This is a genomic window from Lactococcus garvieae subsp. garvieae (genome assembly GCF_029024465.1).
In the GTDB taxonomy this organism is placed as follows: Bacteria; Bacillota; Bacilli; order Lactobacillales; family Streptococcaceae; genus Lactococcus; species Lactococcus garvieae.
Map to the genome: position 1 here is coordinate 1,207,433 of NZ_CP118950.1, position 57,671 is coordinate 1,265,103.

At 39.0% G+C, this 57,671-nt stretch carries 50 protein-coding genes and 2 pseudogenes (1 of these 52 cut by a window edge); 10 read left to right on the forward strand and 42 right to left on the reverse strand.

Features of this window, described 5'->3' with window-relative positions:
• Positions 1-77: 77 nt before the first annotated feature.
• From PYW30_RS06025 to PYW30_RS06060, 8 genes are all read right to left on the reverse strand, one after another.
• Positions 78-1,382, reverse strand: a complete 1,305-nt coding sequence (locus PYW30_RS06025) for a hemolysin family protein (protein WP_042218387.1) — start codon at positions 1,380-1,382, stop codon at positions 78-80.
• A 195-nt stretch (positions 1,383-1,577) separates the two neighbouring features.
• The gene (locus PYW30_RS06030; RefSeq protein ID WP_004256344.1) at positions 1,578-2,129 is read right to left on the reverse strand and encodes a PadR family transcriptional regulator; all 552 of its coding nucleotides are present in this window, start codon (positions 2,127-2,129) and stop codon (positions 1,578-1,580) included.
• A gap of 136 nt (positions 2,130-2,265) precedes the next feature.
• The gene (locus PYW30_RS06035; protein ID WP_017371242.1) at positions 2,266-2,799 is read right to left on the reverse strand and encodes a phenolic acid decarboxylase; all 534 of its coding nucleotides are present in this window, start codon (positions 2,797-2,799) and stop codon (positions 2,266-2,268) included.
• 119 nt (positions 2,800-2,918) lie between these two features.
• Positions 2,919-3,317 carry a Spx/MgsR family RNA polymerase-binding regulatory protein gene (locus PYW30_RS06040; protein WP_004256342.1) on the reverse strand — a complete coding sequence of 133 codons (399 nt, stop codon included), beginning with the start codon at positions 3,315-3,317 and terminating at the stop codon, positions 2,919-2,921.
• 199 nt (positions 3,318-3,516) lie between these two features.
• A complete protein-coding gene (locus PYW30_RS06045; RefSeq protein WP_004256341.1) occupies positions 3,517-3,756 on the reverse strand; it encodes a KH domain-containing protein in 240 nt (79 codons plus the stop codon).
• A gap of 76 nt (positions 3,757-3,832) precedes the next feature.
• A complete protein-coding gene (rpsP, locus tag PYW30_RS06050; RefSeq protein ID WP_004256337.1) occupies positions 3,833-4,105 on the reverse strand; it encodes a 30S ribosomal protein S16 in 273 nt (90 codons plus the stop codon).
• 85 nt (positions 4,106-4,190) lie between these two features.
• The gene (locus PYW30_RS06055; protein ID WP_197911526.1) at positions 4,191-5,432 is read right to left on the reverse strand and encodes a hydroxymethylglutaryl-CoA reductase, degradative; all 1,242 of its coding nucleotides are present in this window, start codon (positions 5,430-5,432) and stop codon (positions 4,191-4,193) included.
• Between the two features lie 9 nt (positions 5,433-5,441).
• The gene (locus PYW30_RS06060) at positions 5,442-6,584 is read right to left on the reverse strand and encodes a thiolase family protein (protein WP_042218391.1); all 1,143 of its coding nucleotides are present in this window, start codon (positions 6,582-6,584) and stop codon (positions 5,442-5,444) included.
• 122 nt (positions 6,585-6,706) lie between these two features.
• Between PYW30_RS06060 and PYW30_RS06065 the strand changes: the two genes are divergently transcribed.
• Complete coding sequence (locus PYW30_RS06065) at positions 6,707-7,858, forward strand: hydroxymethylglutaryl-CoA synthase (protein ID WP_042218394.1); 1,152 nt, start codon at positions 6,707-6,709, stop codon at positions 7,856-7,858.
• Between the two features lie 35 nt (positions 7,859-7,893).
• Here the strand turns inward: PYW30_RS06065 and PYW30_RS06070 are convergent, their stop codons facing one another.
• From PYW30_RS06070 to PYW30_RS06090, 5 genes are all read right to left on the reverse strand, one after another.
• Positions 7,894-8,688: an SDR family NAD(P)-dependent oxidoreductase gene (locus PYW30_RS06070; protein WP_004256328.1), complete on the reverse strand. Its 795-nt coding sequence runs from the start codon at positions 8,686-8,688 to the stop codon at positions 7,894-7,896.
• Positions 8,689-8,804: 116 nt separating this feature from the next.
• Positions 8,805-9,518 carry a GntR family transcriptional regulator gene (locus PYW30_RS06075; RefSeq protein WP_042218396.1) on the reverse strand — a complete coding sequence of 238 codons (714 nt, stop codon included), beginning with the start codon at positions 9,516-9,518 and terminating at the stop codon, positions 8,805-8,807.
• Between the two features lie 100 nt (positions 9,519-9,618).
• Entirely contained in the window at positions 9,619-10,473 is an 855-nt protein-coding gene (locus PYW30_RS06080) for a DUF7916 family protein (RefSeq protein ID WP_042218398.1), read from the reverse strand.
• Positions 10,474-10,477: 4 nt separating this feature from the next.
• The gene (locus tag PYW30_RS06085; RefSeq protein ID WP_042218401.1) at positions 10,478-11,536 is read right to left on the reverse strand and encodes an oxidoreductase; all 1,059 of its coding nucleotides are present in this window, start codon (positions 11,534-11,536) and stop codon (positions 10,478-10,480) included.
• A gap of 158 nt (positions 11,537-11,694) precedes the next feature.
• The gene (locus PYW30_RS06090) at positions 11,695-15,954 is read right to left on the reverse strand and encodes a 2-hydroxyacyl-CoA dehydratase (protein WP_042218403.1); all 4,260 of its coding nucleotides are present in this window, start codon (positions 15,952-15,954) and stop codon (positions 11,695-11,697) included.
• 258 nt (positions 15,955-16,212) lie between these two features.
• On the opposite strand from PYW30_RS06090, the gene PYW30_RS06095 reads away from it, so the two are divergent.
• Together PYW30_RS06095 and glpK are read left to right on the forward strand one after the other, a co-directional pair.
• Complete coding sequence (locus PYW30_RS06095) at positions 16,213-16,821, forward strand: TetR/AcrR family transcriptional regulator (RefSeq protein ID WP_004256321.1); 609 nt, start codon at positions 16,213-16,215, stop codon at positions 16,819-16,821.
• A 103-nt stretch (positions 16,822-16,924) separates the two neighbouring features.
• A complete protein-coding gene (glpK, locus tag PYW30_RS06100; protein WP_042218404.1) occupies positions 16,925-18,415 on the forward strand; it encodes a glycerol kinase GlpK in 1,491 nt (496 codons plus the stop codon).
• A gap of 36 nt (positions 18,416-18,451) precedes the next feature.
• Here the strand turns inward: glpK and nagB are convergent, their stop codons facing one another.
• A complete protein-coding gene (gene nagB, locus PYW30_RS06105) occupies positions 18,452-19,159 on the reverse strand; it encodes a glucosamine-6-phosphate deaminase (RefSeq protein WP_004256319.1) in 708 nt (235 codons plus the stop codon).
• Between the two features lie 145 nt (positions 19,160-19,304).
• Entirely contained in the window at positions 19,305-20,213 is a 909-nt protein-coding gene (locus tag PYW30_RS06110) for an LCP family glycopolymer transferase (protein ID WP_042218406.1), read from the reverse strand.
• A 365-nt stretch (positions 20,214-20,578) separates the two neighbouring features.
• Here PYW30_RS06110 and PYW30_RS06115 point away from each other — a divergent pair, with 365 nt between their 5' ends.
• Complete coding sequence (locus PYW30_RS06115; RefSeq protein ID WP_042219922.1) at positions 20,579-21,838, forward strand: IS110 family RNA-guided transposase; 1,260 nt, start codon at positions 20,579-20,581, stop codon at positions 21,836-21,838.
• A 130-nt stretch (positions 21,839-21,968) separates the two neighbouring features.
• Here the strand turns inward: PYW30_RS06115 and PYW30_RS06120 are convergent, their stop codons facing one another.
• From PYW30_RS06120 to PYW30_RS06140, 5 genes and pseudogenes are all read right to left on the reverse strand, one after another.
• Positions 21,969-22,859 carry a phosphodiester glycosidase family protein gene (locus PYW30_RS06120; protein WP_042219478.1) on the reverse strand — a complete coding sequence of 297 codons (891 nt, stop codon included), beginning with the start codon at positions 22,857-22,859 and terminating at the stop codon, positions 21,969-21,971.
• The gene (locus PYW30_RS06125; protein ID WP_042219476.1) at positions 22,856-24,001 is read right to left on the reverse strand and encodes a CDP-glycerol glycerophosphotransferase family protein; all 1,146 of its coding nucleotides are present in this window, start codon (positions 23,999-24,001) and stop codon (positions 22,856-22,858) included. The genes PYW30_RS06120 and PYW30_RS06125 overlap by 4 nt, the downstream gene beginning before the upstream one ends.
• Entirely contained in the window at positions 23,991-25,190 is a 1,200-nt protein-coding gene (locus tag PYW30_RS06130; protein ID WP_042219474.1) for a CDP-glycerol glycerophosphotransferase family protein, read from the reverse strand. Before PYW30_RS06130 ends, PYW30_RS06125 begins: the two co-directional genes overlap by 11 nt.
• A 113-nt stretch (positions 25,191-25,303) precedes the next feature.
• Positions 25,304-25,838 (reverse strand): annotated as a pseudogene (locus tag PYW30_RS06135) (ABC transporter ATP-binding protein); the annotation flags it as partial.
• Positions 25,839-25,943: 105 nt separating this feature from the next.
• On the reverse strand, positions 25,944-26,150 hold the full coding sequence (locus PYW30_RS06140) for a helix-turn-helix domain-containing protein (RefSeq protein WP_023889692.1): 207 nt from the start codon (positions 26,148-26,150) through the stop codon (positions 25,944-25,946).
• A 131-nt stretch (positions 26,151-26,281) separates the two neighbouring features.
• On the opposite strand from PYW30_RS06140, the gene PYW30_RS06145 reads away from it, so the two are divergent.
• From PYW30_RS06145 to PYW30_RS06155, 3 genes are all read left to right on the forward strand, one after another.
• A complete protein-coding gene (locus PYW30_RS06145; protein ID WP_014025010.1) occupies positions 26,282-26,635 on the forward strand; it encodes a helix-turn-helix domain-containing protein in 354 nt (117 codons plus the stop codon).
• Between the two features lie 372 nt (positions 26,636-27,007).
• Positions 27,008-28,036, forward strand: a complete 1,029-nt coding sequence (gene queA / locus PYW30_RS06150; protein WP_004256306.1) for a tRNA preQ1(34) S-adenosylmethionine ribosyltransferase-isomerase QueA — start codon at positions 27,008-27,010, stop codon at positions 28,034-28,036.
• The gene (locus PYW30_RS06155; protein ID WP_042219471.1) at positions 28,037-28,609 is read left to right on the forward strand and encodes a hypothetical protein; all 573 of its coding nucleotides are present in this window, start codon (positions 28,037-28,039) and stop codon (positions 28,607-28,609) included.
• A gap of 170 nt (positions 28,610-28,779) precedes the next feature.
• On the opposite strand, the gene PYW30_RS06160 is transcribed toward PYW30_RS06155, so the two are convergent.
• The 6 genes from PYW30_RS06160 to pyrR all read right to left on the reverse strand — a co-directional run bounded on the left by PYW30_RS06160 (position 28,780) and on the right by pyrR (position 33,972).
• Positions 28,780-29,175 (reverse strand): ArsC/Spx/MgsR family protein, encoded by a 396-nt coding sequence (locus PYW30_RS06160; RefSeq protein ID WP_019335485.1) that lies wholly within the window; start codon positions 29,173-29,175, stop codon positions 28,780-28,782.
• 211 nt (positions 29,176-29,386) lie between these two features.
• Positions 29,387-29,935: a biotin transporter BioY gene (locus PYW30_RS06165; RefSeq protein ID WP_042219468.1), complete on the reverse strand. Its 549-nt coding sequence runs from the start codon at positions 29,933-29,935 to the stop codon at positions 29,387-29,389.
• 106 nt (positions 29,936-30,041) lie between these two features.
• Positions 30,042-31,112, reverse strand: coding sequence for a carbamoyl phosphate synthase small subunit (locus tag PYW30_RS06170; protein ID WP_017370428.1), 1,071 nt, complete (start codon positions 31,110-31,112; stop codon positions 30,042-30,044).
• Between the two features lie 23 nt (positions 31,113-31,135).
• On the reverse strand, positions 31,136-32,059 hold the full coding sequence (locus PYW30_RS06175) for an aspartate carbamoyltransferase catalytic subunit (RefSeq protein ID WP_042219466.1): 924 nt from the start codon (positions 32,057-32,059) through the stop codon (positions 31,136-31,138).
• Positions 32,060-32,158: 99 nt separating this feature from the next.
• Complete coding sequence (locus PYW30_RS06180; protein WP_017369180.1) at positions 32,159-33,445, reverse strand: uracil-xanthine permease family protein; 1,287 nt, start codon at positions 33,443-33,445, stop codon at positions 32,159-32,161.
• Positions 33,446-33,447: 2 nt separating this feature from the next.
• Positions 33,448-33,972, reverse strand: a complete 525-nt coding sequence (gene pyrR / locus PYW30_RS06185; protein ID WP_004256286.1) for a bifunctional pyr operon transcriptional regulator/uracil phosphoribosyltransferase PyrR — start codon at positions 33,970-33,972, stop codon at positions 33,448-33,450.
• A 628-nt stretch (positions 33,973-34,600) separates the two neighbouring features.
• On the opposite strand from pyrR, the gene nhaC reads away from it, so the two are divergent.
• On the forward strand, positions 34,601-36,016 hold the full coding sequence (nhaC, locus tag PYW30_RS06190; protein ID WP_042219462.1) for a Na+/H+ antiporter NhaC: 1,416 nt from the start codon (positions 34,601-34,603) through the stop codon (positions 36,014-36,016).
• Positions 36,017-36,052: 36 nt separating this feature from the next.
• On the opposite strand, the gene PYW30_RS06195 is transcribed toward nhaC, so the two are convergent.
• The 9 genes from PYW30_RS06195 to mnmA form a co-directional block, all read right to left on the reverse strand.
• Positions 36,053-37,405 carry a gluconate:H+ symporter gene (locus PYW30_RS06195; protein WP_042219459.1) on the reverse strand — a complete coding sequence of 451 codons (1,353 nt, stop codon included), beginning with the start codon at positions 37,403-37,405 and terminating at the stop codon, positions 36,053-36,055.
• A 16-nt stretch (positions 37,406-37,421) separates the two neighbouring features.
• Positions 37,422-38,918 (reverse strand): gluconokinase, encoded by a 1,497-nt coding sequence (gene gntK, locus PYW30_RS06200; protein ID WP_042219457.1) that lies wholly within the window; start codon positions 38,916-38,918, stop codon positions 37,422-37,424.
• 9 nt (positions 38,919-38,927) lie between these two features.
• Positions 38,928-39,833: a phosphogluconate dehydrogenase (NAD(+)-dependent, decarboxylating) gene (gnd, locus tag PYW30_RS06205; protein WP_042219455.1), complete on the reverse strand. Its 906-nt coding sequence runs from the start codon at positions 39,831-39,833 to the stop codon at positions 38,928-38,930.
• A gap of 161 nt (positions 39,834-39,994) precedes the next feature.
• A complete protein-coding gene (locus tag PYW30_RS06210; RefSeq protein ID WP_042219453.1) occupies positions 39,995-41,623 on the reverse strand; it encodes a glycoside hydrolase family 13 protein in 1,629 nt (542 codons plus the stop codon).
• Between the two features lie 111 nt (positions 41,624-41,734).
• Positions 41,735-42,892: a YncE family protein gene (locus tag PYW30_RS06215; RefSeq protein ID WP_042219450.1), complete on the reverse strand. Its 1,158-nt coding sequence runs from the start codon at positions 42,890-42,892 to the stop codon at positions 41,735-41,737.
• A 17-nt stretch (positions 42,893-42,909) separates the two neighbouring features.
• On the reverse strand, positions 42,910-43,668 hold the full coding sequence (locus PYW30_RS06220; protein WP_174412121.1) for a YiiX/YebB-like N1pC/P60 family cysteine hydrolase: 759 nt from the start codon (positions 43,666-43,668) through the stop codon (positions 42,910-42,912).
• A gap of 269 nt (positions 43,669-43,937) precedes the next feature.
• Positions 43,938-45,161, reverse strand: a complete 1,224-nt coding sequence (rpsA, locus tag PYW30_RS06225; protein ID WP_004256275.1) for a 30S ribosomal protein S1 — start codon at positions 45,159-45,161, stop codon at positions 43,938-43,940.
• A 191-nt stretch (positions 45,162-45,352) separates the two neighbouring features.
• On the reverse strand, positions 45,353-45,880 hold the full coding sequence (locus PYW30_RS06230; protein ID WP_042219446.1) for a hypothetical protein: 528 nt from the start codon (positions 45,878-45,880) through the stop codon (positions 45,353-45,355).
• A gap of 98 nt (positions 45,881-45,978) precedes the next feature.
• A complete protein-coding gene (gene mnmA, locus PYW30_RS06235; RefSeq protein ID WP_023890022.1) occupies positions 45,979-47,103 on the reverse strand; it encodes a tRNA 2-thiouridine(34) synthase MnmA in 1,125 nt (374 codons plus the stop codon).
• A 160-nt stretch (positions 47,104-47,263) separates the two neighbouring features.
• Between mnmA and PYW30_RS06240 the strand changes: the two genes are divergently transcribed.
• A complete protein-coding gene (locus PYW30_RS06240) occupies positions 47,264-48,043 on the forward strand; it encodes a DUF4931 domain-containing protein (RefSeq protein ID WP_019299454.1) in 780 nt (259 codons plus the stop codon).
• 45 nt (positions 48,044-48,088) lie between these two features.
• Positions 48,089-50,683, forward strand: a complete 2,595-nt coding sequence (locus PYW30_RS06245) for a YfhO family protein (protein ID WP_042219443.1) — start codon at positions 48,089-48,091, stop codon at positions 50,681-50,683.
• A gap of 146 nt (positions 50,684-50,829) precedes the next feature.
• Here the strand turns inward: PYW30_RS06245 and PYW30_RS10650 are convergent.
• From PYW30_RS10650 to PYW30_RS06285, 7 genes and pseudogenes are all read right to left on the reverse strand, one after another.
• Positions 50,830-52,361, reverse strand: a pseudogene (locus PYW30_RS10650) (hypothetical protein).
• Positions 52,362-52,509: 148 nt separating this feature from the next.
• Positions 52,510-52,737 carry a hypothetical protein gene (locus PYW30_RS06260; protein WP_275090558.1) on the reverse strand — a complete coding sequence of 76 codons (228 nt, stop codon included), beginning with the start codon at positions 52,735-52,737 and terminating at the stop codon, positions 52,510-52,512.
• A gap of 222 nt (positions 52,738-52,959) precedes the next feature.
• Complete coding sequence (locus tag PYW30_RS06265; RefSeq protein WP_042219282.1) at positions 52,960-53,685, reverse strand: GntR family transcriptional regulator, LSA1692 subfamily; 726 nt, start codon at positions 53,683-53,685, stop codon at positions 52,960-52,962.
• A 41-nt stretch (positions 53,686-53,726) separates the two neighbouring features.
• Positions 53,727-55,019 carry a Sapep family Mn(2+)-dependent dipeptidase gene (locus tag PYW30_RS06270; protein ID WP_042219284.1) on the reverse strand — a complete coding sequence of 431 codons (1,293 nt, stop codon included), beginning with the start codon at positions 55,017-55,019 and terminating at the stop codon, positions 53,727-53,729.
• A 28-nt stretch (positions 55,020-55,047) separates the two neighbouring features.
• A complete protein-coding gene (locus PYW30_RS06275) occupies positions 55,048-55,566 on the reverse strand; it encodes a GrdB-related putative oxidoreductase (protein WP_042219286.1) in 519 nt (172 codons plus the stop codon).
• A gap of 9 nt (positions 55,567-55,575) precedes the next feature.
• On the reverse strand, positions 55,576-56,946 hold the full coding sequence (locus tag PYW30_RS06280; protein WP_042219288.1) for a PTS sugar transporter subunit IIC: 1,371 nt from the start codon (positions 56,944-56,946) through the stop codon (positions 55,576-55,578).
• Between the two features lie 16 nt (positions 56,947-56,962).
• On the reverse strand, positions 56,963-57,671 hold the 3' portion of the coding sequence (locus PYW30_RS06285; RefSeq protein WP_042219290.1) for a glycosylasparaginase. Its footprint extends 242 nt past the window's final position; only the last 709 of its 951 coding nucleotides appear in the window; the start codon falls outside the window, past its right edge; it ends in the stop codon at positions 56,963-56,965.

Consider the following 57,671-nt stretch of genomic DNA (forward strand, 5'->3'; position numbering starts at 1 on the left):
TCTTTTTTTAAATATATATATCAAAAAAATTCACATTAAAAATGTGAATTTTTTATGCTCTTGCACTTCAGTAAAATCTAGATGATTTTCTCTGCTTTGCTTATCTCTAACTCACTTGGAGTTACTCTATCCATTTCAAGAACCTTTATCTGTAAATTATTCAAAACTTTAGTACTTCCTACGTCAAGTTCTTCTCTGTTTTCCAAATAGTCATTAATAATATAACCACTGATAGTATTACTTGCCGAAGGATTATCGAAATCTGTGTCAAACTTATCTTCAATTTCAGATAAAGGCGTTTTCCCTTTGACATGATAAATTCCTGGCTCGACTTCGACAATATTTTCTTCTTCATGGTCTTGCTCGTCTTGAATATCGCCCACAAGTTCTTCCAGAATATCTTCAATCGTTACTAAACCGCTGGTTCCACCATATTCATCAGACAAAATTGCAAAATGTTTATGTTCACTTTGCATTTGTGAGAGCAAGATTTTTACTGGGATAGTATCAATAAAGACGATCGGTTCCTGAGCAATCGTATGCACTTTTTGCATTGGCGACACAAGATATTCTTTAATAAGGGCTTGGAGCGTCACATAGCCTAAGATATTGTCCTTAGATTTTCCAATCACCGGGAAACGCGTGTGCCCTTTTTCGATTGCAAACTCTAGCGCTTCTTTAATTGTTTTGTCTGAAGCAATTGTTTCCATATCGAGACGAGGGACCATAATTTCTTTAGCTAATAAATCGTCAAATCCAAAAACTTTGTTGAGATACTCGTATTCTTTTTCGTTAATTTCACCTTTAGCAAAGCTTTGATTGGCTATCAAAAGAAGTTCTTCTTCCGAATGCGTTTCTTCTCCTTCTGATGCTAGGCTGAGATTAAAGAGTTTGCCAATAGAGCTTGCGGAAACATTCAACAGCCAAACAAAGGGATAGGTAACCTTGTAGAAATAGTGCAAAGGTCTTACAACTGCTAAAACGACAGCTTCTGTCTTAGAAATACTGAGTGATTTCGGAATCAATTCACCAATTACAACGTGAACAAAAGTAATCAGCAAGAAAGCTAAAACAATTGAAAAGCTTTCTGCAATCGTATTAGGCAGTGGTAGATAATGAATCACAGGCGCAAGCAAGGCATGAATCGTGCTTTCTCCGACCCAACCAATAGCCAAGGAAGTCAATGTAATCCCTAGCTGACAGGCACTCAAGTAAGAATCCAAATGCTCTACAACAACAATAGCTAACTTTGCTTGTTTGTTGCCCTCAGCTGCCAGTGTTTCTAAACGACTTTTACGAATTTTCACCAAAGAAAATTCAGATGCAACAAAGAAAGCTGTAAAAGCAATCATTAATACTATTATTATAAGATTTACCGTCAATAGATTATCCCCTTTATATTTTAATCTTTCTTAAAAATTCTCTATTCTCTATTATAGCAAAAAAACTTTACTGGACCTGCTTGTGACACTACTTGTTTAAGCTAAGAAGCGTTAGCCTCTCTTTTTCAAGAAAAAAGCACTAGAAATCTAGATGCTTTTATTTGTTGTATGCTTACCACTTCCCCAATATTGTCCCTAGCTCTCGCGCTTATCTTGACTACTTTTCACCTTTTGTAGCCAATCAAGTCGAAAGTTTTCTCTTTGGATGGCAAAGTCTAAAACTAAAAAATGTCCATTTTTTTCTTCAGGATCAGCTCCTCCAAAGATAAGTGTTTGACGTTGCAGAAGATAATTCAGTTTTTTCTTATGTACTTCTATTTCTTCATTAATTAAATCCATAATTCGGACATCATCATCATTCTTCAAAAAGTACAACCGTAACATAAATTCGTCTTTTTGAACGGCATAGAGTTCAGCAGGCGCTTGGATCCATTGATCAAACATTTCACGCCCCTTATCCGTGATATGATACTTTTTTTTCTTTAATTTGGCACCGACAATTTCGACATCAAAATCGACTGCTTCAGCATCAAAGAGCTTTCTTAAGGTCGGATAAATTTGTCCCGTATTTGCTTGCCAAAATTCGCCTACTTCGTTTTCGAAATTTTTCTTTAGATCATATCCTGTCAACGGTTCATGCTTCAACAAACCCAGAATAATATAAGACAATTTATCTTCACTGGCCATTTTATTTCTCCCTTATTCCATAATAACCCAATTTTTGCAAATTGTAAATGTATCCTCTATTATAACGGAATAATATCGAAATAAACACTCTTAGGCTATAAATGAAAAAAGATGAATATATTCATCTTTCTCTTTCTTATTTGTTTACTTTTTTGTAGTTTTCATCAAAATATTTACCCTCACGAATATCATTTGGCAACCCTTCATATGGCGCTTGGGCAATGACATCTTCGTTATCTGACCCAGCATTAGCAATATACGTGATTGTAGCAAATTCTGGAACTAAGTATTTTGGATAAGTTTCGTATTTTTCACGTGATTCATGCATCACATCGATAAAGTCGTTTTGGAAACATACTGTGATTTCTGGATGTTCGTGTACCCATTTTGGAAAGAAAATCATACCATGCATTTTTTCTTCATTTGGCATGAAGTCTAAAGAAACGTCTGTTCCTGTTGGTTCAGTCCAAGCAACTTTATAAACACCTTCTGTAAGCATCACAATGTCAACTTCTTGTTCTTTTACCCAGCGGCCAGCAACCATTCCGCCATGGATGCGGTAATCGATTGTTTTTTCATTTTTAATATAAATTTCGTATTCCCAACCATTATCATAGGTATAAATCATATGTGAGCCGATAAAATCTTTTAATGTAGAGTATTTTTTCATTTTTAGTCCTTCTTTCTATATATGTAAATTAAACATGTTTTATTTACATATATAGAATACTCCTTTATTTAAAAATTGTCAAATAAAAAAATGCCGATCTTTAAATCAGCATTTGTAATTTAGAATTTTCTTTTTTTCGCGAAGTCTTCAATCATAACTTTGCGTACTTCCCGTGGCAAAAATTTTCGAATATCTTCTTCGTGGTAGCCTACTTGCAAGTGGCTACTGTCTATGATTAATGGTTGACGAAGTAAGAGTGGATTATCAACGATTGCTTGAATCAGTTCTTGAATCGTTAAAGAATAAAAATCTTCTTTTAAATTTTGAATGGCTTTTCCTCTACGTGTAATAATATCATCCGACCCTTCCTCCGTTAAAGAAAAGATTGCAAGAACTTCTTCCTTTGTCAATGTATCTTTGGTGAGATTAATTTCTTGGAACTCTAGGTGATGATCCATAAGCCATTTTCTTACTTTTTGTGATGATGAGTTGGCCGCCGCCGTATATAGCTTAATCATAGTTTTATCCCTCTTATTCCCATTTTCAGCAACTTTTAGCAATTTTTTCAAAGTCGTATCTTTAATATACTATTCTTTTCTTATTTGTGAGTTAACCGTTCCTTAAACCAAATTTAAAATTGTCTACTTTTTTGCCACAAATCCAAGATATTAAATAAAAGAGCACAAGTCATAAACCTGTGCTCTTTTATTTAATATCTTATTGATCCACCAAAAGGCGCACTTTTTTACCCTCAACAGGTACAAAGTAAACGACGGTACGAATCGCTTGAATGATACGTCCCTGACGGCCAATGATACGACCAATATCAGCTTCCGCTACTTCCAAATGGTACTCCATAAATTCTTCACCTTCGATAATTTCCAATGAAACAGCATCGGGTTCTGTTACCAAAGGTTTTACAATTGTCATTACAAGTTCTTTCACATCTTTTTGCATTTCTTACCTCTACTCTGACTAAAATCGTCCAAATTATTGTGAAATTGACAAAAAGCGGCTTAAGCCGCTTTTAATATTATTTGCTGAATTTTTGTTCGTGGAATTTTTTCATAACGCCAGCTTTTGAAAGGATGTTACGAACTGTATCAGATGGTTGTGCACCATTGTTAAGCCATTCCATAACGCGTTCTTCTTTCAAAGTTACTTGGTTTTCAGCTACAAGTGGATTGTAAGTTCCAACTGTTTCGATGAAACGACCATCACGTGGTGAACGTGAATCAGCAACGTTGATACGGTAGTAAGGTTTTTTCTTTGAACCCATGCGAGTTAAACGAATTTTTACAGACATGTTATATTTCCTATTTCTATTTTTTATTACTTCACTATTATATCATAAAATATTGTCCTGTCAAGAAAAAAACTTGACAGCATTTTTATTTGTTATTCTGGCGGATTTCCCGCAAAAGTTTTTCAGCTCTCTCTTGATTCATTACTTTTTCTTGGCGGAGTTTTTCACTCAAAATAGTGATTTCTTCGTCTTTGGCGCCAACTGTCATTGCCAAGGCACGAACTTGCAAACTCATATGTCCTTGCTGTATTCCCTCAGAAACCAGGGCACGCAAAGCAGCCAAATTTTGTGCTAAACCAACTGCAGCCATGACTTGTGCTAAATCTTTTGCTTCTGTAATTTCTAAGAGTTCTAAAGCAGCTTGAGCTTTAGGTAAAACTTTCACTGCACCACCAACCGTTGCCACTGGCAATGGGAGCTCAAGGCTTCCAAAAAGTAAGCCATCTTTGACATACCATTCCGCAAGGCCCTGGTAGCTTCCTTCCTTGCTCGCATAAGCATGAATCCCTGAGGCCACTGCACGCGTGTCATTTCCTGTAGCAAGGACAACGGCGTTGATGCCGTTCATAATGCCTTTATTATGTGTGGCTGCACGGTAGGGATCAACTTTAGAAAAGCGTGACGCTGCTTGGATTTTTTCAGCAACTTCTTGCCCATTATTTCCTTTACTCAGCCGTTCAACAGGTATTTCACAATTGGCTTTAACCAAAGATTCAGTCGCATAATTGCTCAAGATACTGAATAAGATTTTTTGCTCTGGAAACCATGTGCGAAAGAGGTTAGCAACACCTTCCAAAATGGCATTCACAATATTCGCTCCCATTGCATCTCTCACATCCACTTTAAAATCAACGGATACAAAACCTTCTGCTTCGAAAGCTCTACTGCTCACTTGTCTTAAACCTCCACCCCGTTTAAAAATCGAAGGATAAGCTTCTTTTGCCGCACGAAAAATGCCGGCTTGATTTTCTTCGATAGTCTGCATGAGGTGGTCTGCCTGCTCAACATCATAAAAAACAATCTGCCCTCGCATTAATCGTTCCGAAAGCACCGTTTGAAAATTTCCAGCTATCTTTGCGCCATTACTCGCAGCTGCAATTACAGAAGGTTCTTCGGTTACCATTGGGACCAGGTATTTTTTGCCATTAATGACAAAATTTTGCGCCAAGCCCATTGGCAGCTCGAATTCACTGATCTGGTTTTCGATGAGATTGTCTGCTAAAGCTACATCAAGTACTGTTTCTTCTAAAATTTGTCGTGTTTCTGATTTTAAGTCAAGAAAATCCAGACGCTCTGCTGGACTCATTTGGTAAAATTTTTTCTTCATATTCATTGCTTAAACTAAATTAGGGTTTTCCAAGAGGACAGCCAAACCAAGACCGCCACCAATACAAACGCTGGCAATACCATAACGTTTATTTTCACGTTGAAGCGCATAAGCTAAAGTAGTCAGAACACGTGCTCCTGATGAACCGATAGCATGCCCTAAAGCAATAGCGCCACCATAAATATTCACTTTTTCTTCTGGAATATTGAGTTCTTGATTTACAGCAACGCTAGATGCTGCAAAAGCTTCATTGATTTCGAATATATCGATATCTTCAATATCCAAATCTGTACGTTCAAGCAACTGACGAATGGCCTTAATCGGTGAAACACCCATAATTTCAGGATCAATCCCAACTTCTTCACTGGCTAATAATTTTGCCAAAACTGGAAGATCTTTTGCTTCGGCATAGTCATTGCTTGCTAAAAGCAAAGCGGACGCACCGTCATTTACGGGTGATGAGTTACCTGCAGTTACACTGCCGTTCTCACTGAAAGCAGTACGCAGTGAAGAAAGTTTTTCTAATGAAGAGTTTGCACGAATTGTCTCATCTTCTGCTAAATCTGAAAATGGCACAATTTCTTTTTCAAATGCACCCGCTGTACGTGCAGCTAGGGCTTTTTCTTGCGAACGTTGAGCAAAGCGATCTTGTTCTTCACGACTAATTTCAAATTGCTCGGCGATTGTTTCACCAATCAAACCCATTGATTCACCATTAAACGCATCTACTAAGCCCTCAGACATCATTGAAAGCACTTCTTCACCGGATTTACGGTGACGGATGATTGGAGATTGAGACATGGACTCTGTTCCCCCAGCAATCACAACATCCGCTTCCTCAAGTTGTAAAAGTTGCTTAGCGAGAATCACTGCCTTCATACCTGAACCACAGACTTCATTAACCGTTGAAGCTGGAACATGGTGAGATAGACCACTATTGATTGAGATCTGACGTGCAATATTTTGCCCTGTACCAGCCTGTAGTACATTGCCAAAAATCACTTGTTTGACGTCATCTTTAATATCTTCATGGCGATCAAGTAGATTTTTAACTACATGAACACCCAGTTCTGCAGCTGTCTTATCTGACAGAGCACCATCATATTTTCCGACAGGCGTACGAAGCGCATCGATAATTACTATTTCTTTCATAAGCCAAGTATAGCACATTTCTCCTTCAAATAGTCAAAAGTTTTTTCCAATTTTTAATCTTTTATGTTAAAATTGGAGCTTAAACATACAAATTAATAAAGCATATAAACTGGAGGATATATATGAATATTGGTATTGACAAACTTGCCTTTTTTGTTCCTGAAACTTATGTAGATATGACTGATTTAGCGCTTGCGCGTGACATTGATCCTGCTAAATTTCATATCGGTATTGGACAAGACCAAATGGCAGTCAATCCGATCAGCCAAGATCTCATCACCTTTGCGACCAACGCAGCTGCTGAAATTCTGACTGAAGAAGATAAGCAAGCAATTGACATGGTCATTGTTGGTACAGAGTCTTCTGTAGATGAATCAAAAGCCTCTGCTGTTGTTGTTCATGGTTTACTTGACATTCAACCTTTTGCACGTTCTATTGAACTTAAAGAAGCCTGTTATGCGACAACTGCGGGTTTGCAAATGGCTAAAGACCATGTTTATCACCATCCAGAGCGTAAAGTTCTCGTCATCGCCACTGATATTGCCAAATATGGCTTGAACACAGGTGGAGAACCAACACAAGGCGCTGGGGCCGTAGCCATGTTAATTGCCTCTGACCCTCATATCTTAGCACTCAACGATGACTCTGTCAGCTTGACCCAAGATATTTATGACTTCTGGCGTCCATTTGGTGACGCTTATCCAACTGTTGATGGTCAATTTTCAAATGCCACTTATATTGATTCTTTTGCTAAAGTTTGGCAAGAGTATGAACGTCGTACTGGTCTTGGTTTCTCTGATTTTGCTGCCTTAACTTTCCATACTCCTTATACGAAGATGGGGAAAAAAGCACTTCTTCCTCAACTTGAAAATGAAAGCTCTGAAGTTCAAGAACATCTTCTGGCACAGTATGAAAAAGGAATTGTCTATAATCGTCGTGTCGGAAATCTTTATACAGGTTCACTTTATCTCAGTCTGATTTCTCTCTTGGAAAATGCTGAAAACTTAAAAGCCAACGATAAGATTGGACTCTTCAGCTATGGGTCTGGAACAGTTGCCGAATTTTTCTCTGGTCAATTAGTTGAAGGCTTTGAGCAACATCTCCGTAAGTCAGAGCACCAAGCGCTCTTAGACAACCGCAAAAAACTTTCTATTCCAGAATATGAAGAAATGTTCGCAGAAAGTCTGGACGTACATGTTGATCAAACCTTCTCTGATCCTATGCCCTATAGCCTTGCTGAATTAAAAAATTCAACACGACTTTATCGTAAATAAAAAACATTGGCCACGGCCAATGTTTTTTTGTTTGTTTAAAAAATTGTCGGAACAAGTCCACCATCCATCCGAAGTGCTTCCCCAGAAAAGGCCCCCGCAAGAGGACTGGCGACATAAGCGACAAAATTACCAATTTCTTCAGGATGAATCAAACGTTGAATCGTTGATGTTGGTCGATTGTTCAACATGAAGGCGCGACTTCTTTCTTCAACAGATTCTAGCTCTGGATAAAGTGAGACCAATAAATGCTCAACACCTTCTGTTAATGTTGACCCTGGCATTACCGTATTAATCGTTACTGTAGTCCCTACTGTTTCACGACTCAAGGATTTCGCTAAAGACAGATTCATCGTTTTGGTCATAGAATAATGCGGCATTTCGGGACTTGGCATAATCGCTGCTTCTGATGCAATAAAAATGATACGCCCGTTCGCATTTTTTGTCTTCATTTTAGGAAGATAGAATTGGGCTAAAGCAATCCCTGAGATTGAATTAACCTCAAAGTAACGGCGCCATTCCTCCAATTCGATCTCTTCAAATTTTGCATCGTTAAATATTGCCATATTATTGACTAAAATATCAACTTCTGGAAAGGCTTGAAAAAGAGCTTGTCGTTCATTTTCCCTAGATAAATCATAGGCTGCTGGATAAAACGTTCTGTTCGGATATTTTTTGTTAAATTCTTCAATCACTTTATCCACAACATCCGCAGTTCTGCCATTAATAATAACATCCGTACCCTCGGCCGCAAGGCTATCAGCAATCGCACGTCCAATGCCTTTGGTTGATCCGGTCACTAAAGCAAGTTTGTTTGTTAATTTTAAATCCATTTATTTGATCCTTTCATCATTAGCTGTGCTCTCACCATTATAGAGCAGATTGTCCTACTTACACAGTTCCTATTTTTGAGTAATCGAGGAACCTAAAAGTAAGTTTTGTCCTGTATTTAGTTGTTAAAGATCACTGTTTCAAAGTTAAATGAATCAGGTAAATGGCGGGCAATCGAATATTCAAAAATACGTCCATCATCAAGGTTAGCAACTTGCTCGACTTGCATCAAAAAATCCGTATCTGTAAGATGCATGGCCTGTTTTTCTAACGCATTGGGACGTACACCCTTGACATTAAGAAAGGAACTCTGTATAACAAGGCCAAGTTCTTCCAAAATATACTTATAAATGGAACCCGTGAGATGAGAATATTTCAATTGTGGAATAATGGAAATTGGCATATAAGTGTACTCAATAATCGTCGGCACCTTTTTAACATACCTTACCCGTTCAATACGATATATGAAATCCTCTACATCTATGGATAATTTATGAGCGATATCCGCATTTGGATGCTCGACTTCGAAAGTTAAAACTTCAGATTCCAACTGCTCTGAATGACGTTTGGAAGAGCCATCTACTGCATAGAGATGCGCTTTTTTCCCCTTGGTCCAATCTTTTACTATCGTGCCATAGCCTCGACGGCGGATCAAAAAACCCTCTGATACCAGAATATCCAGTGCCTTTTTCACAGTCATCAAACTTGCATCATACTCTTGCACCAAAGTATTGCCATCTGCAATTCTGGAATTGATAGGATAGTGACCAGACAAAATTTTTTCCTTAACATCTTCATAAATTACTAAATACTTTGGCTGTTTCTTTTTCATATATCGACCTCATAAACTGACATTCTCATTATTATTACACAATATCTTAGGAAAATAAAGTAAAAATCACGAGTGAGGGTCACTTATGATTTTTACTTTATCAGCGATTTGCGGAGCGCGCCATCCTCACATAAGTATGACGTTTTCCTCGAATAGTCATTGAAGCATGAAAAATGTTTTCGGGAGCTGGCATTCCAGCTACACCTGCATCTCCCAGCTCAAAGACATCTGCTCCCACACGTTTTGCCGCCAAAGCTAAACTTTGAATCGTGCGTTTATCCGCACCTTCTTGAGAAGTTCCAACCACACAGTCCACCAAAGTACCTGTTTTTCTAATTGCAAAGGCTAATCGTGCGATTTGTTCTTCTGTGGTGCCTGGCACAGCTCCCGGAGCAGGTAAGTCAATCATATCAACTCCCGCATCAATATAGGCTTTTAAATTACCCCAAAGTAACTCTGAGCCATGTGACACAACGGGATTCAACATTAAAAAACCATCATAGAAACGACGTACCTTCTTAATATCCGCTACAATACGCTCCGGACTTGCTTCAGGCGTAACATATGCAGTTAGTGATAAGAAATTTATTCTTTTACGAAGAAGTTCCTTTATTGATGCTTCTGTCACTCTTTTATATTCAGGTCCTGTATCTTTGATAATCAAATTGACACCTACAGCGGTTCCTGTTAACTTCCGTAACTCTGAGAGGTCCTTAATTTCTCCTAAACCAGGAATGCTCATCTTTTGCACATCAAAATCCTTCAAAAGTAATAAATCTGCACCAAAAGCTGCGGCCATTTCACCATTGGTAACCTCTGGATAGAGTGGGGCAGTTTCTGCAGCTAGATCCACGAGTATTGTACGTCCTTCTGCTTTTAAAATAGCTTCTTTGAATTCTTGTGATGTGCGCTCTTGTGTAAAATCAGACGCTTCATATCCTAAAATTCTTTTCATGATGTTATCTCTCCTCGTCCAATATGCTTAAACGGTAAACCGAAGGTGAAGGTTGGTTAAAGCCATTTTCCAAAATCTCAATATTCGTGATGACTTCTTCATCTTTCACTAGTTTTTCAGCACCATTAACAATGGTTTCATAAGCAGCATCATAATAGCGACCATAATCACCAACAGGTGTTTTTATTTGTTTTTCAATCCAGTCGCCATTTGCATTTTGGTATTTAACAAGACCATAATTCATAGGGCTATCTTCCCCAAATGCTTGTACTTCAGGCATAATTCCAGCTTTCAAATCATTTTCTTGTTGATCCTCACCGTACTTAATAAAGGAACCTTTTGTTCCATGAAGGATAAATCTTGGATAATCTTGTGCCACCAGATGATTTGTTTTTACTTTAACTTTTAATTGGTTTCCATAGTGCAAATCTACATCAAAATAATTATCTACTGCTTCTGCAACTTCATTATTTCTAATATCATAAGTCACTGCTTCAGGACGTCCAAAAAGTGCCACGAGTCTATCAATAGAGTGAATACCTAAACCATAAAACGCACCGGCTTCTTTTGGTCCTGCTTCTGTTATTGATCCTGGACGATAATAATCAATATGGGCCTCCACCTCCAGAATATCGCCAAGTAAGCCATGCTCAATAACCTGTTTTACTGCCAAATAATCTCCATCAAAACGCCTATTTTGATAAGGGGACACCATAACGCCTTTTTCTTTCCCTAAGGCAAGTAGCTCTTTGGCATGTTCCAATGTATCGACAAAAGGTTTTTCCACTATTACTGATTTTCCAGCTTCAATTACTTTTTTAGCAAGCTCATAATGCGTGTGAGCTGGCGTACAAATCGTGATAAGGTGTATGTCGTCATCATTCAGCATTTCTTCTAAGTCAGTTGTGAAATGTACTCCCTTTTCCCTATATGGTGCTGCAAGTTCCTCATTCACATGTAAATCAAAAATTGTTTTAACCTTGATGTTTTCACGCAGAATAACATAAGGAAGGTGATAACGATTCGCTGATTTTCCAAATCCGATAAATCCCATTGTAAGCATAAGATTCTCCTTAAATATATATGTATGATTATAAAAGACTATACTTTTATATTAATTGAATTATACTTTTTAAAAATGGAATTGTCAAGAATATAAATTTCCAACTAAAATCGAGTACAAAAAAAAGCATTTATAAAAATGCTCCTTTTAGTTTTACTTTAAACTGTTACTTCTTCCTTCATTGCTTTTTTAGCTGTTGCCATCATCAAACGAATCCGATTAAGCTGGTTGACTGCAGAGACACCAGGATCATAATCAATTGGGCTAATATTTGCTCCCGGATATTGTCGACGTAATTCTTTCATCATTCCTTTACCGACAATATGGTTGGGAAGACAGCCAAAAGGCTGGAGACAGACAATATTTTTTACACCTTTTTGCAAGAGCTCAATCATTTCTCCTGTCAAGAACCACCCTTCGCCTGTGTGATTCCCCACCGAAACAATTCCTTCTGTGTTGGCCGCTATTTCATAAATAGACTCAATACCATCAAAGCGTTCAGAAGCACGTAAAGCTTTATCCATAGGTTTTTCCAGCATATTAATAATAGAGAGGAGCGTTTTCGCCATCAATTTATTTTTCTTCGCAAAACCAATCTCATCTGTTTTCCAAATTTGGTTGTATAAAGAATAGTTCATAAAGCCAATCAAATCGAGAACTACTGCTTCAGCACCTTCTTCTTCAATAATGCTCACAACATCATTATTGGCAGTTTTGCTGTATTTAACCAGAATTTCACCAACAACGCCCACACGGGGTTTTCGAATATCAAGAAGTTCGATATTATCAAAATCCTTAATTATCTGTTTCATGTTCTTGTTGAATTCAAAAATCGAAGCAGATTTAACATTATGTTGCGCTTTTACTAACCATTTTGCATGAAGTGCATTGACCGAACCTTTTTCAGCTTCATAAGGTCGTGTCCGATAAACCACGCGCTCAAACAAATCTCCATAAAGTACAGCAATCATAAAACGAGTCAAAAGTGGCACAGTAAACTTGAAACCTTTTTCTGTTCCTTGATTCCCCATAGATAAGCTCACTACTGGAACTTGGGGGAAACCAGCATCAACAAGCGCCTTGCGTAGTAAAGGAATATAGTTTGTTGCACGACATCCACCACCTGTTTGGGTCATCATGACGGATGTATTGTTCACATCGTATTCACCAGATTGCAGAGCTTCAATGAGTTGACCAATCGTTATAATTGCAGGATAACAAGAATCGTTATTCACAAATTTTAGTCCGTTGTTCACCGAGCTTTGTGTTTCCGGCAACACAACGACGTTATAACCGGAGGCTGCAAAAGCATTCTCAAGCAAACCTTCTTGGTGAATCGGCGACAACATTGGCATAAGAAGCGTGTGTTTTTTAGCCATTTCTTTTGTAAAGACCGGATGTGTTTCAACAATTTCTTTGATTTGGATATTTTCTTCAACACCATGTCGATGACGTTCTGAAACTGCTGCTTTGAGAGAACGTAAACGAATACGCACGGCTCCCATATTTGATCCTTCATCAATCTTAAGGACCGTATAGAGTTTATTATGATTGCGCATAATTTCTTCCACTTGGTCTGTTGTCACTGCATCCAAACCACAACCAAAGGAATTCAATTGTACTAATTCCAGATTTTTATTTTTACACACCACTTGCGCCGCAGCATAGAGACGTGAGTGGTAAACCCATTGATTGACCACACGCAACCCAGCAACTTCCTCGAGATGCGCAATACTGTCCTCTGTAAGGACATGGAAACCTTCTTGTGTAATAATGTCGGCAATGCCATGATTAATCTCTGGATCTAAATGATAAGGACGACCTGAGAGAACAATGGCCTTTTCCTTGTTAAGATTAATCTGCATGAGCAACTCTTCTGCCTTATCCCGGATGTCTTGCTTGAAGTTCTCCATCTCTTCAAAACCGTGGAAGACCGCGGCTTTCACTTCAGACAAATCCACATTAAAACCTTGAGCAAGCAAAGCTTTATGGACATTTACTGCGACACCCTCCTGGTCAGCCAGATTAATAAATGGATGAAGGTATTTAACTTTCCCCTCTCGAATTTCATCAATATTGTTACGAATCACTTCGGGATAAGATTGAACAATCGGGCAGTTATAATTATTTTCTGCTTGGGCCTGTTCTTTTTGTTCATAAAGCACTGAAGGATAAAAGATAGCAGGGATATCCTTTTGAATCAAGGACATAATGTGTCCATGCGAAAGCTTGGCAGGATAACAAACCGTATCAGAAGGAATTGTTTCAATTCCTTTTTCAAAAAGTTCCTTATCAGATTTAGGAGATAAAACTACTCGGAAACCTAGATCCGTTAACATGGTATGCCAGAGTGGATAATTTTCATACATGTTTAGGACACGCGGAATCCCTATTTCTCCACGGGTCTGTTTTTTCTTGCTTAAGCTCCGGTATTTGAAAAGTTTCTTGTATTTATAGTCGACAAGATTAACCTTTTTCTCACGTTTATTAACTTTTACTTGCGTTGCTTTTTCTGCGCCTCGTTCACAGCGGTTTCCTGTAACAAACTTACTGCCGTCGTTAAAGACCGTCAGCGTCATTTTACACTGATTTTCGCAAAGACCACAAACCATAAATTCTTTTTGTGTACTGAAAGCTTCCAAATCGTGCAAGTTCAGAATCCCTGATTTTTGCCCAGACTCTTCATTTTCTAGCGCAATTAAAGCACAGCCATAAGCACCCATAAGACCAGCTATAGAGGGACGAACAACTTCACGTTCGGAGATTTTTTCAAAAGCGCGAAGTACAGCTTCATTATAGAAAGTCCCCCCTTGAACGACAATCTTTGTTCCTAATTCTTCAGGACGCTTGACTTTAATTACTTTATAAAGCGCGTTTTTGATGACAGAATAACTTAAACCAGCAGAGATATCGCCTACAGTTGCACCTTCTTTTTGAACTTGTTTCACTTTCGAATTCATAAAGACTGTACAACGTGAGCCAAGATTTACAGGGTGGGTTGCTAATAGTGCAATTTCGGCAAAGTCACGCACATCATATTTCAAAGAATGGGCGAAAGTTTCGATGAAAGAACCACATCCAGAAGAACAAGCTTCATTTAAAGATATTGAACTTAAAGCACCATCGGTGATACGCATAGCTTTCATATCTTGGCCACCAATATCTAAAATAAAGTCAACACCAGGATTAAAATAATCTGCAGCCTTATAGTGCGCCATCGTCTCAACTTCTCCGTAATCGACGCGGAGTGCAGCCTTAATCAGGTGTTCCCCATAGCCGGTTACTGTAGATTTGGCAATATAGACATCTGGTGGCAATAAACGATAGACCTCCTTTAAGACGGCAATGACCGACTCCAAAGGTTCACCATTATTTGAACCATAATGATCAAAAAGTATATGTCCCTCACCATCAATGAGCACAATTTTCGTTGTGGTTGATCCTGCATCAATTCCTAAAAAAGCTGCCCCTTGATGTTCAGAGAGCTTTTTATAGCTTGCTTTTGCCTTAGCATGGCGTGCTCGAAAATCCGCTAATTCTTGTTCATTTTCAAAAAGACGTTCCAAAGTATCCTGCGGAATCAAGCTGTCGCTATTGTCATTTTCTAAATTGTCAATTAAAGTACGAATCGTACGTGTTCTTGTTTCCTCAGCTAGAGCAGCACCCATTGCCACAAAAAGTTGAGGGTTTTCAGGAAAAATAACATCCTCTTCTGCGATATCCAACGTTTCAATAAAACGCTTGCGCAATTCGCTCATGAAATAAAGCGGTCCTCCGAGAAAAGCAATTTTCCCCGTAATCTTACGACCTGAAGCTAACCCCGCAATCGTTTGATTCACCACGGCTTGAAAAATTGAAGCGGCTATATCTTCTTTACGCACACCTTCATTGAGAAGGGGCTGAACATCTGTTTTGGCAAACACACCACAACGGCTAGCAATAGGATATATTTTCTCATAGTCTTTCGCTAATGTATTGACACCTGCGGCATCTACTTTAAGTAAAGCCGCCATCTGATCAATAAAAGCCCCTGTCCCACCAGCACAAGTTCCATTCATACGGAGTTCTTGGGTACCTGCGTCAAAAAAAGTCATCTTGGCATCTTCACCACCAAGCTCAATCATGACATCTGTTTCCGGAATAAATTTCTCAATTGTAATCGAGCTTGCGATAACTTCTTGTATAAAAGGGACATCAATTACATCTGCAAGCCCCATTCCCCCAGATCCTGTGATTGCCAAGGTAAGTGAACACTCGCCTCTCTCTTCCAACAATTCTTTTAATACTTTTATTGTTGCAGTTTTTACATCTGAAAAATGACGCTCATACCGACTAAAAATGAGCTGATAATCCTCATCAAAAACAACGAGTTTTACTGTAGTAGAGCCGACATCAATCCCAGCCTTATAATTTTTCATAGTAATTTTCCTTCTCTATTTGACATGACAGGCTGTTGCTTATCTTATTCATTGTCTATTTTATCATTTATTCCTCATTTTTCAACCATCAAGTTACAAGTTAATGTCATTTAAACGACATTTGAAAGTTGCGTGTCGTTTATGTCAAAAGTGTTTTACACAGCTTAAATCGGTAGAATTTATCATAAAGGATTATAATAAACAACAGATACTACTATTATGTTGCTTAACCTACAAGTAAAGGAGAAATGTCTTAATATGGCAAAAATAAATGATTTACGTGTCTTAAGAACACGAAAAATGATTACACAAGCTTTCTTTTCTTTATTAAGAAATAAAAAATTTGAAAAAATTTCTATTCAAGAAATTGCGGATGCTGCAATGATTAATCGTGCAACTTTTTATGCACACTATGCTGACAAGCAAGATCTTTATGACAGTTTGATTGATACTTTTATCATGGATTTTATTAAAATTTTAGATGAACAGAATCCGGTGGATGGCACTGATGTTTATGTGAATGATATTGAAGAGATGTTGGCACGCTTCTACGACTTTGTCCGTCAAAATCCAGAAGTGGCACAGATTGTGATTGATAAATCACAAGACCAAACAATTATTAATCGCTTTATCGAAATATTAACCGAACGCTATACTGAGCTTTTCGATAAGCTGGAAATTCGTGAGCACGATGTATTAGTGCCGAGTGATTTTGTCATCAGCTATATTACTTCTATCTTAGCAGGCACACTTAAATGGTGGGTTTCTTCTTCAAGTACCATGAAAGCGAGTGATTTTGCGCACCTTATCGTTAAATTAATTTCAAATGGGCACTTGACCGTTTTAGGTGTAAACATAAAATCATAATCTTCGTTTGGAAGTACTTCCGTTTTATAGTGCTGATATAGTTTTATCCCTTCTCCTACTTCTGATATAATAAAGATAAAGAGAAGTATACAAGGAGCTTTATATGCAAGCAAAATACATTATGTCAATTGACCAAGGGACAACAAGTTCACGCGCAATTATTTTTAACAAGCAAGGTCAACACGTCGGAAGCTCACAAAAAGAGTTACAGCAGTACTTTCCTCAAGCTGGCTGGGTTGAACATGATGCCAACGAGATTTGGAATTCGGTACAATCTGTTGTCTCTGAAGCCCTTATCCAATCAGGAATCAAACCTGCAGAAGTCGGCGCGATTGGTATTACCAATCAACGTGAAACCACCGTTGTCTGGGATAAAAAAACAGGCATGCCCATTTATAATGCAATCGTCTGGCAGTCCAGACAATCGGCAGCTATAGCTGATAATTTAAAAAAAGATGGCCATGCTGAACGCATTCACCAAAAAACCGGTCTCGTCATTGACTCTTACTTTTCAGCCACTAAAATACGTTGGATTTTAGATAAGGTTGACGGCGCGCAGGAACGCGCTGAACGTGGTGAGCTGCTCTTTGGTACTATTGACAGTTGGTTAGTCTGGAAGCTAACCGATGGTGAAACACATGTAACAGACTATTCTAATGCAAGCCGGACCATGCTTTTTAACATCCATAACCTCCAATGGGATCAAGATATTCTCGAACTCTTGAATATACCTGCAGTAATGCTTCCTAAACCCGTCTCTAATTCTGAATGTTACGGTATGACAAAACCCTATCATTTCTTTGGCTCGGAAATAGCTATTGCGGGTATGGCTGGAGATCAACAGGCAGCCTTATTTGGCCAAATGGCCTTTGAACCTGGAATGATTAAAAGTACTTATGGTACCGGTGCCTTCATCGTCATGAATACAGGACAAGAGGCACAACTGTCCAATGATCTTTTAACCACGATTGGTTACAGTATTAATGGTCAAGTTACCTACGCTCTTGAAGGCTCCGTCTTTGTTGCTGGCTCTTCTGTGCAATGGCTCCGTGATAGTCTGAAGATGATTGATAACAGTAAAGAATCTGAAGCAGCGGCTTTAGCTTCTACCAATAATGACGAAGTCTATGTTGTCCCTGCTTTTGTAGGTTTAGGCGCTCCCTATTGGGATCAGGATGCTCGTGGGGCTATTTTTGGCATTACACGAGGAACCAGCAATAATGATATTATCAAAGCTACCTTGCAAGGTATTGCTTATCAAGTCAAGGATATTATTGATGCGATGCAAGAAGATTCCGGAATTGATATTCCATTGCTGAAAGTTGACGGAGGTGCAGCTAATAATAGCTATTTAATGCAGTTTCAAGCGGATATCCTCAACATTCCCGTGCAAAAAGCCAAGGATCTTGAAACTACAGCTCTTGGTGCTGCCTTCTTGGCAGGTTTAGCGGTTGGTTTTTGGAAAGACATTGAGGAAATAAAAAGTTCTTATTCAGAAGGACAAAGCTTCCAACCTCAAATGGATAGTAAACGCCGTCAATTGCTTCATCAGGGTTGGAAAAAAGCTGTCGAAGCTACACGTGTTTTTAAATAAAAAAAGATCCAGAATTCTGGACCTTTTTTATTTATATTATTTGCTCAACAAGGCTGCGGCTGCTTCATCTGCGATAACAACAACATCAGCATGTTTTTGCAAGATAGATGCTGGCATATCTTCAGTGATTTCACCTTCAACCATTCCTTTAATTGCTTCTGCTTTTGATTCGCCATAAGCCATCAATACGATTGATTTAGCTGCCATGATTGAAGCGATACCCATAGAGATCGCTTGACGTGGCACATCTTCTTCGTTTTCAAAGAAACGTGCATTTGCTTTAATTGTGCTTTCTTGGAGATCGACAACGTGTGTTGTTTCTTCAAATGAAGTTCCAGGTTCGTTGAAACCGATGTGTCCGTTTTGGCCAATTCCAAGAATTTGGAAATCAATTGGATGTTCAGCGATGATTTGGTCATAAGCTTTTGTTTCTGCTTCCAAATCTGCTGCTTTACCATTTGGCAAGAAGTTTTCTTTAAATGGTTTTTCATTGAAAAGGTGTTTGCTCATAAAGTAACGGTAAGATTGCTCATCAGAACCGTCCAGTCCAACATACTCGTCCAAGTTTACTGAAGTCATATCTGAAAAATCAAGATCGGATTTAACGATTTGGTTGTAAAATTCTACTGGAGTTGAACCTGTAGCAAGTCCAAGTGTTTTTGCTCCATTGTCCATTGCTTCTTTGAGTAAGTCAAAGCCGATTTTTGCGCCTTCAAGTTGGTTTTTTACTGTGATAACTTTCATGAGAGAGTCTCCTTTTTCAAATTGGTATATACACATTATAACGCTAATTTATTTCCTTGTCAATAGGAAAGTTCAATTTTCACCCAATTTTTTATTCATGAAACTATAAATAAAAAACGACGAGATGTCGTCTTTATTTTACTTATTATTTTAAGGTATTTTCAAATTTATTTTTGACCTTATCTAGCGTTTCTTGAGTCACACGTTGGGTCTTATTTCCTGGGATTTTAGTCGCATGAACATTTATTTTACTTACCTTAAGCGCCTTATTATAGTGTGTGGCTATATTCATAAACTCTGAGAAGCTGATGTTCGTATTGATGACCTCAGGGAAAATTTTCAAAATTGCTAAAGAGTGTCGCGCCAGAACAGAAGGCTTTTTCAAATTCTCAAATGTAGCAATAGCCACATCTTGTAGTCTGTCTGTATAGCCTTTCTGATCGTTGGCGTTAAGCAAGCTGAGGTAAGCTGCAACTTCATCCGCTGTTTTTAACTGGACAGAACCTTGCTCAAATTTGAGGCCCTTAGATACAAAAGCTGTTGTATTTTGCACAACGATTCCTCCACTTGCCTCGACCAGTTTCCCCATGTTGTCAAAGTTAATTTCCACTACTTTATTAGTTTCTGTACCAAAGGTCTCATTAAACTTCTTGCTTACTGCTTCTGCTCCGCCTTGAGTATAACTTTGATAGAGCGTTGTTTGATCTGGAAAAACTAAAAGAGGTTGAACATTGATGAGACTTGTCTTTTTGAGCTTTGCATTTGTAGAAGTAAGGCTGGATGTCATAAGAACTTGCTCATTATCTACATGAGCAGTCCCTAGAATTAAAGTCGTAAATGTTTCTCCTTTCTTTAAGTTTACCGGACGTGCTTCTGCCAGATGCAGAGTATTAGCCTTATTGATGGCTGTTTTAGAACTTTGATAGAAGAATACTCCTAAGCCAGTAAAAACAAGTATCAAGACTAGTAAAGTGATGCCAATAACTTTAGGAAACTTTCCCTTTTTTTGAGTAACTTTCTTTCCACCTGACCGTCTATACGTTTCTTTTTCCATAACTCTCTCCTCGTATAATATATTTTATGGGTATTTTTCACCCCAATTTTCTAACAATTGTTATCGTTTTACTTGACTATTGTGACGTTTCCCAGAATAATTATTCTTAGGAATGGACTCAAAAGGAATATGCTAACTCTCCTTGTTGCTTCGTCTTCTTCATAAGTCTGCGACCCGAGCTGTATCAAATCTTCCAACTCACTAGCTGTTTCCACCGTGATTACTCTGCTCTTAGTAGCGAGCAGGCGGTAAGTAATCGCTGTGATGGGTATTCTAATAAGCGAGGATGAAGGGATACAGAGTTCTGGGGAATCTCTCAGTAGTCAAGTATAGTTTCCTAATCAAATGAAAGGAGGTCCTTCCAAATGAAATGTTTTGTCGGTTTAGACGTCAGCTCTACCAAACTCGATGTGTGCATCATGTCAAATGACACGGAACTTGGAGTCTTGTACGCTGCTTCACTTACCAATGATATGATTGGTGCTTCTGAAATCAAAGAACAAGTACTCTCACTTAACGAAAAGTATGAATTTAATAGAGTCGTCATTGGCATGGAAGCCACATCCCTCTACAGTTTTCATCCTGCAATGTTCTTCCACGAAGACTCGGAGTTAAAGCAGCTCGGAGTCGAGGTCATGGTGGAACAACCAGCCAAAATAAAGAAATATCGTGAGGCATTCGAAGAAAACAAGAATGATACCCTTGATGCTTTCTACATCGCGGATTACTTCCGCATTGAACGCTTTACAAGATCTTATCTTAAAGAAGAAAAGTATCTGGCACTACAACATCTCACAAGAACTCGACTTCAGCTCGTGGAACAATTAGTACGTACAAAACAACACTTCATTGAAAACATCTACTACAAGTGCAATACGCTCTCTGCGGAATTAAAGAATGAAGAATTGAGTACCTCTGTTTGGTCTGCCACAATTATGACACTCATGACCGAAGATTACACGCTAGATGAACTCGCAAATACTCCTCTTGAAGATTTCACGGAACTCATCCAGAAACTCGGGCGAGGTCGCTTCAAAGCTCCTGAGAAACTTGCAAAAGCAATAAAAGCTGCCATAAAAGGAAGTTACCGCTTATCACTCGTCCAACAAGATTCTGTCAATATTGTACTCAGTCTCCTTGCTCGCGAAATACGGAGTTTAGAGAAGATGATTAAAGAAATTGATCGAGCCATTGAAGACATGGTAGAAATTATCCCTGAATACCAATGTTTGACCAGTGTACCTGGTATTGGAAAGGTATTCGCTGCAGGAATTATCGCTGAAATAGGACAGATTGAACGCTTTAAAGACCATCCTCAAGTCGCTAAATATGCTGGCTTGAATTGGAAAGAAACACAATCTGGCAATACCTCATCTCAAAATACTTCTCTTGCAAAACGAGGCAATCGTTATCTTCGCTATTACTTAGTTGAAGCCGCCAACTCTGTACGAAGACATAACGTGGAATACGCAGAGTTTTACAAGAAAAAGAAAGATGAAGTCCCCAAACATAAACACAAAAGAGCCGTCGTTTTAACCGCAAGAAAACTTGTGCGTCTGGTGGATGTGCTACTACGCAACCACCAACTCTATACGCCACCAAGGAGGTTTATGGAAGATAATTAGTTTTATCTGCACAATTCCTTGTCTAGCCTAGTAAAATTTGCCAAATTTTACTAGATTCTTTCGTGCTGTCTTTTTTCAAGATTTTTACTCAGAATCTAGCAACTTATCATTTGACTTAATACCACTAGACTTATTTAAGAATGATAAAATCATTAACTGAGCGTTGATCCTGACTCGGGTATATTACTTCGCCCTTGAATGCCATTTGACTTGATCCGCCGCCGTCCAGAACCACTGCATTTTTTAAATTCAACTCCTTAAACTTATTCATAATCTGATCATATCCTGTACTTGTATCCGAAATAATAAGGTAAAGGTTATTCTGCGCGTCATTTGCTATAAAAGAGTGAATCATCCAATTCACTGAACCATCATTTTTTTGAATTTCACCATCACGGATTAGCACCGAACCAAAACTGAAACTCATTTGCCCACCATTTTCAATGATTGTTGAGGCGGGTACAGAAGAGTCATAGATTTGACTACTGCCGTCGTTATTGATAACAAAGGCATTGTTAGCTCTCTTATCTGAACCCCAATCCTTAAAAAGTTTTCCATTATTCATCTGAAAGCCTGTGATGTGCATAGTGCTCATATTAAATCCAGAAGCATTCATGATTAAGGCCTCGGGGTATTTTTGTATAATTTCTTGCAAGGTAAAAGCTGGAGCATCAATCGAAGTTGCCGTTTTTAATACTTCGACATTGTTGGCTTTATAAATTTTAAAACTGCCCGATGAAAGATCAGTAAACTTCTCGCCCCCCTCTTTCGAGTTTAGTTTTATCGTGCGGGCTTCTCCTGTATCTTTGACAATACTTTCAGAAGACTTGACTGCTTCTTTTGAACTGTTGGAGGCAATATAACCTGACTCTTGATCTGTATGTTGTACACTTTGAGCTTGACCATGTGGTTCTTCTTGTTTTTTAGGAGTCATAATTATAAATGCAGACCAGCCTACAATTAGTAGAAGGCCAAAGCTAATAAACCAACCTAACTTCTTTCGTTTTTTTATCGTTTTCATATCTCTACTTCCCTCATATTTTTCTCTACTGTTTTTTCAGTCATAAGATCTTCAATCACCTTAAGCACACGTTCTGTCGCTTTGCCATCACAATAGTTGTAGGTTTTCTTGAAAAAGAGAGTTCTTTCCTTTGGGTAGGATGTGCTATCCGTTGCCTGGAGTGCTTGGATAAGTTCACCTTCATTAAAAGTAACCGCTCCTGGAAATTCTTGCAAGTAATCGATTGTTAAACCTGGTTTTTTAGAATAGCTTTTAAAGTCGGGCACATAAGCGATGATAGGTTTATCAAAGACCATCCAATCCACTGCAATAGCCGAATAATCAGTTATCAAAACATCCGTGATGCAGAAAATCGAGGAGATCGGTTCTTCTTCGATAAAAAGGACATGAGGATTATTCTCATAAGCCGAACCCGAAATAAGTGGATGCGCCTTGTAGATAATGACATAATCTTCACCCAAGGCTTGGTGCACGCGCGCCAAATCAATCTTGGTTTCTTTAAAATATGTACTGATCCGTCCACGAAATGTTGGGGCATAAGTAATGACTTTTTTATTGGCCAAAACTGGATACTTTTCAAGAAGTCGTACTTTGGTGTCTTGAACAAAATGGTCATCGAAGATTTTGTCATTGTTAGGAATACCTGTAACAAGGACATTTTCTTCAGGGAGATTGAAAGCTTGGGCATATACTCCTTTGTAAAAGTCGGAGTTGGCGATAGCATAATCGTAGTTTTTAATTTCGTAATCCCTTTGGACACAGTTGCCAAAGTTTTTTAGAGCTGCAGTGGCGTGCCAAATCTCTAGGACTTTGACTTCTTTACGATGGGGAAACTTGGAAATGACAAAGTTGTTATAGTCAATGATCACCAGTTTTGAACTTTGAAGGACGAAAAGTTGCTGGATACAAGCCAGTCCATACTGGAGTTGACCTAGGAAAGTGGGCTGGAACTTGAAAAGCAGGGTTTTTATCTCATACTCTTGCTTTACGTTTAACTCATCATGCAGAATTTTGAAATCCTTGGATAGGTTATCATGCTCAAGCGAAATGAAAGTGATCCGGTTCTGATGCACACGAAAAAGAAAAGTAAAAGGATAGAAGAGTGCCAAAATGATGGTCAACACGATAGATTTAAGTTTCACTAAAAACCTCACTTACAATTTTTTCACAAGCACTGCCATCATTCCACGGATTAAATCTCTCGTTAAAAGAGCGCAGCCTTTGGTAGTCAAAACAATCATCTTTAATCATTTTTAGGAGTTCTTCTTCTGTTTTTACGACATCATTAGGTAAATCATCAGGGACTTTGAGATAAAAACCTCGTAATTCTTCAGCATAATATTCAAGATCGTACATATAAAAATAAATCGGTCTTCCCAGTTGTGCATAATCAAAGAACACACTTGAATAGTCTGTAATCAGGGCATCACTCACCAAGTAAGCCTCGTTAATATCCTGATTTGGATCCATGAAAAACACAAAATTCTTTAAATCACGAGGGATATGGTAAGTGCTACAAATCAAGTAATGCGGTTTAAACAAAACAATGTAGCCTTCTCCAAGCGCCCTTTTCCATTTGTAAAAATCGACCTTTAATTCAAAGGTGTAGCCCACATTACTATAAGCATTATCTCGCCATGTTGGAGCATAAAGAATTATTTTTTTATTTGTTGGCAAATGATACTTCCTCTTTAATTCTGCAATCTTTAAAGGATCTGGATGCACCATACAATTAACACGCGGGTAACCAATATGGAGCATTTTGGGCTGCGGAAAAGCGAATGCTGTTTCAAATACCTGAGCCGAGAAGGGACTAGAAGCGATAAGATAATCCCAATGCCTCCGGTCCTTATCATAGGACTTTACCATCTGTTTGTAGCTTTGTTTGCTTCGATAATAAGTTGAACCATTATCTATGATGTCATGCCCTAATCGCTTCAAGGGAACGCCATGCCAAGTTTGTAAGTAAACTTGGTCTGACTTCTTATAATAATAAGGTGCCATTTTGGAGTTGAAAATCCAATATTTTGCTTTAGAAAGATAGTAATAATATTGAAGCGAGTTAAATTTTACCGTTTTTGCTCCTACTATGACTTGTTTTTTTTGGAAAGCCCAGATGAGTTGATAATCAGAAAACTGTTCCGAATCTCTCATATATTCAAACAGATAGCGTGGATTATCCGAGTAGGACTTCCCATTAAATGAGGTCAACAAAATAATCTTTGAATTTGTCTTAAAAACTACTCCTAAAATAAACAGAAAGGGGTACATTATTGTTCTTATAAAAAATAATCTTAGTCTCGCTAATAAAATCAATATTGTCCCTTTCATTACACTCTAAATAAATTTTTTCCCTACTATTTTAACGAACTGATTCAGTGATAAATTTGTAGAAAAATCTTCTGAAATTTCATCAATCACTTTTTGAAAAGTATCTGTATTTTTTACTTTACTTAATCCTTCATCAATAATCATAATGTCAGGATCTTGATGTACTATGATAGAAAAACCCAGTTTTGCCTTCATACCTGAGGAATACGTTTTAACGGGTTGGTCAATAAAAGGTCCAAGTTCAGAAAAATCAATAATATCCTGCACCTTGGCTTTTATTTCCTTATTTTTCATACCGACCATCAAGCCCTTCAGACGTATATTTTCACGTCCAGAAAGATTGTTTTGCATGCCTGCATTAGCTGCAATAATCGAAACGTCACCATTAATTTCAACTTGTCCTGTAGTTTGCGCAATTTGACCGCTAATGATATTAGAAAGTGTTGATTTTCCTGCACCATTCAGCCCAATGACTCCGACACATTCTCCTTCATGTATTTCAAAGCTTACATTACGTAAAGCCCAAAAATCTTTCTGACTTTTTTCATTTGCGCCTATTAAAGATTTTGCCTTGTTCCGTGTATCTTTCACCGGCAGCATCTCAAATTTCTTCGACAAATACTCGGCTTTTATTTTGCTGTTCTTCACGTGTATCCATTCTCCCTTGACATTTCTACCCTATGTCCCATACTTTAAAATATTTAATTAAATCGTAATAAACTACGTTTTTAGCGTATTTTTACTGTATGATTTCTAATGATTTTCGGTTTTACCTAGAATAATTTCATCATAAGTGATATTAAATAAAGCAAGGGTTCTTTCCAACGTTTCTTTAGAAATTCGAGAGGAGTCTTTTTCTAATTCTTCAACTTCAGCTATAGTCAAATTCAATTTATCTGCTAGTAATTTCTTTGACAAACCTTCTTTTTCTCTCCAACCTTTTAAAGAATTCTGTTGCATAAAGACCTCTTTTCTTCATTTGAACATAAATTAACACAATACTCTTATTATAATACGTTATTAGTGAATATTCAAGGACTATCTAGACTATTTTTCTTGATTGATACTATATTTAACGCTATAATAAAGAAATGGATACTCAAGAACATCGCGCTATTATCGCAGCTAATATTAAAAAGTATCTTCAGATGAGCGGTATAAAGCAGAAAGATTTTGCTTCTAAAATTGGGATAGTACCTTCTACTTTATCAGATTACCTTAATATGCGAATTACACCTTCACAAGGTGTAATTCAAAAGATGGCCGATATTTTGGGAGTTGAAAAATCTGATATTGATACTACCTATAAAAACAAACTTTCTCTTAACCTTGATCGCCTGATTGATGAGGCCCTTTTCTATAAAAAGGAAATAATCGAAGAGAAAGATCGTGAATTCTTTAAAAAAACACTTGATGCTTATTTCCACTCTAAAAACAAGAATTAATCTGTAAAAAGTAAAAAGCTATCTTTACCTGATAGCTTTTTGTTTATTTTTCAAATTAAATTTTTATAGTTATTTATTTTTCCCATGTTTTCTATTTTATTTCGGGATTTGATGGGAGATATTTTTTCAAAACAAAGATCATTGTTATAAAAAGAAGCAAGATTAATCTAAGTTTTTCATTTGTGATATAATATTGTTGTTATCTGTTCTCTACTTTTCATAGGAAGAGAATGGAAATCTATATTATAAATTTTTATATTAGGGGTCATCAGTACATGATAAAGTTCTTCTTCTTTCGAAAAAGTATCTTTTTCATAGGGATCCAATAATATAGGACAATTAAAAATTTAAGAAAGCAGTAGAAAATATATTTTGAACATTAATGATTTTGATTTTAACTTACCAGAAGAACTTATCGCCCAAACACCTCTTGAAAAGCGTTCTGAGTCAAAGCTTTTAGTCTTGGATAAAGAAAGCCATTCTATGGAAGATAAACACTTCTATGATATTGTGGATGAGCTTAATCCTGGTGATGCCCTTGTCCTCAATAATACCCGTGTCCTTCCTGCACGTCTTTATGGTGTTAAGCCAGAAACTCAAGGACATGTAGAGCTTCTCCTTCTTAAAAACACTGAAGGTGATCAATGGGAAACTTTAGCTAAGCCTGCAAAACGGATGCGCATTGGTCAAGAACTTTCTTTTGGCGATGGACGTTTAAAAGCAACAGTTGTTGAAGAATTGGAACATGGCGGACGTATCGTTGAATTTAGTTACGATGGTATCTTCCTTGAAGTTTTAGAAAGTTTAGGCGAAATGCCACTTCCGCCTTATATTCATGAAAAACTAGAAGATCAAGAACGTTATCAAACCGTCTTTGCAAAAGAAAACGGATCTGCTGCAGCACCAACCGCCGGCTTACATTACACACCTGAGCTATTAGACAAGATTCGTGCTAAAGGCGTTCATGTTGTGGAACTTACTTTACATGTCGGTTTGGGTACTTTCCGTCCCGTGAGCGTTGATAATATTGAAGAACACCATATGCATAGTGAATTCTATCAATTGTCGGAAGAGGCTGCGGCAACACTTCGTGCTGTTAAAGCATCTGGACATCGTGTCATTGCTTGCGGTACAACATCTATCCGTACATTGGAAACGATTGGAACAAAATTTGATGGAGATATTCAAGCAGATTCTGGCTGGACAGATATCTTTATCAAACCTGGCTATCAATGGAAAGTCGTTGATGCTTTCAACACGAACTTCCACTTGCCAAAATCAACACTGGTTATGCTGGTTGCTGCTTTTGCTGGGCAAGAGTTTATCCTTGAAGCTTACCAACATGCAATTGATGAGCACTATCGCTTCTTTAGCTTTGGTGACGCGATGTTCGTAAAATAAATGAGCTTTCTTAATTTAGCACTCACTAAGAATTTTATTTCTGTCCTTTCAGATGGGCAAATTACCGAAAATGAACAAGCTATTCGTACACATTTTAAAAAGTTTTATGTGAGTCCCAATGGCTTTTTAGTGGGGATTACAGGTTTTCACAAGATAAGTGAAGAAATTCTAGTACAACTCCATTATCAACCGCAGCTTATGCCCCTCGAAGCTCAGGAGTTCCTTCTCAGCGCATTGCTCCGTTATAAGGACAAACGCTACGGGCTAACTAAAAAGGTTGCCTACAATGCTGTTATTGCCTTCTTTAACAATGGACAGCCACAAGCAAGAACCTATCATATGGAAGAAGGAAAGCTCTCGACGATGGACTATCTTGGTTCAAGTTTAATTTCCTTTCCTCCTGATGACATTGACTTTGATCCTAATAAGCTGATTAGCACTTATCTAAAAGATGGGCAATCTCTGCTACCTAAGATACAGTTATTGCAGCGTAACGCCCTTTACCGGATTGCTGAAAGCTCAAAGACTGTCAATAAAACAGTCTTCCAAGAAGTAATAAAAAAAGAGACATAGCGTTGAGTCTCTTTTTTTATTTTATCCATATCCAAGGGATAATATGCCAAATAAATCCCAATAAGATTGAGAACATAATGATAAACAAGACATAAACAAAATATTCCATACCTTCTTCTACTTTTTTCCAAAATTTTTTCATTTTGTTCATTCCAATTCTTCTTTTAATTTTAGATAAAACCTTGGTCTGTTGCTAGTTCTAATCTGCGGTACTCTCTTGGGAAGAATTGACGTAAATCATCCATGTTATACCCCACTTGAACTTTATTTTCATCTAAAACTATCGGTGAACGAAGCAGATAAGCATTTCGAGATAAATATTCTAGACCTTCGTCCAGATTCATTTCTAGAAGCATGTCTAAACTGCTCTGTGTCTGGGGGTTACTCATGCTCGACCGTTTGGTAATTGTCTCAATTCCTCCATCCATATAGGACAAAATTTTTTGCAAGTCTTGCTTAGAGATTTCACCCATTCTTTTCATATCTACATTTATTTTATACTTTTCAAACCATGACTTTGCTTTTTGGCTAGAACCACAGCCTTGTCTATAGTAAAATTTAATCATACTTTCCTCCCGTATTCTTTAAATAAGAAAATAGGAAGTGACCTATTCTTTTGTACAATGAGACTTTCTCTATAATATTGAATCACTTTATTTCCCATAATAAAAATTATATATCAATTCTATGAGAAAATAAGACAAAGCTTGGTAAATACAAAGCACCTTTCTTTATCTAAAAAGCTTTCCAATAATTTGGAAAGCTTTTTATAAATTATTATTTAGAAAAATAAGGATTGGTTTTAAAAAGAATATCAAGGAGTGCCACACCAACTACAGCTACAATCACTGCCTTGATAATTGCTCCGAGAATAAAAGGAGCAAAGCCGATACCAAAGGCTGTTCCCCAAGGTGCATCGATAAAGAATTTTAGCCATACGGTACCCAGTACAAGAATCAAAAACTGAGCAAGAAGATTGGTCAGTAAAATAGAGAAAAATTTACGTTCAGTCTTCTGTAAAAAGTACGAAAGGAGGGGAGCTACGAGTACAAAGGAGAATAAAAAGCCACCTGTTGGACCAAATAAAGCACCGATCCCTGATGCTCCTCCTGCATAAACGGGTAAACCAACTGCTCCTAAGACGAGGTAAATCAGTAATGCAAAAAAGCTCTCACGAGGCTGCAACAAGGTTGCAATAAGGCCAATAGCCAAAGTTTGAAGCGTAATGGGAACAATCCCCACAGGAATAGCCAAGGGAGAAAGTACTGCAATAATCGCCGCCCCTAAAGCGATAAGGGTAATAGAATATGTTTTAGAAATTTTCATGAAAAAGTCCTTTTTGTTTTATAGATAAAATTATATCAGCTTTTATAAAAGAATACAATCTTAAACTTTATGATTTATTAAAAAAAACAGCCTTTTCAGCTGTTTTTTAATTTTGATATTCATCCATCATATCCATAAAGTCATCAAATAAATAACTTGCATCATGTGGGCCGGGTGCCGCATCTGGGTGAAATTGCACCGAAAAGGCTGGGTAACGTTTGTGGCGTACCCCTTCAATGGACCCATCGTTTATTTCTACATGGGTAACCAAAAGCTCTTCTGGTAGATCCTCTGATGATACGGCATACCCATGGTTTTGGCTCGTAAAGTCAATTCGGCCTGTTGCAATTTCTCTGACAGCATGGTTAAAGCCGCGATGGCCAAATTTCATTTTATATGTTGTTGCGCCATTTGCTAGACTAAAGAGTTGGTGTCCCAAACAAATTCCAAAAATCGGAACCTTACCTTGAATCTGTTGAATCATTGTCACAGCTTGAGGAACATCTGTCGGATCTCCAGGACCATTTGTGAGCATGACACCATCTGGGCTCATCTCTAAAATTTCTTCTGCAGTCGTATTATGGGGCACAACAGTAATGTCGCAATGTCTTTTTGATAATTCACGTAGAATTGAATGTTTAAGACCAAAGTCAACAACAACTACTTTTCTTCCTGTATTTGGGGAAGAGTATGCTGTTAAAGTACTGCTTTTTTCCACTTGATTATTAGGTAAAACAGTGGCTTTAAGTTGGCTCATTTGGTGCTCTATTTCATCTTTAGCATTAACCAATGCTGCCTTCATAGTGCCATGTTGACGAATAATTTTCGTCAGAGCACGTGTATCAATGCCTGAAATCCCAGGGATATTTTTAGCTTCTAAGAATTCATCCAATGACATCTGCATACGCCAGTTTGACGGACGACGTGCTGCTTCACTCACCACGACTGCCTTACAGCTTGGATGAATTGATTCGTAGTCGTCTCGATTGATGCCATAATTTCCAACCAATGGATAAGTAAAGGTCAAAATTTGTCCATTATAAGATTGGTCCGTGATGGATTCTTGATAACCGGTCATTCCCGTACTAAAAACAAGTTCTCCAGTGATATCTGTATTGGCACCAATGGCTTGCCCCTCAAAAATGGTTCCATCTTCTAATATTAACAGTCGCTTCATAGATTCCTCCAATAATTCTTCGCTTAGTTGCACAATACAGCTTCTAAAATAGCCATACGGGTGTAAACACCGTTGGTCATTTGTTGGACAATACGGCTTTTCGCACATTCTACTAAGCTGTCCGCTATTTCAACATCACGGTTTACTGGTGCAGGATGCATAATAATAGCGGTATCACGCAGTTTTTCGGCACGATCTACGGTTAAACCATAGCGTTCATGGTAATCTTCTTTAGAAATAATATCTCCTGCTGTATGACGCTCATACTGCACACGCAGTAACATATGCACATCAAGTTCTGGCAAGATATCATCCAGATGCGCATAACTACCATAATCTCCGAATTCTTCTTCCTTGTACCATTTTTCAGGTCCAGTGAAATAGATTTGAGCCCCTAATTTCTGAAGCATCATCATATTTGATTTAGCGACACGAGAATGGGTTAAATCACCTGAGATGGCAATTTTTAAACCTTCAAATTTTCCGAATTCTTCATAAATCGTCATCAAATCCAGCAAACATTGGCTTGGATGTTGTCCACTTCCATCTCCCCCATTTACAATGGCACAATGGATATTGTCTGAATTAATCAACTGATCGTAGTAATGTTCCTCGGAAGAGCGGATCACACAAACTTCAACGCCAAGTGCGTCTAAAGTTAAAATTGTGTCGTACAATGTCTCACCTTTGCTCAGCGCACTTGTTCCAACATCAAACTCAAGTACATCTAAGCCTAATTTACGTTCAGCGATATGGAAAGAGTTATGTGTCCGGGTGCTGTTTTCAAAGAAAAGATTGGAAGTGAAAATTTGGCGATCACTTTCAAATTTTGCTGTTCCCTTTTTAAACTCTGAAGCACGTTTGATCAAAGCCATAACTTCTTCTGTTGACAAAACTTCCATGCTTGTCAAATGTGACAAGCTTACTAAACCATTTGTTACTGACATTATAGGTCTCCTTTACCCTAATCATGCTCTCTCTGTAGCATGATTTAAAAAATGTGAATGAACGACTGTGATTTGCTCTTTGAAGAGCAAAACTCTATATTAAGCTTCCTCCGGTAAAACCAGATTAAGCACAATACCAATAATTGTTGCAATAGCTACAGATGAAATTTGTAGATTTTGCGTGATGTCAAGAACCATACCTCCGATACCGATAACCAGTACGACACTTGAAATTAACAAGTTGCGTTTGATATCAAAGTTGATTTTATTTTCAACAATAATTTTCAAACCACTTGCAGCAATAACTCCGAAGAGGGCGATGGAAGCTCCACCGATAACCGGGCTTGGGATGGAAGTCAGCAAGGCTGTCAATTTCCCGATGAAGCTAACTACTACTGCAAGAACAGCGGCACCGGCAATAACATAAATCGAATGTATCTTCGTAATGGCCATAACACCAATGTTTTCCCCGTATGAAGTTACTGGCGGCGCACCGATAAATGAAGCAATAACTTGTGCTACCCCATCCCCTGCTAAAGTACGGTCAAGGCCTGGCTCTTTAAAATAGTCTTTGCCCGTCAAGGAATTTAAAACCATGATGTGTCCAAAGTGCTCCGTCATTGTAACAAAGGCAATAGGCGCCATCGTCAAGATTGCTGAAGGATAAAAGGCCCACTTATAACTTAAAAACGGAATTTCCATTGTAGGAAGTGAGAGCCAGCTTGCTTGGGAAACATTTGAAAAGTCAACAATGCTTTGACCAGTTACTTTACCAATGATAATGGCTGCGATATATCCGGTAACAATTCCGAGCAAAATCGGAACTACAGAAAGGAAACCCTTGCCGTAGATACTGAAAATAACGATTGCCATGACAGTAATCATGGAAATAGCTAAGAAAGGCAAACTATATCCCGTCATCGCTCCCGGATTAGTGTACATGGAGTCATTGATAGCTACAGGTGCCAAGGAAAGACCGATAACCATAACGATTGGACCTACAACGATGGGCGGTAAAACTCGGTCAATCCAGCCTTGCCCAGCAAAGCGAACAATAATGGCAACAAGCAAGTATACTAAACCACCGGTTAAAGCACCTTGAGCAATTGCTGGCATTCCACCTTGCTTCATCAGGAGTTGCATTGCTCCGATGTAGGCAAAACTTGAACCCATATAAGCCGGGACCTTAAAACGTGTCACCGACATATGCGCTAAAGTCCCTAAACCAGAACTAAGCAACGCAATCGCAGGGTCAATACCTACAAGGATGGGAACCAAAACCGTTGAGCCAAACATGGCAAAGAGATGTTGGAATGAAAGGCCAAACCATTGACCGCCTTTCGGTTTTTCGTCAACTTTTAAAAGAATATCTGTATTACTGGACACGATTAAGCCTCTTCTTTCTTAATTAAGATGCTATCTTCACCGTCAACTTCTGACATGTTGACAATGATTTCTTCACCTTGGGATGTGGGAATATTTTTTCCAACATAATCCGCACGAATCGGCAATTCACGATGTCCACGATCCACTAAGACTGCTAACTGGACACGCGCAGGACGTCCACGGTCAACTAAACCATCAATCGCTGCACGAATCGTACGACCAGTATAGAGCACGTCGTCTACTAAGACAATGTCTTTCCCTGTAATATCAACGTTAATTTCTGTTGTATCTTCTGTCGCTTTCTTATCATCACGGAATGGACGTGTATCAAGTTCGCCTAAAGGCATATCGATATTTTCCAATTGGGCCAAACGCTCTTGGATTCGTTGAGCCAAGTACACACCGCGTGTCTTAATTCCGATAAGGACCAGTTTATCCAATTCCTTGTTTCGTTCAATAATTTCATAAGTAATACGTGTAATCGCACGTTTCATTGTGATTTCATCAATGATTTCTTTTTTTGCCATAAAACACTCCAATATAGAAAAATTCCCTAGTCCAAGGGCTAGGGAAGGTATCAGAAAATACTCTATAATATACTTTAATTAAGTTCATTCAAGATTCTGACCTTGCCTGCCTCTCTGGACACACTTAAAGGTTATAGTGATTATAGCAAATCCTTGATTTTTTTGCAAGAATTTACGACAGATCCCCCTTTCAAAATTAAAATAATTATCAATATACAGAATATTTCTATTCTTTGAGTAAATATTTTTGACAAATTAAAAACTTTAATATATTCTTGTACATAAGCTAAAAAACATTTTAACCCAGTAGGAAATAGTTTTCTTGTTCAGAAAGTCGGTGGTTGCTGCGAACCGATCAGGACTATTTGTTGAATTACACTAAAATGAGCGTATAAAAATAATAAATGAAATGATAAAGAAAAACACTCGCTGTTTTAAAAATAAGGTGGTACCGTGGAGAAATTCGCCCTTAGCTTCTTAAGCTGAGGGTGTTTTTTTATTTCAAAAGGAGGAAAGATATGAGCTCACAGAACATAAGTTATTTATCCTGTGGAGGAATTATCCGATATTGTTTAACAAACGTTCATAAACAATTGCAAAATACAAGTTAATCTACAAGGAAAAATATATGAAAAAAATAAAACAACCCAGCATGATGGAAGCCTGTCTCATGCTTACTTTAGTCATCGCAACAATTGCCCTTTCCGTAATCGGATTTAAGATTGCCCCCAATATTGCCATTTTGTTTGCTATCGGTATTGTCATGATTTACATGTCTATAAAACGTATGCCCTTCGATGCAATTCATGATGGTATTATCTCTGGAATAAAACCTGGCATCATCCCAATATTTATCTTTATTTTAGTAGGATCCTTAATCGCTGTATGGATTCAAGCTGGAATTATTCCTACTCTTATGGTCCTTGGCTTTGATATCATCAGTGTCAAATGGTTCGTACCTTCAATCTTCATTGTCTGTGCAATTGTAGGGAGTGCCGTAGGAAGTGCCTTTACCGTGATGTCGACTATCGGTATTGCTTTCTTTGGTATCGGTGCAACGCTCGGACTAAATCCTGCTCTCATCGTTGGGGCGATTGTCTCGGGTGCTGTTTTCGGAGATAAAATGTCTCCACTTTCAGAATCAACAAACCTTACTGCTGCCGTTGTTGATGCGGATTTATTTAAGCATATCAAAAATCTCATGTGGTCAACACTTCCAGCATTTTTGGTTTCCTTAGTCTTATTTGCCATTTTAGGTATCAGCAACCAAGCAACGAGTCTAGATAAGATTGCTGAAGTCACAAAAGTTCTACATGCTCATTTTTCAATTTCTGGCTGGGCCTTCATTCCTATCCTCCTCATGTTTATCTGCGCTTGGAAAAAAATCCCTGCCATCCTTACTATTCTTTTAAATATCGGTATCGCTTTAGTAATGATATTTATTCAGAATCCACATACAAAAGTTACTGACCTCGGTTTATTGATTGATTCTGGTTTTAAATCAGCAACAGGAAACCAAGAAATTGACCTCTTGCTTTCACGTGGCGGAATTGAAAGCATGATGCCAACAGTATCACTCATCATTCTTACCTTATCCCTGGGCGGTCTCCTTATGAAAACAGGACTTGTTTCGACAGTCATGGACCGAGTTGCACATAAACTTGCCTCTCCAAAGAGTTTGATTACAACGACCTTGTTTACCAGCATTGGTGTAAATATCTTTATTGGTGAGCAATTCCTTTCGGTAATTCTTCCGGGAAACGCCTTTAAAGAGGTCTACAAAAAGGCCAATCTTGACCCCGTGGTCTTAGGACGTACACTAGAAGATGGCGGAACAGTTATCAACTACCTCATCCCATGGGGAATTGCCGGAAGTTTTGTTGCGAGTACTTTCGGAGTCCCAACACTGACTTACCTGCCCTTCGTCTTCTTTAGTTTATTCTCTCCTGTCTTTTCTCTCATCAGCGCTTTTACCGGCCTTGGTGTTAAAAAGATTTCCAGTCTGAAAACTAAAGATGTCGTTTCTCCAACACAAAGTTTATAAGAAAAAGCCATTAGAAGCTCTCTAATGGCTTTTTTCTTATACAAACACATTTAATATAAGTGCTCCAACGAGCCCAACAATGGCAATCAACGTTTCTAAAAGCGACCATGTCAGCAAGGTTTCTTTCACTGTGAGATTGAAATATTCTTTAAACATCCAGAAGCCTGCATCATTGACGTGACTAAAGAAAAGTGAGCCTGCACCTGTGGCAATAACTAACAAAGCTGGATTTGTACCTGTGGCTGCCATTAAGGGTAAAACAAGTCCAGCGGCAGTCAAAGCGGCCACTGTGGCAGAACCCAAAGCCAAACGTAGAACAACGGCAATTAGCCAAGCTAAAATCAGCGGTGACAGACGACTACCTTGGAAGATTTGAGCAACGGAATCACCCACACCACCATCAATAAGGACTTGTTTAAAGGCACCACCACCACCAATAATCAAGAGCATCATGGCGATCTGTTTAATAGATGCTTCTGCTGATGCCATCAAACGCTTCATTGGAATCTTACGGAAAATACCCATGGTAAAGATAGCGATAAGGAGTGAAAGAAGCATTGCCACATCCGGGCTACCAATAAAAGCAACGATATTATCTAACGCACTTGGATTTTTGGGTGTTTTGCCTCCATGCGCCAGCATCACATATAAAGTAGAAATGGCCATCAAAAGAACTGGCATAAGTGAGGTAAGCGTTGCTGACACGAAAGAAGGCGTTTCTTCAAGTTTGAACTCTTTATATTCCCCAACTGTTGACAGATTGCCTTTTCTTGAAAAAGCATCCGGCACCATTTTTTTCGCAAATTTTGTAAAGAGAGGACCGGCGATGAGAACTGTAGGTACGGCAATAATAAAGCCGTAAAGAAGAACTAAGCCCATATTTGCCCCATAAACACCTGCAATGGCTGTAGGTCCAGGGTGAGGTGGAAGGAATCCATGAGCCACAGACAGGGCTGCAACCATCGGAATCCCTAAATAGAGGATTGGAATAGCCAGTTCTGCAGCAATAGCAAAGATAATCGGAATTAAAAGAACCATACCGACTTCAAAGAAAAGTGCGATACCAATGATAAAGGAAGCTAAAACAACAGCCAGCTGAATCCTCTTATTTCCAAATTTGTCAATCAAAGTATGTGCAATACGATATGCACCACCAGCATCTGAAACCAAGCGTCCAAGCATGGCTCCAAACCCAAAGATAATTCCTAAGTGACCGAGCTGCCCACCAATCCCTGTTTCAATAGAAGCTGGAATCTTTGCTAAATCAATCCCAAGAAGCATGGCAACAATAAAGGAAACGATAACCAGAGAGACAAAAGTATTCAACTTAGCTTTCCCAATCAAGAAAAGCAAGATCAATACTCCGACCAAAACGATAAGTAAATCCATAAAAAACTCCTAACTTTTATTTACGCTGATAGTCAGCTATAGCCTTATAACTTTCTTCAAAACTACGTGCCAATTGTACAAAGAGGATTGATAATTCTCTATAAGCTTTAAAATTTGTGTTGTTGGGCGTGTAGGTCGCATTAGAGCCAATCATTTCTTCGACAACGCCTAAATCATCAATAAGTCCTAAAGCTTTTTCTGCCATTACCACAGCTGCTAAACAGCCTGCTTCTTTGCTTTCTGGGACATTAATTGGTTGTTCAAAAATATCAGCTAAAATTTGTGTCCATAACTCTGAACTGACAAATCCACCAGTTGCTTGGATTTGCTTTAAATCTCCTGTCACTTCAATCAAACTTAAAGCCACCATATAAAGATTGAACATCACCCCTTCTAAAACTGCCCGTGCCATATGGTTACGATTATGTCCGTGATTTAAGCCAAAGAAGGAGCCTCTTGCATTGGCATCCCACAGAGGGGCACGCTCTCCGCCCAGATAAGGATGGAAAAGCAGCCCTTCTGCTCCTGCCTCTATCTGCTCGGCAATCTCGGTAATTTCATCAAAGCTCAATTCCCCATCAAAAATTTGATCCCTTACCCAACGGAAAACATCACCACCAGAGTTAACTGGACCTCCTACTACCCAATGTTCCTTGTCCAAAGCATAGGTAAATGTCCGTGCTTTCGCATCCACACGTGGCTTGTCTGTTACCACACGAATCGCTCCTGAAGTCCCAATGGTAATCGCAGCTACTCCTGGTTTAATGGCGTTAACTCCAAGATTAGAAAGCGGGCCATCTCCTGCACCCCAAACAAACTTAGTTGTCTCAGGAATACCCATCTTCTTCGCAAATTCTGAAGGCATTCCCTCTTCAATCTCATAAGGTTCAACGACTTGCGGAAGTTGCTGTTGGGAAACTTTCACGAGTTCTAGAACTTCCTTGTCCCAGTTCAACTCATGAATATTAAAGATTCCTGTTCCAGTTGCAACCGACAAGTCCATCTTGTTCGTTTTGAAAAGACGATAGAAAATATAGCCTTTCAAATCAAGATAATGCGCTGCATTTTCAAAAACTTCTGGGCGTTCACTTGCCAGCCATAAAAGTTTTGAGAGTGGCGCCATCGGATGAATCGGTGTTCCTGTGCGTTGATAAATTTCAAAACCTTGTCCTGAAGCCTTCAGTTCATCTGTAAAAGCAACTGCTCGTGTATCTGCCCAAGTAATCACTCTGGTCAAAGGTTGCCACTTTTGGTCGAAAGCAATAAGAGAGTGCAGTTGTGTACTGAAGGATACGGCTAAGAGCTGATCTTCCTCTTCTAGATGAATAGAAACCTCACGAACAGTAATCAAAACAGCTTCGAAAATGTCTTCTAGGGATTCTTCTGCCATTCCTGTCGAATCCCGATGAAGTTTATAGCCGTGACTACTACTTGCCACGATTTCTCCGTCTTTCTTAAAGAGGACTGCCTTAGTTGCAGTCGTCCCTAGGTCAAGACCAATCAAATATTCCATTTTATCTCCTTACTTTTCCACTACTGCATGTCCACCAAAGCCGTTACGCAAGGCAGCAACAACTTTGCCTGTCATTGTATCTTCTTGTAAACTCCGATTCCGCATCATAAGCGAGAGAGCAATGATTGGGGCAGGCACTTCTAAATCTAGACTTTCTTCTACCGTCCATTTTCCTTCGCCCGTCGCTGCAACTTTTCCTGCAATGTCGTCTAATTTTGGATCTTGAGCAAACTGCGCTTCAGCTAACTCCATCAACCAGCTACGAATAACCGAACCATGATTCCATAGTTTTGCTACCGCCTCGTAATCATAATCATAAGGTGAAGCTTCCAAAATCTCGAAACCTTCAGCAATAGCCTGCATCATGCCATATTCAATACCATTGTGAATCATTTTGAGATAATGCCCGCTCCCTAATTTTCCAGTATAGAGATAACCGTTCTCTTGCGCCAAGGCTTTAAATAGTGGTTCAAGCACTTTCCAAGAGGCTTCATCGTCTCCACCAATCATAAAGTTCCCGCCAGAACGTGCACCAGCCATTCCTCCTGAAGTTCCAACATCGAAAAAGTGAATCCCTTTCTTTTTAAGTTCCTCATTTTGCTTCAAGTTGTCTTTATAGTTAGAATTTCCGCCATCAATAAGAATGTCCCCAGCAGAGAGTTGCTCAGAAAGCTGTGCAATTGTTGAATTTGTCGCTTCTCCTGCTGGCAACATCACCCATACTATTTTAGGACTTGGAAGTTTACTCAAAAGATTTTCCAGGCTCTGAGCTGCGGTTATTTTTTCAGAGTATTTTTCTGCTTCACGCGCAATCGCTTCATTTTGATCAAAAGCCACCACTTCGATGTCATGATCCACAGCATTTTGTACTAAGTTGTAGCCCATTTTTCCAAGACCAATCATTCCAAATTTCATTATATCACTTCTCCTTAAATTATCTGTCAATATTTTTGATAACGCTTTCTTTCATTATAAGTAATTCTTTTTCATTTGTCAACAATTTAAATGTAAATGTTTTTCTGTTAACTAATGCACAAAAAAACCTCACTCTAATTGAAGTGAGGTTGATTTGTATATTATTTAAGTTTGACAACAAATGCTTCATAAGGCTTAAGTACACGTTCTTTCACATTATCGATAGCCTCAGGATAGTTATGAATGATCTCCTCTTTTACATCATATGAGGAAGAAAATTGATTTTCGTGAGCACTGAAATTAGCTACAACTAACCAGTCTTCCCCTTTGTAAGAGCGAATATAAGCAAAAACTTCTTCCTCTGTATCTTTAAGTAATTCAAATTCGCCCCAGATGATGATAGGATTTTCCTTACGTAAAGCAATCAACTTTTGATAAGTGTAAAAAATAGAATTTTTATCTCCTAGAGATGCCTCCACATTAATTTTTTCATAGTTGGGATTAATGGCTAACCAAGGATGGCCTGTACTAAATCCCGCTGCTTTTGCATTGCTCCATTGCATCGGTGTACGCGCATTGTCACGTCCCTTTACATTGATTGAATGAAGGATATCCTCTTTACTGTAACCTTCTTCCAATCTCTCGAAATACATATTTCGACTTTCAATATCATCAATTTGTTCAATATCAGTAACAGGACTATTGGTCATGCCAATTTCTTCCCCCTGATAAATATATGGCGTGCCTTTCATCATATGCAAGAGAATGGCCAGCATTTTAGCCGATTCTACACGGTATTCTTTATCATTTCCCCAACGTGAAACAATACGTGGCAAGTCATGGTTATTCCAAAAGAGTGAATTCCAGCCTTCATCTCCTAATTCCGTTTGCCATTTGTTGAACACCTCTTTGAGTTTCGCAACCTGTAAGGGAACCAAGTCCCATTTGGTTTTCCCCTCTGCTTCGTCTAAACCAATGTGTTCAAATTGGAACACCATTGAGAGCTCTTTATTTTTAGGATTTGAGTACTGCTTTGCTATTTCAGGTGTTGCACCCCAAGTTTCACCTACAGTAAGTAGATTTTTATTACCAAAAGTTGCTTGATTCATTTCCTTCAAATAATTGTGTAATTTTGGACCGTTCCCTGTAATCCCTTGATTTGGTTGCTTTCCAATCAAGTCAATAACATCCATACGGAAACCTCCAATACCTTTATCTATCCAGAAATTCATCATCTTATAAATGGCTTGGCGGAGTTTTTCATTTTCCCAATTGAGATCGGGTTGCTTCTTACTGAACAAATGCAAATAATATTGTTCTGCAACGTCGTCCCATTGCCAAGCAGGTCCCCCAAAGATTGATTTCAAATCATTAGGCAGACTGCCATCAGCTGGTGCATCACGCCAAATATAATAGTCATGGTACATATTTTCTTCAGATTTTCTTGCTTCAATAAACCAAGGGTGCTCATCACTGGTGTGGTTAACAACAAGATCCATAATAATTTTGATACCACGTTTATCAGCTTCAGAAATAAGCATTTCCATGTCATTCATCGTCCCAAATTCGTCCATAATGGACTCATAATTTGAAATATCATAACCATTATCATCATTGGGCGACTGATAAACAGGACTGAGCCAAATACCACCAATCCCTAGCTCAGCAAGATAATCCAAACGCGAAATGATGCCTTTAATGTCGCCTATGCCATCTCCATTACTGTCTTGAAAGCTTCTCGGATAAATTTGATACATCACAATTTCTTGCCACCAATTTTGTTGATTCATGAGTGAGTTCCCCTTTTTATTTTTTACGCAAGCGGTTGCTTAAAAATATGATAGCATTTTTAAACCAAATGAGCAACAAAAAGGGTAAAAATATTTTATAGACAAAGAGGGTTATTTCTTCAAAGCCAATAAATGCGCGTATTCCAAGTCATATTTTGCTAAATCAAGTCCGAAAATTTTTTCTTCTTTTACTAAATCATAAACAAGAAGATTTTTCCAAGTTAAAATCCAAACTTTGCCCTCTCTATCAAAGTCGATGTTAATCAGCATATCTTCTGTAGAATTGTTCTCCATGAATGATTCCTTAAGTTCTAAACGACTGATTTTTTGGGTGTCTATGTCGTAGAAGCTTATTATCATTGATGGGTCAAAACCATCATTTGCATGACTTATGGCTAAAGTTTTTTCGTCATTGGATACTGCAATTTTATGAGGTTCATTTTGCCCCAAGCTAACTTCCTTGCGGGCCAAACTATCTTTATCAAGGATAACTAATTTATCTTGCGGGGTAGGTTCATAAGGATTACTCTTCAAGCGATTTCCTCTATTAGTCAGATAAAATTTATTTCTTATGAGTTTTAGATCCATGAAACCTTCTGAGTTTGCTACTTTTGGACTTGCATTAGCGATTAACCTTTCCTCTACTTTTTTCAAATTTTTTGTATCAAAAGTCACAAGGTGATTGCGTGTATACTCATCTCCTTCATTCGTCACATTATTCAAAACATAAAGGTATTTCCCGTCGCTTGCTGCAGCAGGCATCACATTATCAGCCTTATCTGGAAATCTAAATTGCTTTTTTAGAGTTTTCGACTTATCATATTTGTGAACCGAGCCTCCTCCAGGTTGACTGGTCATAGGATAGTAAAACTTTCCATCAAATCCCGCACCAGTAATCGGTCCCTCAGGGTATTCTGCTTTCGATAAACTTCCTTTTTCAATATCTAAACTGACAACAGTTTGTGGACCGCTAGGAAAAGGACCTGGTGTAAAATCTTCAAATAGGAAGAAATGATTATTTTTAGAATCTGGTTGGAGATTATGGGTTGCAGTCTGCTCTCCTAGCTTTACTTTGTCCTCTGAGCGTTTACTTACCCCTTTATCTGTCCGCTCAAAACCTATAATTTTTTTGGACGACATGATATAAAAATCTATTTTTTCACTTGTTTTAAAAGCCTGATCTTCCTGCGGGATACCTCTATAGATTAAAAAGACAGCACCAAGTGAGAGGAAAACAGCTGCTACAACTGGTAATATTATTTTTTTCATTGTACACTACTTCATCCTTATTTAGCACGATAAATCAGCTGAACTTTATTATTATAAAGCAGCTCCGAAGGATGAATAGCTCGAGCACCTGGGATATCGTAAGCTGAGGTATTGAGATTAATCTTGGCGATATCCATATATGCTGCCCAAACCAGCTGTGAGCAGTAAAAGCTGTTTCTATTATTGGTGCGGTAGAAATTATAGTTATAGGGCTTGCCTACCTGTCTCCCTGCCCAATGTCCTGCACGCAAATCTTGTGAGACAGATGTTGACTTTACACCTGTTTGCCAAACATTATATTTTCCTACTTTTCCACGGCCTTCAAAATTATATTGAAATCTAACCCCATTTGTATTTGGGGAAGATTCCGCTGTAACCCATAATTTTTGAGGTGCTACTATTCCCGCATGCCAACTTCCTGAAATACCCCTATTTGTAATGGCAATCACACCATCTCGCCAGGTCCAGTTTCCATAACGTGCACGTGTACGGTCTGTCTTGTCGGGCACCACTGGTAAGTTATCAATTTTTTCCATAATCTTATTTTCTTTCATTTCTTGATCAACCATCTTCAAATACATTTCTTCCAGTTCTTTTTCCATTTTTCTTGTTTCTTGCGTATCTGCTGAACGGCTATTCTTCTCTAATTTTTTGACATGTTCTGCCATTCTTGCTTTCAAGTTATCCAAGGATTCGGCTTGTACTTGACCAGCTCCTCCAAATACTAATAAAGCAATGCTCATCAGTCCGATTGATACTTGCTTTTTCTTCTTCATAATGAATTTCCTCTTTTCTAATTATTTTTCTTTCATCTTAACATGGTTCTTCAATTCACAATCTTTCGTTTGAGTTAAGAAAAATTAAAACAGAGAAATATCCTGTATCCTCCAGAAATTCTTTAAGCTTTCGCAATCAACACAAAGAAACGTCAATAAAAAAGAAAAACTCCTGAACTATTAAGTTCAGAAGTCAATTTCAAATTGCCGATAGAATTTTTTATCAAAGGTCAAAAAAAGTCGCTTAGGCGACTTTTCTGGAGATTTTCTTACAAATCGTTGATGTCGAAGTCTTCACCAAGGAAGTCTGCGAGTGAGAAACCTTCTTGAGTTTCTGGAAGATCGTAGCTTGGTTTAGCTGCTTTACGTGGAGCGCGTGGTTTACGGTCACGTTTTTCACCATCTTCGTTATTACGAGCTGGGCGAGCTGGAGCTTCTTCCAATGCTTTGATTGAAAGTGAGATACGTTCTTCTTCAGGTTTCACGTCGAGAACTTTTACGTTCACAACTTGACCAACTTTAAGTACGTCTTTTGGATTTTCAACACGTTCCCAAGAGATTTGTGAAACGTGAACAAGTCCTTCAACGCCTGGGAAGAGTTCAACGAACGCACCAAAGTCAGTGAGACGTTTAACAGTTCCTTCAACAGTTGAACCAACTGGTGCTTTTTCTTCAACTTGTTCCCATGGGCCAGCTTGTGTAGCTTTAAGAGAAAGTGAAAGACGACCAGCTTCTTCATCAAGTTTCAAGATTTTAACTTCAACTTTATCACCAGGTTTTACAACGTCTGATGGACGTTTAACGCGGTTGTGGCTAAGTTCTGAAACGTGAACAAGTCCGTCAATACCACCAAGGTCAACGAAAGCACCAAAGTTAGTAACACGTGAAACAGTACCTTCAACGATATCGCCTTCGTTCAATTGAGCAAAAGCTTCTTTACGCATTTCGATAGTTTCAGCTTCAACTACAGCACGACGGCTAAGGATGAAGCGGTTTTCAGAAGCGTTGATTTCGATAATTTTAGCTTCAATTTCTTGACCAACAAATTTCTTAGTATCTTTAACGAAGTATGTATCAATCATAGACGCTGGGATAAATCCACGAACACCGTTATAGTCTACTGAAAGTCCGCCTTTAACGTCTTTAGTAACTTTAACTGTAAGGATTTCGCCTTCTTTACCTTCAAGTTCAGTCCAAGCTTTACGAGCTTCAAGACGTTTCAATGAAAGAAGGTATACATTTGCACCTTCAGCATCTTTACCAACGATTTGTTTGATAACAAGCAAATCAAGAATATCACCAGGTTTTACGAATGTATTGATATCAGCATCACGGTCGTTTGTGATTTCGCGAAGTGTAAGGACACCTTCAACACCTGTACCAACGATAGCAACTGTTGCTTGCCCGTTTTCGATAGTAAGGATTTCACCCTTTACGACGTCACGTACTTTAACGTCCTCAACGCTGTTTAACAATGTTTCAAATTCATTCATTTGTAAAAAAATTCCTCCAACAATTTGACTGTCTACAGTCTTATGACTTAGTATATCACAACTATGAGAGAAATGAAAGCTTTTTAATACTTTTTTTCTTCTTTTTTATAAAGAATACCCTTAAAGAGTCTAAAAGTTTATTTCGACTTGTCTTTACAGGATTTAGCGTAAAAAAATTAAGCCTCAATGGCTTAATTTTTTTGATGGAAAACGTTTTCTTTTATTTGCTCTGAAGGGAGTACTGTTTGTGCAAATAAGAGGCGATTTTTGCTTGTATCGCTCGGATCTGCCATATCTGAGACGACAACCGTACCATCTTCTTGAAGTGTCGGAATCGGCTTGCCTACTGGATAAAAATATAGTTTTGCCGAATGCTTATCGTCGGTCATAATATAAGGTATGCCGTATTCATCGTAGCCCCCTTTTACCATGTAATATTCACGCTTACCTAAAAGAAGTCGTATGCCATCAATTTGGCAATTCACACCCTCCTCAGTTGTCCATTTACCTTGAATATTCGAGTAATCGCCTTGAGCAATTTGTGCAGCCAGTTTCTCTGCTGTTTCTCCTTGTTCAAAATGCGACATCAACTGGGGGAGTATAATATTGTCATCAAATTGTGTGGTTTTTTCTTTGTAATTTTTACTCCAAATAAATGCGAGGCTCATTACCAATACTAAAGCGAGTAAAACAAGATTTCCTTTTCCAATTTTTTTCATATCCGTACCTTTAAATAAGTTTTTGATTATAATTAAATTATAACAAATTTAAAAATCAATCAAAAATAAAACGTGGGTTCCCCCACGTTTCTCTTATTTTATTGGTATTGCATAATTTGGCCATTTTTATAAGCAAAGTCAATCAACGCACCACCGAGACATTCATCACCATCATAAAAAACAACGGCTTGTCCTGGAGTGATGGCACGTACAGGTTCATCAAATTTGACAGCAACTTTATCACCCTTAACAGAGATTGTTACACCTGTATCTTCTTGACGGTAGCGGAACTTGGCTGTACAATGCATTTCAAATTCTTCTGGCATTGGACGCGTAAAGCTCAATTCACTGGCAGTTAAATTATCAGAGTACAAATGTTCATGATGGAAGCCTTGTCCCACATAAAGCGTATTTGTACTCAGATCTTTCCCTACTACAAACCAAGGATCACTCGTCGTTTGACCGTGTTGTCCACCAATTCCCAAACCACCACGTTGACCAATCGTATAATACATGAGTCCTGCGTGAGTCCCCATTTCTACACCATCAAGTGTCATCATTTTACCTGAAGTTGCAGGAAGATAGTTTGTTAAAAATTCTTTAAAATTCTTTTCACCGATGAAACAGATTCCTGTCGAATCTTTTTTCTTCGCTGTCGCAAGGCCTGCACGTTCAGCAATAGCACGTACTTCAGGTTTTTCCAAATGACCAAGTGGAAACATTGTTTTCTTCAGTTGGTCTTGTGACAATTGGCTTAAGAAATAAGTTTGATCTTTATTATTGTCCACACCACGAAGCATATGAACTGTGCCATTTTCGTCTGTGGTTACACGCGCATAGTGGCCTGTTGCTACGTAATCAGCCCCGAGTTCCATTGCGTAATCAAGAAAAGCCTTAAACTTAATTTCTTTATTACACATCACATCTGGGTTAGGGGTACGTCCTGCACGATATTCGGCCAAGAAATATTCGAATACGCGGTCCCAATATTCTTTTTCAAAGTTGACAGAATAGTAGGGAATACCGATTTGATCCGCTACTGCTGCTACATCTTTGTAGTCTTCTGTAGCTGTACATACACCATTTTCGTCAGTATCGTCCCAGTTTTTCATGAAAACACCAACGACATCGTAACCTTGTTCTTTCAGCATTAAAGCTGTAACCGAACTATCAACGCCACCAGACATACCGACAACGACTCTTGTTTTTGAATTATCCATTATTTGTTCACCATCTCTTTCTATTTTTATTAGATTTCCTATTTTTCTTTAGAAAAACAAAAAAGCTTACATTCAGTTGAAGGCTGAAGTAAATAATAGGTAACGATTTATTATACCAGTTTTTTCGAGAAATAAATAGACTGCGAAATGCTATAATAGAAATATGATTGAACACACAGATAATCCTTTAATTTTTAACATGGAAATCAATAAAAATAAATACGCAAACCTTGCGGAAACAAAGCGAGTTTGCCCTTTTTGCGATACGCCTAATCTCAAAGATATTTTGGACAGACAAGGGCACAAAATTTGGCTCAAAAACAAATTTCCCACTGTCGAAAACTCCTTGATGACGGTAATTATCGAGTCGGATAAACACCTCGGAGATGTGTCGACCTACTCCGTCCAAGAAAATAGAGAAGTCTTTCGCTTTGCTTTTGAATGTTGGCAGAAACTATTGGATAATCCCCAATATAAATCCGTACTTATGTTTAAAAATTTTGGCCCACATTCTGGCGGAACATTACGTCATCCACACATGCAGATTGTTGGTTTGGAAGAGGCTGATGGTTACGAACACATCTCTCCTGAAAATTTTGAAGGTGTGACGCTTAAAGAAAATAGTGTCGATATTACCATCTCTACTCGCCCGATTATGGGGTTTGTGGAGTTTAATGTCATCATTTCACAACTTGAACATATCGATCATTTGGCTGATAAGGTTCAGCGTATTACACAATATTTACTCAACGACTACATGAATGGGCGCTGTGATTCTTACAATCTTTTCTTCTATAAAATGCCGGACAGCCAGCGTTATATTTGTAAGATTGTCCCACGGTTTATCACTTCTCCTTACTATATCGGCTATAAAATCCCTCAGGTTAATAAAAATAATCGGTTAGAGGAAATTGCAAACGAGTTAAAAACAAAGCTGGACTAGTCCAGTTTTTCTTTTATAAATAAGAAATTAGGTTATAATAAATGTATGTTTGATTTTATCAAGAAAAATATTTGGCTAATGCTCGGAAGTTTTATCCTCCCTGCTGGATTACTTGCGATAGCTTTCGCTTTCCTCGGTATTTATTGGGGGAGTGACACTTCTATCCTCGCTGGCGATGCTTATCATCAGTATGTTGCTATACACACACTTTATCGCGATATTCTTCATAATAGTAACTTAGGTTTCCTCTATACTTTCACGAATGGTTTGGGGCTTAACCTTTATGCTTTTTCTGCTTACTATATGGGAAGTTTCTTCATGCCCCTGACTTATTTTTTCAATGTCCACACGATGCCAGATGCGCTTTATCTGATTACACTTTTAAAGTTTGGATCGATTGGTCTCTCAAGCTTTGTTGCATTGAAAAACATGTATAAATCGCTCTCCTCCCTTATCGTACTCGCGCTATCTACATCTTTTACCTTGATGAGCTTCTTAACGAGTCAAGTTGAAATCATCATGTGGCTCGATGTTTTTATCTGGCTTCCTCTCATCATCTGGGGCTTGCATGGACTTCAAGATTTCGGCAAGCGTAAACTGTATTTCATCAGCTTAAGCCTTCTCTTCATCCAAAATTACTATTTTGGCTTTATGGTTGCGATTTTCTTAGTGTTGTACTTTTTAGCACGTTCGACATTTGCAAAGTGGTCATGGAAAAAGTTTTTTGATTTTGCAATTACTTCAACACTGTCTGCTGTGACCAGTTTAGTGATGCTTCTTCCAATGTATCTTGATCTGAAAGCGAATAATACACAAGCTGTTTCGCAAATCACTGATTTTTGGACACAAAACTCCGCCGTTTTTGATCTTTTTTCTAAAAACTTCGTGGGGGCCTATGATACAACTCAGTATGATGCTGTCCCAATGATTTATTTAGGACTCATCCCCTTCCTCCTTGCTCTTACCTTCTTCTTTCTCCCTCAAGTAAAATGGCGAACCAAAATAGCTTTTGGAGCCCTACTTGCGTTTCTGATTGCCTCTTTTTATCTGCAAGTTTTAGATTTGGCTTGGCAAGGGATGCATTCTCCAAACATGTTTTTACATCGTTATGCTTTCCTTTTTTCTCTTCTCCTTTTACTTATGGCCTGTGAAGTTCTCACGCGATTCAAGTCTTTAAAACTCTGGATGACTTTAATCCCCTTTGTGCTGCTTTCCCTTGGGTTTATTGCTGCTGCTTTACTCGGAGACTATCCTTATCTCGATACGCTACAGCTTGCGCTGACCCTGCTCTTTGCCCTGGCTTACTTCTTGGTTCTTCTTACCTACTTTAAACAATGGCTTCCTTGGAGAGCTTTAGCTGCTATCCTTGCTTTGTTCATGTGTGCAGAAGCAGGTTTAAATGGCTACTACCAGCTCGCAGGAGTTAAGAAAGAATGGAATTTTGCCAGCCGAAAATACTACAACACTCAAACTTCATTCATTCAACCTCTCGCCCAAAATGTTATTGAACGTTCTGGAGATACCTTTGTGCGCACAGAAAATACGGTGCCCGATACAGCAAATGATGGCATGAAATATAATTATAATGCCTTATCACAGTTTTCTTCTGTCCGTAATAGTAATTCCAGTCGGGTCCTGGGACTTTTAGGGTTTCATACAGACAGTACCTACCTTAATCTCCGCTATCCTGAAAACACGTTACTCATGGATTCGCTTCTTTCCATAAATTATAATATCAATCAATTTCAGCCTGAGAAATACGGTTTTAAGCAAATAAAACCTTCTTTATTTGAAAATCAAAATGCACAGTCAGCGGGGATATTTGTAAAAGATGGCTACAAAGATGCCGTTCTGAGCAGTTCAGAAAGAGCAACAATAAGTAATCAAGAAGCCTTTCTTCGTCATCTGACGCACAGTAAAGAAAAATATTTTACGCAGATTTATCCCGACTCAGAAACCAGTAACAGCACGATAAGCGGCGGGAAAGAACAAGTTACCCTGAGACGTAAAGCCGAAGAAGACGGTGGTGTTTCAGTGACTTATGCACTTACCGTGCCCGCACATAGTCAGGCTTATCTTGAGTTACCTGAAGTAAGCTATATTAATGATAATTCAAAAATGACCACGATTACCATTCATTCTGGAAAAAAAGTGCTTCATTCTTACAACGTCAATAGTAAAGATGTTGGTAATTTTTATAATTTGGGAACTTCTGAAAAGGAGACAAAACTAACGGTGAGTGTTTCCTTCCCGGAAAATGCACAAGTTTCCTTTGGCATCACAAGATTCTGGGCTTTGGATAACACCAAATACCAAGCAGCTATGGATAACCTGAAGCAAACTCAGGTGAAAACTCAACAAGTAAAAAATGGACTTCGTTTGACTTATAATGCCAAGACTTCTGGTGACCTTTTCCTCACATTACCTTATGATAAAGGCTGGTCCGCCAAACTGGATGGACATGCCGTAACATTAGACAAAGCCCAAGAAGGCTTCATGAAAGTCACCGCTCCTCAAGGTGAACATGTCGTAGAACTTTCTTTCTTCCCTCAGGGCTTAAAAGCTGGGATTACATGTTTTGTGGGGGGAATTGCTCTCTTTGCTGTCTATGATTTCTTGAATAGAAAAAAACGGCCTTAAGTGCACTGTCATTAAGCACAGTCCTCATCTAAAGCGAATGCAGTCTTTCTGTAAGAATAAAATCCCCCACCAACTCCTGTGACGTTTGGTGGGGGATTTTATTAATGCTATTGCCCTTAAGGGCTTTTATTCACTGCTTTCTTGTACTACTGGTGTACGATGATTGCTGGACGGACTCCTCCATGATAAAGGTTACCTGTGATGGCAAAACCAGTTAGCTCACCAGCCCGGAGGCCGTGGTGCGCTAGCCAAGATTGCCCCTCACCAGACCCGGTACGTAACACCCACCAAGTGTTACGTGCACCCATACGTGACCTCATGTTAGGGAAAGGGCCTTCTGGTGTAGACAAGCGAACTACATCCGCAAAGGATAAAGCGAAAGCTTGAGCCGTGCCACCCGAATTCACAGCGGTCACGTCAGATGCTGCTGCAGGGAAGGAAGCCAAATTGGCAGGTAACCAACCGGTTTCGTCTACCCAAATGGCATCGACCAATCGGTAAGTCGGTGCTGGATCGGGTACAGACACAGGTTGAACCATCCCTCTAACCTCAGCGTCAAGGCCACTGAACCAGTTGCTTAGGACTTGGGGTTGGTCGTTGAAACTTGTATTCCGAATAGCTTCGTGTCGGATAATCATATGGTTACTGTTGCCCATGTCTTCAAGGTAGAGGTACTCTTCCCCTGCCATGGTGAAAACACGGCCAGGAAGCATAGTGTCAAAGTTAAAGTCTGACGGTGGAGAGTCAACCTCATAACGTGGGTTGCTTGTTCCCGTTTCATTCATCGAGTTGTTCTTAATTCCTGTAAGGAAAGCTTCTAAGCGGCTGTCGCCACCTGGGAGAAACTCCTCACTGTTATCGGGACTGATCAGCTGACTATCGACATGGATACCATAATAATAACTGCCGTTAAAGACTGTATCTTCGATAGCCTCCGTCAGTTCTGCAGCATCCAGAAGGTAAGAGCTGGCGTTTCCGGGCTCCAAGAGCGAGGCCCAATAGGCCCAACCTGTGGTGTGGTCCACGACCCAGAAGTCACCGATTCCCCCGGCCAAATCCCTGCACTGTTATCAAAGGTGTCCCCACTTGACCAGTAGGCATCTGTACCATCCCCAGGGTGGGTGGTGCCATCGGTTGTCCCATCGGTTGCCCCTGAACCTGCGATATAGTCCCGGGCATGACCGGCAGCTGCTGTCCTTAGGTCTAAGTTGTCATGGTTGAAGGTCGGCATGTACCATGGGGCTGTCTCTCCTTCACGGCTCCAGCCAAAGGTCAGCTGAGCATAGCGGTTAAAGGCGCTGGAGTTCCCCGTATCGGCACGCTGATTGATATTGTTTGCACTTGGGATCCAGGTGATCCAAGAGGCTAAGTTGTCCCGTTCACTGCCAGGGACGAGCGGTGTAAAGTCCTCGTCTCCTCTTTGGTACTCCAAGAACTCGGACAGACGGATACGAGCCATGATGGGACGTTCGCCATAGTTTTCCACAAAGACATCCTTGTTTTCGGTGTCTCTGTTGTAGTGGTCGTGTACACGGCCACCGACATTGACCTGTACAGTGTTTTCTCGGTCATTGATGGCTTGTTGGTTGAAGGCCTGGAAGGCCATGGTCCCGCCGATTAAGCCAAGCAAGGAGAGGATGGCGATGTTCCGTAGTTTACGTTTCTTTTCTGGTGTCATAATAATACCTTTTCCCTTTCTTTGTCTTTCTTTATGATTCTTTTTTTTATCTTTACTTCTTTTAACCTGCCCCTCAGCACTAAGGGTCAGAGTACGGAAAAAACGCTCCAGTGGTCCAGAGCGTTTTGGGGCAAGCAAAAATAGGCGGTTATCTACCGCGTGCTGTGCTGTGCTGTGCTGTGCTGTGCTGTGCTGTGCTGTGCTGTGCTGTGCTGTGCTGTGCTGTGCTGTGCTGTGCTGTGCTGTGCTGTGCTGTGCTGTGCTGTGCTGTGCTGTGCTGTGCTGTGCTGTGCTGTGCTGTGCTGTGCTGTGCTGTGCTGTGCTGTGCTGTGCTGTGCTGTGCTGTGCTGTGCTGTGCTGTCTGATTATAAGTCATAGCGTTTTCCTCGTCAAGTCTTTTATTACATATATCTAAGAATGTTTCTTATTTAATTCTAACATTTGTAGTTTTGATGTCAAAATGATTTCATTATAGTTTCATTTATATGAAAGTTCTTACGATGGGAAACAAAAAAGTTCCAACACTTTTTACAGTGTTGGAACTTTTTACTTGTATTGACTTAAGAGCATTCCCTTAAGTGCGGTTTTTTGTTTAACTTTAATGCTGGCGAATTAAAGTGTTCTTGAAAGAATATTTATCCGCACGATAATAAGAAATATCGTATAAGATAGGACGAGCGTCTAAGGCAAAAGCTGTGGAGTGTACGCGGAAAACCGGACTATTCACTTTCACTTCCAGCAACTGAGCAAGCTCTTCGGTAGCCAGAATGGCTTCAATCTCTTGGTGCGAATAGCCAATTTCTATTTTCTTCTCAATAATGGAAAAAAGGGATCCAGTCAGCTCTTTCTCCGTTGCTCCCGTGATTAATTGTTCTGCAAAATAGAGTTTTTCTAAAGTCATTGGCTCATCGTCAAGCAAACGCAATCGCTGTAATTCCACCAGTTCCGTTGTGTTATTCAGTGCTTTTACAACTTCGTCTGGCACTTCCTTCAATTTTTTAAAATTCAGCAGACGGGTTTGCCCAACTTTCCCCATAGCTTCTGCTGCTTCGGTAAAGGACTTCAATCCCATGCCTCCGCTTTGAATCTTGGGTTGTTCAATCACATAAGTGCCTTTTCCTTTTTTCTTGATCACAATCTGTTTGGTCATCAAATCTTCCATGGCTTTACGGACAGTCAAACGGCTCACGCCAAATTCCAATGCCAAATCATACTCAGAAGGAAGTTTTTGAGCAGACACATATGTACCTTGCTCAATTCTTTTTTCTATTTCTTCAGAAACAACTAAAAACTTAGCTTTGCTTTCTTTTCGTTCAATATTCATTACCCTTATTTTATCACGCTTATCTTCTTTTTTAAAGTTTCTTATTGACAGAGCCTCTCGATACTTTCCATGTAAATTTCTACCATTTGTTTAAGATGCTCAATGTTTATATATTCATTTTCCTTATGGGCAATTCCTTTTTCACCTGGAAAAGATGGACCAAAAGCCACAATGTTCGGCATTGACCGCGCATAAGTCGCTCCTGTCGTTGTGACAGGTTGACCATTTAACCCTGTCACTTTTTCATAAATGCTCGATAGCTCTTGTATTTCTTGCTTCGTCTTGTCAACGTAGGTTCCGGGTAGACTGCGGATAATATTGATGCTTGTGCCTTCATAAAGATTCTCGCTTAGAGCATTAATGACCTGCTCTTCTGTCACAGTTACCGGATAGCGAATACTAAGCGACAGATGAATGTCATTGTTTTCTCTTTTGATTTTGTATGGCGTAAGTATTAAACGCCCGCTTTCTTGATCCGAAAAGGCAATACCTATTCCTTGACCAAAATGTTTTTCATGAAAGCTCTGTGTGATCCATGAGAAATAGTCCCTCAGCTCCTTATTTTCTAAATTATTTTGAAGCACACTTGCCAAGGCAGTAATTGCATTTTTTCCTAATTCTGGCGCATTGCTTGGTGTCCGCAATCCTTTGGCACTATAAGTCTGAGGTCCACCAGAGAGCTGAATATCATCAGGAACAAAGTCTTTAGCCATCTCACCATGAAAATCGCCCAATGTATCCAGTACACCGTGAGCAAATCTTGTCGTCAACTCAAGAGCAACAACGCCCCGCTCCCCGTAAACTACTGGGAACTTGCAATCCGGTGTAAAACCAAAAACAGGGGCCTTTTCTTCGGACAAATAAAGGGGCACATCCGCTGATCCGCTTTCTTCATCAGTCCCAAAAATAATGCGTATCGGCAGACGAGGTTTGAAATTTCTTTCCTTTAGTAATTTCAAAGCAAATAAACAGGACAGGATGGGGCCCTTATTGTCTAACACACCTCGCCCATAGAAATAGCCTTCACGCTCATCAAGCTTAAAGGGAGACGATAACCAGCCTTGCCCATCCGCAGCAACCACATCAAGGTGACCAACCACTCCGATATATTCCTCACCTTCTCCTAATTGAGCATAGCCCATGGCATCTTTGATGATTTGGGTTTGTAAACCGTAAGTTTTGGCTTTTCCTATGACATAATCTAACACTTGACGGGCTTCAACTCCAAAAGGCGCTCCAGCTTCGGCCTTCCCTTTGACGCTGGGAATTGCGATTGCTTCTTTTAACAGCGCAACATACTCTTCCCAATTTTGTTCAATTTCTGTCCTATACATTTCTTACCTCTTTAGAATGCTCTTCTGTTTAAAAAACGAACTGCTTATATGCTTCACGTGACTTATTGTTTTCTTTTGCTTGTAAAACTTTACAAATGGCCTTATAAGATTCGTTGAGTCCTACGCCACCTTTTTTAGGCATTTTTACAATATCAATGGCTTCCTTGTAAGCCGAAATTAAAGCCTGGTTCTCTTCAGACATAGCACAGACTACTTTGAGAGATATATTTTCTTGTATATCTTGAGCAAGCTCCAATGACATTTTGGAAAACTCAGGGTAGTTAAAAGAAGGTCCGCAAATTACACCCTCAATATTAAGGCGTTGCAACATCCCTTTGATCTTTCTTTGAACAACATCTGGTGCTTCCCTATAGGTCTGTTCCCCCATGTAAATCGTAACCAGCAAATTTTGTTCATGCTCAGCAAGCAAGGGTTTCAAAGTCACTCCTGGTCCAATCACTTCTTTTGTAGCAGTAAGTGGAACTTTTACATCATCCTTTGTTCCCATTCCTGATTGAATTTGATTTAAAATCATTACAAGTCTCATTCTATCCTCCTATAGGTTATCAAAGCTCAACATTTCCTCAGTAATAGCTTCTAATTCTGCATCAGCAGCTTGACGTTCTTCATTCATGTATTGTACATCCATAATTTTGATAAAAGGAATATAGATGAATACACCAATAATAAGCAAAACAAGCTGCAAAAGTGCTCCGGCCCAGTTGGTTGCCAAGAAGCCTGAAATAATAATCGGCGTCGTCCACGGAATCAAAACACCGTTGGTGATCGGCACAAGATTAAGGTTCATCATAATATAAGAAACAATAATATTAAAAGTTGGGACTAAGACAAAAGGAATAAAAATGAGAGGATTGAGTACAATAGGGAGACCAAAAATAATCGGCTCATTTATCCCAAATATTCCCGGTACTAAAGCAAGCTTACCTAACTCCTTAATCCGTTTTGAACGGCAAACAATTAACATCGCAATTAATAAAGAAAGTGTTGATCCAGCACCTCCAAAGGTTGCAAATAAATCTTGAAATTGAGCGTTTACAATATGAGGCGCGCCGGTACCATTTTTAAAGTATTCTACATTTTCGAGAGAAAGCGTCAGAAGAATAGGATTAAAAACCGCACCAACGACTGAACTTCCGTTGACCCCGAAGAACCAGAAAACATGAAGAAAGATATAAGCAATAATCATTGCCCATACTGTATCTCCCAGATGAAGCAAGGGGATTTGTAAAAAGTTAAAAACTAAATCGAAAGCATTTGTTCCAAAAATGTTCAATATCAAGTTCAGTGCAAAAAATATGAGCATAACAAAAGCGCCTGGAATCAAAGCAGCAAAGGAGTCTTCAACCATTGGTGGTACACCTTCAGGCATTTTGATGACCCATTTTCTGTTGACAGCAAATTGATAGAGATTGACAGAAACAAAGGCACAGATAATCCCGATAAAAATACCTTTTGCTCCGACCCAAGAAAGGGGGAGAGCTGTTAAGGTAGCCGATACAGGGTTTGCCATGCCCTCGACGGTCACTTCTCCAGTAACAGAGTATGGCATCAGAAGAAACCATGACATTAAGGTCACTGCCGCTCCAAAAATAGGATTTGCCTTAATTTCTTTCGCAAAAGAATAACCTATTCCCACAACCGCAAACACAGCCATAATCGTAAAGGTCGCATCAGCAGGTTTAGTAATCATTTCAGCTAAGGTTGTCCCTGTCTTACTGTTAATAACCGTGGTTTCCAAAAAATTAATCCATTGAGGAATAGGAAAATTTGCTAACAGTAAAAAGAAAGATCCCGCAATCAATAGGGGTGTTGAAACGAGGAAACCATTTCTTATTGCGATAAGATACTTGTTACGTCCTATTTTTTCAGCCAGGGGCAACATAATTTTTTCAAGCTTTGAAAACATCAATTTCTCCTTCTACCTATTTGATAGGTGCTTTAATTCTTGCTTCGTAAGCATCTAGCCATTCTTGGCTAATGGGTTCGATTTTTGTTTTGTGATTGGCTTCTGGATGTGCAATGAAGATGCTTGGCTCTTGTTTGTGGGTAGCCACACTAAAGGTAAATTCTACATTAGTTGCCACGCCCCAGTTTCCTTCTTTATCCAGTGCTACGAGTGAAAAAGCTCCTGCTTTGCCATACCTTTCTTTCAATTTATCTTCAAAAGAATACACCGCCTGATCGCAAGCCTCTTGTGGCGTATGGCCCTCAGACATAAGCCGAACGATTTCATAAGATAAAATTCCTTTCATCAAGTCTTCACCAAGTCCTGTGGCTGTAGCACCTCCAACCTGACTATCGACATAAAAACCGGAACCTGAGAGCGGAGAATCTCCAACCCGGCCAGACTTTTTCATGAAGAGACCAGAACTTGAAGTTCCTGCGACCATTTTTCTACTGCTGTCTAAGGCAACCATACCTACCGTATCATGTCCGTCATAAGCTGAAAGACCTGTGCGCTTCATTTCTTCTAAACGTCGCTCCCATATTTTTTTGGCGCGTTCTGTTAACATTTTTTTCTGATCAAAGCCGGCTTCAATAGCATATTGTCTTGCCCCTGGGCCAACCCGCATACTGTTAAACTTTTCCTCTGATAAGGCTTTTGCTACTGCTATGGGATTTGCAATATCT

Bases quoted from the DNA above. Each gene is read 5' to 3' on its own strand.
- PYW30_RS06030 (WP_004256344.1), bottom strand. From the start codon at position 2,129: ATGGCCAGTGAAGATAAATTGTCTTATATTATTCTGGGTTTGTTGAAG.
- PYW30_RS06035 (WP_017371242.1), bottom strand. From the start codon at position 2,799: ATGAAAAAATACTCTACATTAAAAGATTTTATCGGCTCACATATGATT.
- PYW30_RS06040 (WP_004256342.1), bottom strand. From the start codon at position 3,317: ATGATTAAGCTATATACGGCGGCGGCCAACTCATCATCACAAAAAGTA.
- PYW30_RS06045 (WP_004256341.1), bottom strand. From the start codon at position 3,756: ATGCAAAAAGATGTGAAAGAACTTGTAATGACAATTGTAAAACCTTTG.
- rpsP (WP_004256337.1), bottom strand. From the start codon at position 4,105: ATGTCTGTAAAAATTCGTTTAACTCGCATGGGTTCAAAGAAAAAACCT.
- PYW30_RS06055 (WP_197911526.1), bottom strand. From the start codon at position 5,432: ATGAAGAAAAAATTTTACCAAATGAGTCCAGCAGAGCGTCTGGATTTT.
- PYW30_RS06060 (WP_042218391.1), bottom strand. From the start codon at position 6,584: ATGAAAGAAATAGTAATTATCGATGCGCTTCGTACGCCTGTCGGAAAA.
- PYW30_RS06065 (WP_042218394.1), top strand. From the start codon at position 6,707: ATGAATATTGGTATTGACAAACTTGCCTTTTTTGTTCCTGAAACTTAT.
- PYW30_RS06070 (WP_004256328.1), bottom strand. From the start codon at position 8,688: ATGGATTTAAAATTAACAAACAAACTTGCTTTAGTGACCGGATCAACC.
- PYW30_RS06075 (WP_042218396.1), bottom strand. From the start codon at position 9,518: ATGAAAAAGAAACAGCCAAAGTATTTAGTAATTTATGAAGATGTTAAG.
- PYW30_RS06080 (WP_042218398.1), bottom strand. From the start codon at position 10,473: ATGAAAAGAATTTTAGGATATGAAGCGTCTGATTTTACACAAGAGCGC.
- PYW30_RS06085 (WP_042218401.1), bottom strand. From the start codon at position 11,536: ATGCTTACAATGGGATTTATCGGATTTGGAAAATCAGCGAATCGTTAT.
- PYW30_RS06090 (WP_042218403.1), bottom strand. From the start codon at position 15,954: ATGAAAAATTATAAGGCTGGGATTGATGTCGGCTCTACTACAGTAAAA.
- PYW30_RS06095 (WP_004256321.1), top strand. From the start codon at position 16,213: ATGGCAAAAATAAATGATTTACGTGTCTTAAGAACACGAAAAATGATT.
- glpK (WP_042218404.1), top strand. From the start codon at position 16,925: ATGCAAGCAAAATACATTATGTCAATTGACCAAGGGACAACAAGTTCA.
- nagB (WP_004256319.1), bottom strand. From the start codon at position 19,159: ATGAAAGTTATCACAGTAAAAAACCAACTTGAAGGCGCAAAAATCGGC.
- PYW30_RS06110 (WP_042218406.1), bottom strand. From the start codon at position 20,213: ATGGAAAAAGAAACGTATAGACGGTCAGGTGGAAAGAAAGTTACTCAA.
- PYW30_RS06115 (WP_042219922.1), top strand. From the start codon at position 20,579: ATGAAATGTTTTGTCGGTTTAGACGTCAGCTCTACCAAACTCGATGTG.
- PYW30_RS06120 (WP_042219478.1), bottom strand. From the start codon at position 22,859: ATGAAAACGATAAAAAAACGAAAGAAGTTAGGTTGGTTTATTAGCTTT.
- PYW30_RS06130 (WP_042219474.1), bottom strand. From the start codon at position 25,190: ATGAAAGGGACAATATTGATTTTATTAGCGAGACTAAGATTATTTTTT.
- PYW30_RS06140 (WP_023889692.1), bottom strand. From the start codon at position 26,150: ATGCAACAGAATTCTTTAAAAGGTTGGAGAGAAAAAGAAGGTTTGTCA.
- PYW30_RS06145 (WP_014025010.1), top strand. From the start codon at position 26,282: ATGGATACTCAAGAACATCGCGCTATTATCGCAGCTAATATTAAAAAG.
- PYW30_RS06155 (WP_042219471.1), top strand. From the start codon at position 28,037: ATGAGCTTTCTTAATTTAGCACTCACTAAGAATTTTATTTCTGTCCTT.
- PYW30_RS06160 (WP_019335485.1), bottom strand. From the start codon at position 29,175: ATGATTAAATTTTACTATAGACAAGGCTGTGGTTCTAGCCAAAAAGCA.
- PYW30_RS06165 (WP_042219468.1), bottom strand. From the start codon at position 29,935: ATGAAAATTTCTAAAACATATTCTATTACCCTTATCGCTTTAGGGGCG.
- PYW30_RS06170 (WP_017370428.1), bottom strand. From the start codon at position 31,112: ATGAAGCGACTGTTAATATTAGAAGATGGAACCATTTTTGAGGGGCAA.
- PYW30_RS06175 (WP_042219466.1), bottom strand. From the start codon at position 32,059: ATGTCAGTAACAAATGGTTTAGTAAGCTTGTCACATTTGACAAGCATG.
- pyrR (WP_004256286.1), bottom strand. From the start codon at position 33,972: ATGGCAAAAAAAGAAATCATTGATGAAATCACAATGAAACGTGCGATT.
- nhaC (WP_042219462.1), top strand. From the start codon at position 34,601: ATGAAAAAAATAAAACAACCCAGCATGATGGAAGCCTGTCTCATGCTT.
- PYW30_RS06195 (WP_042219459.1), bottom strand. From the start codon at position 37,405: ATGGATTTACTTATCGTTTTGGTCGGAGTATTGATCTTGCTTTTCTTG.
- gntK (WP_042219457.1), bottom strand. From the start codon at position 38,918: ATGGAATATTTGATTGGTCTTGACCTAGGGACGACTGCAACTAAGGCA.
- gnd (WP_042219455.1), bottom strand. From the start codon at position 39,833: ATGAAATTTGGAATGATTGGTCTTGGAAAAATGGGCTACAACTTAGTA.
- PYW30_RS06210 (WP_042219453.1), bottom strand. From the start codon at position 41,623: ATGAATCAACAAAATTGGTGGCAAGAAATTGTGATGTATCAAATTTAT.
- PYW30_RS06215 (WP_042219450.1), bottom strand. From the start codon at position 42,892: ATGAAAAAAATAATATTACCAGTTGTAGCAGCTGTTTTCCTCTCACTT.
- PYW30_RS06220 (WP_174412121.1), bottom strand. From the start codon at position 43,668: ATGAAGAAGAAAAAGCAAGTATCAATCGGACTGATGAGCATTGCTTTA.
- rpsA (WP_004256275.1), bottom strand. From the start codon at position 45,161: ATGAATGAATTTGAAACATTGTTAAACAGCGTTGAGGACGTTAAAGTA.
- PYW30_RS06230 (WP_042219446.1), bottom strand. From the start codon at position 45,880: ATGAAAAAAATTGGAAAAGGAAATCTTGTTTTACTCGCTTTAGTATTG.
- PYW30_RS06240 (WP_019299454.1), top strand. From the start codon at position 47,264: ATGATTGAACACACAGATAATCCTTTAATTTTTAACATGGAAATCAAT.
- PYW30_RS06245 (WP_042219443.1), top strand. From the start codon at position 48,089: ATGTTTGATTTTATCAAGAAAAATATTTGGCTAATGCTCGGAAGTTTT.
- PYW30_RS06260 (WP_275090558.1), bottom strand. From the start codon at position 52,737: ATGACTTATAATCAGACAGCACAGCACAGCACAGCACAGCACAGCACA.
- PYW30_RS06265 (WP_042219282.1), bottom strand. From the start codon at position 53,685: ATGAATATTGAACGAAAAGAAAGCAAAGCTAAGTTTTTAGTTGTTTCT.
- PYW30_RS06270 (WP_042219284.1), bottom strand. From the start codon at position 55,019: ATGTATAGGACAGAAATTGAACAAAATTGGGAAGAGTATGTTGCGCTG.
- PYW30_RS06275 (WP_042219286.1), bottom strand. From the start codon at position 55,566: ATGAGACTTGTAATGATTTTAAATCAAATTCAATCAGGAATGGGAACA.
- PYW30_RS06280 (WP_042219288.1), bottom strand. From the start codon at position 56,946: ATGTTTTCAAAGCTTGAAAAAATTATGTTGCCCCTGGCTGAAAAAATA.